Genomic DNA, 55,829 nt, shown 5'->3' with positions numbered 1-55,829 from the left:
GGCCGCATGTCATCGGGATACGGATCGAGTACCCCGATGACGCGGAAGCAGCCGAACGCGAGGTGGTCTGGACGGAGCGCCCCAAACACAACGTGGTCTTCAACGGCCAGAGCCCGCCCGCGCCCCCGGACCGTGCGGCGCGCCTCAGGACCGAACTCGCCCTCGAACGACGCCGGTTGGAGGAGTTCAGGACGGCCGTGCCCGAGTCCTCGACTCACCTACGGCTCATCGCTCGCGCGATCAAGGCCAAGCAGGCGAAGATCGCGAAGCTGGCCAAGATTGTGGGGGACGCGAGCACGTAGTGCTTGTGGGGAGTCGGGAGCGCAGTTGCACGCGCGAGGGCCGCCGCGCGGCACAGCTCGGCCATGCCGACGCCGTCGGGACCGCGCTCATGACCCCGTAGGCTTGGCGTCATGCCAGATCAGACAGCCGACCGGGCCGGCCTGCGCGGCGACTGCGAGCGTTGCTTCGGGCTGTGCTGTGTCGCCCTGCCCTTCGCCGCCTCCGCCGACTTCGCGATTGACAAACAGGCCGGTACGCCCTGCCCGAACCTTCGGGACGACCACCGCTGCGGCATCCACGCCCGGCTGCGGCAGCAGGGCTTCAGCGGCTGCACGGTCTACGACTGCTTCGGCGCGGGCCAGAAGGTCTCGCAGGTCACCTTCGGCGGACAGGACTGGCGCACGGGCTCGCCGGCGGACGCCCGGCGGATGTTCGACGTGTTCCCGGTCGTAAGGCAGCTGCACGAACTGCTCTGGTACCTCACCGAGGCGCTCGCCCTGCCCCCGGCCCGCCCGGTCCACGCCGATCTGCGCCGCGCCCTGGAGAAGACCGAGGAGCTCACCCGCCAACCCCCCGAGCAACTGGCCGCGTTGGACGTGGGCGCACACCGGCAGGAGGTCAATGTGCTCCTGCTGAGGACCAGCGAGCTGGTACGGGCGGGCACCGGCGGCCGCAGGAAGGACCGCCGCGGCGCCGACCTGATGGGCGCCCGCCTCAAGGGTGCCGACCTGCGTGGTGCGAACCTTCGCGGCGCCTACCTCATAGCCGCCGACCTGACCGGAGCCGATCTGCGCGGCGCTGACATGATCGGCGCCGATCTGCGCGACGCCGATCTCACCGACGCCGACCTGACCGGCGCGTTCTTCCTCACCCAGCCCCAGCTCAATGCCGCCCGGGGCAGCGCGGGCACCCGGCTGCCGGACTCAGTCACCCGCCCCGTGCACTGGACAGCGCAGCTCTGACGGGGCCTCGTCGAAGGCCGCCGCGGCAGCGGCCCCGGCGGTGACAGTGCGCCGCTCCAGGTGCAGCCGCAGTCCCTCCGGCATCAGTGTGAGCCGCTCGGTCACCCGCAGCCGGTACTCCGGATCGGGGCGGAGGTCGTAGCGGCGCAGCAGCAGACCGAGCACCAGCGTGGCCTCGTGCAGCGCGAACTGCCGCCCGATGCAGGCCCGTGCCCCCGTACCGAACGGCTTGAAGGTGTGCGGGGCCCGGGATCGTACGGCCTTGGGGTCGAACCGGTCCGGGTCGAACCGCTCCGCGTCGGGGCCCCACACCTCCGGGTCGCGGTGCAGCATCGCGGTGAGTACCAGCGCCCACGCACCCCGCCGCATCGGATGTTCCCCGGCCAGCACCGTGTCCTCGCGGGCCTCCCGGGCGAAGGCCGGCGCGGTCGGCCACAGCCGCAGCGCCTCGTCCAGCACCCGGCGCACATACCGCAGCTTGGCCACCTGGTCGTAGCCGGGCACCTCCGTATCGCCCCACACGGCGTCCACCTCGGCCCTGGCGCGGGCGGCGACCTCGGGGTGCCGGGAGAGGTAGTGCAGGGCGAAGGAGAGCGCGCCGGACGTGGTCTCGTGGCCGGCCACCAGGAAGGTGATGACCTGGCGGCGCACGTTCTCGGCGGACAGCCGCTCCCCGGTCTCGGGGTGGGCCGTCTCCAGCATCCGGTCCAGCAGGTCCCCGACCCCGCCGTCGCCCGAGGCGCGACGGTCCCGGACCAGGTCGTCGACCGTGCGGTTGAGATACGCGATGTCGGCCTCGTTGCGGCGCGAGGCACCTCGTAGGAGATACGGCGCGAGGGGCGACGGGACCGTGTTCAGACGCTGGGCGTACGTGAGGGTGCCCACCATCGCGGTCACGAACGGATGCAGCCGGGGCCGCTCGAAGGAACCGAAGTCGTGCCCGAACCCGGTGCGCGCGATCGTCTCCAGGGTCAGCTTGGTCATGTCGCCGGGTACGTCCACCGCCCGGCCCGCGGCCAGCTCGCGGTCCCAGTGGTCGGTGAGCCGCCCCGCCACCGCCAGCATCATCGGGTGGTAGCCCGCCATGGCCTCCCGGCTGAACCCCGGGGCCAGCACGTCGTGCGCCAGCTGCCAGTTCGGCTCGTGGTTGTAGGCCGTGAACAGCCCGTCCCCGGCGACCGGCCGCAGATTGGCGACCCCGAGGCCGACGTGCTTGGCGAACCGCGACTCGTCCGCCATGTCGGCCGCCGGCTCGCCGCCCCACACGAACACGAACTCCTTGCCGAAGGCCTTCCGCCGGAAGATCGGCCCCAGCTGCCGCGCGTAGCGCATGGAGTCCTGCACGGGTGCGCGCCGGTCGGTGCCGAGCACATCGCCGAGCAGGGGGAGCCGGTGCGGGGGATGCGGAATGCGGTGCAGCTCGGGCCAGCCCTGTTCGGCGCCCCGGAAGCCCTTGGGGAGCGTGGCCCGTATCGCCGGTCCGGCCCCTGACGTCGTCTCCGCCATGACGCGATCTCCCTTGAATCAGCGGCAGGTTGAGCTGTCGTGCATCTGTTGTACGTGGGTTCAATAGCGGTTCCCAGTCTGATCCCGTTGTTGAACCGACGTCAAGTAAAGTGCGGGGATGGCCGCGAATCAGGGCGAGCGCACACGCCGCCGGCTCAGCACCGAGGAGCGCAGGGAGCAGCTGCTGGCGGTGGGGGCACGGCTGTTCTCGGAGAGCCCCTACGACGAGGTGTGGATCGAGCAGGTCGCCGAGATCGCCGGCGTCTCGCGCGGGCTGCTGTACCACTACTTCCCGACCAAGCGGGACTTCTTCGCGGCGGTGGTCGAGCGCGAGAGCGAGCGGATGCTGCGGATGACGGCGGCCGTGCCCGGGATTCCGGCGCGTGAGCAGCTCGCCGCCGGTCTCGACACCTTTCTGGAGTACGTCCACGCCCACGCGCACGGCTTCCGTGCCTTCCACCGTGCGGACGCGGCGGGGGACCAGGCCATCCGCAGGGTCTACCAGCGGGCGCTGGCCGCGCAGGAACGGCAGATTCTGGCGACGCTCGCCGCCGACCCGGAACTCGGCTCGGTCGCCCAGGAGCGCCCCGACCTCGAACTGGCCGTCCGCGGCTGGCTGGCCTTCACCACGGCCGTCTGTCTGGAGTGGCTGCGGGGTTCGGACCTGAGCCGGGAGCAGGTGCGCGACCTGTGCGCCCGGGCGCTGCTGGGCGTCATCGCGCCCTGATCCGTTGCGGCTTCGGCCGTCCCATGGTTGGCGTACACCCGGATCTTCGATAGGTTAGGCAAGGCTTACCTAAGGAGGTCTGGGATGGGCGACAGCCCCAGCTGGACGGCCGCGCCTGCCGCGGCCGAACGGGCCCGGTCGGTGCTCGCCGCCGCTTGGTCCTGCGCGGTGACCGCGGACGGCGGTCGCGAGGAGTTCGTCGGTGCGCACAGCGTGGACGAGGACGGTCGGGTGCTGCTGCATGTGCCCGAGGACAGCGCCCTGCTCGCGGCCGCGATCTGCGCGCCCCGCGGAGAGCCCCATGCAGTGCTGGAGTTCGCCGACGTCGCACCCGTCCCCGTGCGCAACCGCATCCGAGCCAGGCTCTGGCTCGCGGGGTACTTCATTCCCGAGGACGGCCATCTGGCGTTCCGGGCCACCAGGATCGTGCTGCGGCAGTCGTCCGGCGCGGTGGTCGTCGACCTCGACGAGTTCGCCGCCGCCGAGCCCGACCCGCTGGCCCTCGCCGAGGCGCACTTGCTGACCCACCTCGCCGACTGCCATGCCGACGCCGTCGAGCGGCTCACCCGGCTCGTCGACCACGCCAGTCTGTACGGCGCTGTCCGCGTCCAGCCCGTCGCCGTCGACCGGCACGGACTGACGCTGCGCATCGAGCGCAACCGCGCCCACGGCGACGTACGACTGCCGTTCCACGCACCCGCAGACGATGTCGGAGAGCTCACCGAACGCATGCACGTCCTGCTCACACAGGCCAGTGCCGCCTCCTGCCCGCGTGCCCTACAGCGGCAGCGCACAGACGGCGACGGGTGAGGCGAACGGCTCGCCCGCGAGCCGCAGTTCACCGCTCTCGCCGTCCATCTGGAAGACGCTGACCGTGCTGGACTTCTGGTTCGCCGCGAACAGCAGGCTCCCGTCCGGCGAGAAGGCGATCTGGCGCGGGAAGTCACCGGACACCGGCACCGTGCCGAGCAGCCGGAGCCGGGCGCCGTCCGCCTCGACCGTATAGCGCGCGAGGCTGTTGTCGCCTCGGTTGGCGAGGTAGGCGTACGAGCCGTTCGCGGTCACCAGGATCTGGGCCGGGTAGTTGGTGCCCGGGCCGGAGCCCGAGGACTGCGGGTCGCCGATCGTCAGGCGGCCGGTGGACGCCTCGTACGCGCAGACCGCGACCGTGTTGTCGACCTCGTTGGCCAGATAGGCGTGCCGCCCGCCGGGGTGGAAGGTGAGATGGCGCGGACCGGCGCCCGGCCGGGTGTGCGCCTGTGACACTTCGGTGAGGGTGCCCCGGCGCTCGTCGAGACGGTATGTGTAGACGGTGTCCGTACCCAGGTCGACGGCGAGCACATGGCCGCCGTCCGGGCTGGTGATGAACTGATGGGCGTGCGGGCCCTGTTGGCCCGGTCCGGGGGCCGGAGCCGAGTGCGTCACCACGTCCGTGCGTTCACCCAATGCGCCGGATTCGTCGATCGGGTGCACGGCCACACTGCCCGACGTGTAGTTGGCACTCAGCAGCCAGCGGCCACTCGGATGCACGGAGAGGTGACAAGGGCCCGCCCCGCCGGTGCTGCGGGCGCCCAGGACCTTGCGGTCGGCGAGGCGTACGGCGGTCACGGCGCCGTCGTCGTGCTCGTTCACCGTGTACAGCGTGCGGCGGTCTGGGTGGAGCGCAAGATACGACGGGTTGACGATGCCGGTGAGGGTTCCGGTGGCGGTGATACGGCCGGACGCGGTGTCGTATGTGGCGAGGCCGATGCCCGTGCCGCCGCCCTCGACCGTGGTGTAGGTACCGAGGTAGAGAGGGCTGGGACCGGAGGGTTTCCTGGTCGGCTGCGGTGCGGAGGGCTTGGCCGACGGCTGCTCGGCAGCGGTCGCTGCGCGCTCGGGGTGTGTGGTGGTGTGGGCGGACGCGTTCTTGGGCGGTGCGGGTGCCGGCAGTGCCGTCACCGCGGCCGTTCCCGCGAGCGCGCCGACGAAGCGGCGCCTGCTCCAGCCGCCGCCCGCCGCTCCTGTCCCACTGCCCATGTCCACACCTCAGGTGGTCGCTCGCCTCGATAGTGACAAGCCACCATGACCCGTGCCGGCGGGTGTGCGCAAGAACAGCAACATGCGTTGCGCAGGGTGCAATGGCCGCCGGTCTACCAGTCGCCGTCCTCGACCGGCTTGCCCGGTGCGTCCCCCAGCGGCTTGACCTGCTGCGGCGCGGGATCCTGCCAGGGCTCGTGGTCCTCGCCCAGCCAGTCGCCGACCGGCTGCACGCCTTCCAGTGCGTCCGTGGGCGCGAGGTCTTCCGCATCCTGGTCGTAGTAGTCGTACCAGGGCAGTCCGGCCCGGGTGTACTCCGCGCGGTCCACGGGCGACGGCGGGGGAGCCTCGCCGGTGATCCGGCGCCACTCCGGAGGTGTCACCAGGTGCACGAACACGCGCCCGGCGGGCTCCTCGGCCCAGTCCTCCAGCGGCCGGTCGTCCCGGTAGACCTCCTGCCGCATCGAACCGCCGACCCCGAGACCCATCGCCGCGGCGCGTCGCGGACGTCCCGCCGGGGCCGCCACCGGCACCGGGCCGCCCGGTGCGGGCGCCGCCATGGGCAGCGCCGCACCGTAGCCCCCGGCCGACATGCTCGTCCGCCGCAGCTCCGAGCGGCGCCGCTCCTCCTCGCGCCACTCGGCCAGTTTCCGCTCCCTGAGGGGGAAGGACTGCAGTTGTACGCCACCCCAGGTCTCCTCGCCCGTGACCTGGCCCTCGACGGTCGCGCCCAGGCTCAGCGGCACCGCCACGAACTGGCGGACGGTGCCCTTCCCGGAGTTGATACCGTCCAGCCAGGGCTGGCGGGGCAGCACGACATAGTTCTGCGGTTTCCGGGACAGCCGGTCGCTCCACGGCTTCCCTGAGACCGCGCACACCTTGCCCACCCCGACCTGCAGGGCGGCCGGCTCCGCGGTCCCCCCGAAGCTCAGCCACATCGCCTCGCGCAGATACACCGGCAGCATCACACCGCCCCGGGCACGCCACTGCTCGGGCACCGTGTCCGGGAAATCCGCGACCCTGCGGACCGGGAACTCGCCCAGCCCCGGCGGCAGCGGATGGGTGCCCGTCTCGGGCAGCCGCAGGGTACGCACGAACCGCACCGCCACACCCCCCGGCAACCGCAACGTGTTCCCGTCGATCCGCACGCTCGTGTCCGTCATCCGCCCGCCCCCTTGTTTCCGGCCCCGGAAACGTACGCAGCTCCGGTGACTCCGTCACCTAGAACGACGCTCGGCGTCGTCAGGGTTCCTGCGCAGCACCTCCGGAACCCTGAGCCGATCGGAATCGCGCAGACTTTCCCGCAGCCCGGTCAGCCGCGGCATGCGCTCGCGCTGCTCGCTGGAGGTACGGTCAAGTTCCTCCAGGAGGCGGCGGGAGCGGTGCTCGGTGTCCATCTCGTCGAGGATGCGGTTGACCTCGGTCAGCACGGCGCCGTACAGCTGCCAGGTGCGGGCGTCGCGCTGGACCTCCTCCAGGAGCAGCTGGGCCAGCTTGTCGCGGGTGGCCGCGGCCTGCCGCAGCTCGGCGGCCAGCCGGGACTCCGCGGACTCGGCGCTCACACTGACATGGCTGGTGACCAGCACCGCGAAACTGACCACGGCGTCGGCGATCTCCGACAGCAGCCGCTCCACGGCGGCTCCCGTCCCGGGCGCGAACAGCGGCTCGGGATCGCGTTCCTTGGCGAGGTCGGTGAAGGTGCGCGCCAGCACCCGCAGCACAACCGTGCAGATCTCCAGCGTGTCCAGCCCCGTGCGCAGCACCACCCGGTGCAGCAGGCCTTCACGCACGCGTGGATTGAGCCGCAGGCTGTCCTCGGCCTGTCTGAGGGCCGCGTCGACCTCGACGATGTCGTGGTCGAGCCGGCGTGCCTCGTGCAGCCGCTCCGTCGCATGCTCGACGGGCGTGCGGCCGGCGGCCTCCTCGCCCATGCGGAGCATCAGCTGCCGCAGCCGGCGGGCCAGCCCCTCGATCGACTCGCCCGCCTCGTCCACCCACACGGGTGGCGCGAGCAGCAGATTGCTGCCGAACCCGACCACGGCGCCGATCAGTGTCTCCACCACCCGCGCCCAGGCCGTGTCACCGTGGGTGGTGACCCCGAGCACCAGCATCGCGCTGATCGCCACCTCGGGCACGTACTCCTCGACCCGCACCAGCCGCCCGACCGCCAGCGAGGCCACGATCAGCAGGGCCAGACTCCACCAGGTCAGGCCCACCAGGAGGCTGAACGCGATGGCGACGAGGACCCCGGCCACGACCGAGTTCACCCGGCGGATGCCGTTGGTGAGGGTGGCGTAGAGGGTGACCTGGACGACCAGCAGCGCGGTCAGCGGGGCGGTGAGCGGCGCCGGCTCGGGGCTGAGGTGCAGTGCCACGACGTACGCGAGCGTCGCCGCGGCGGCCGCGCGCAGCGTCTGCACGACCACCGGGTCCCGGCGCCGCTTCACAAAGCGCACGAGGGACGCCGTCCACTCACGTACATCTCGCATCCTCGGGCCGTGCCCCTTCCCGTCCTTGAGGACCATGTCCTTGAAGACCGTGTCATTGAGGACCGTAACTGTCCGCAAGGCAGCCTAGATTGTTCGTGTCGGTCGAAGAGTGACAGGAGGGGAACAATCGTGGAGCACACCCCGGGCATCGAGGTTCTCACGTGGGCGCACGCTTATCTCGCCGAGGTGGTCGCCGCAGTGCCGGAGCCCGCGTGGGGAGCGCCGACGCCGTGCACCGAGTGGACGGTGCGGCAGGTCCTCAACCATGCGCGGATCGACCAGCAGGCCTACGGCCTCGCGATCACCGGCGGCCGCCCGGACTCCGACCCGTTCCACCCCGCCGACGCTCTCGACGGTGATCCGGCGGCGGAGCTCGACAAGGTGCTGCGCGCGGTGGCGGACGCGTACGCGGGACTGCCCGCCGACGCCGAGCAGGTGCCGACTCCGCTGGGCCCCATGCCCCTGCCGCTCGCCGCTGCCACGGCCGCCATGGACGCGGCCGTGCACGCCTGGGACATCGCGGTCGCCACAGGCCAGAGCCGGCCACTGACCGGTGAGCTGGCCGAGGGGATCCGGCCGGCGGCGGAACGGCTCGTCGATCATCTCCGGGACGCCTACCAGGTGTTCGCGCCCGCGCGGGAGTGCGCGCCCGGCTACGACAGGGCCGAGGCGCTGCTCGCCTTCCTGGGCCGCGACCCGCACTGGTCCCCTCCGGCGTCCTGACGCGCACGGCGCAGCGCACCCGAGACCACGGCCAGCAGACAGAGCCCGATCAGCCAGTTCGTCACCGCCGAGAACTGGTTGACGACGAAGTCGAAGACCTGCCCGGCCAGCAGGTCCGCCAGCAGTGAGGCGCGCAACAGCCCGAGGCCCCGCACCCGGTCGTCGCGCAGCCGCACCACCCCGGCCACGGCCAGCCCGAGCATGACGGCCGAGCAGACGACCAGCCCCGTCACCGCACCCCACTCCGGTTCGTGCCGCAGCCGCCCGGCCGCGAGATCCCAGCCGGCGCCGACCAGCAGCAGGGCGCCCTGCAGCACGGTCCAGGCCAGGGCCGCCCACAGCGTCACACGGTGCGCGACGAGCGCGGTGACTGCGTCGCGGCCCCGCGCCACCGCCCTCCGTGCAAGGTCGGGCATGCGCGCGCGTGGCCGCTGCGGGGCCGTCTCCACGCACTCCAGCAGCTGCACCAGCGCCACGTCCACGGGCCGGGTCGAGCCCTCCAACGCCCGCAGCGCGGAGCGGCGTTGACCGTCGGTCAGTCCCGATACGACCCCGGTGAGCGCGGTGTCGGCGGCGCGCGCCGTCCGCGCCCGAGCCCCCGGCGGACCGCCGCGCCGCACCAGCCACCGGCTCAGCAGGACCAGCCCGGCGAAGGCGAGGTAGATCAGTCCGGCGGCCGGCCGGTAGAGATAGCCGCCGCCGTCGCTGACCACCTTGCCGATCTCGTCGATGAACAGCCCGAACCCCACCCCGCCCGTCACCGCGCCCCACAGCCGCACCCGGCGGCCGAGGAACACCAGCAGTACGACGAGCCCGGCGGCCATCAGCAGCCCGCCCCACAGCATGTGTGCGATGTGCAGTCCGGTGCCGTGGCCGCCTAGTTTCGGATAGCCGGTGCGGGCGAGCAGCCACCGGGTCAGCAGCACGGTGGCGATGCCTGTCAGCAGGAACAGTCTCAGGTCGGCGCCGGCTGTCGCCGTACGGAAGGGCCTGCCGTGCCGCCGAGTCGTCATGTCAGGCATGGTCGCTGCCGCGCACCCTCGTGATCCATCAGGACAACCCCCGTCCTCGCCCCGTGGTTGTCCGCACCCCGGGACGGAGGATTGCCGGATGGTCCACCGGCCGCCCGCCACGCAAGCTTTGGAAGGGGCGTTCCGGCCGGCCCGGGCAGCAATGAGCGGATCCTGGACCCGGTCCGATACCGGGATCTCGCGGTCGACCTGCGCGCGGTCGGATCACCGGCCCGCACTCACGACGTCCTCGTCCACCTCACCGGGCGGAGGCGGCCCGGCTGCGGGACCGGTAGCCGGCGACCTTCGCGAGGTTGCCGCAGCGGTCCATGGAGCACCAACGCCGGCGCCGGGCCTGGGAGTCGTCCAGGAACAGCAGCGAACAGTCCGGGTTCTCGCACTTCTTGACCCGTCCCAGCAAGGGGCTGCGCACCAGGAGGACGGCATCCCGGGCCACCGTCGCCAGGGCCGCCCGGGCAGGCTGCCGGGCCGTCCAGCGCACGGGGCCCAGCTGGGGGGCGAGGTCCGGGCGGGTGGCGGTCTCGTTGACCAGTTCCACGTCGGCCGGCTCAGGCGTCTGCCCGGCCATCGCCGCTCGTACGACACGGTGGAGGGCCTCGCGCAGAACGCGGGCGTCCGTCAGCTCCCGGGCCGTCACCCGCACCGGCTCGCCGTCCGCGGCCAGCTCCGCCTCCGCGAACCAGCGGGCCAGCGCGGCCGTGTCCGGGAGCCGTTCCAGGGGAGTGTCGGTGTGCCGTCGGCCCAATGTCGCCACGAAGTCCAGGCAGGGGCGGCCGCCGATGAACGGGAACACGAGTGCCGGGTCGACGGGGGCGGAGGTGCCGGTCATGCGCCTGATTGTACACCGGTTCATGTGGTGTCTCATCTCCGTCGAACCCACTTGACACCGGTTGAAGTGGTGTCGGAAAGTGACACCACTTCAACCGGTGTCAGTCGTGTGTGCGGCTGTGGCAGGAAGCAGGTGCGGTATGCGTGCGGTACGGATCGACGAGTTCGGCGGGCCCGAGGTGCTGGTGCCGGTCGAGGTGCCCGAGCCGGCGGCCGGGCCCGGTCAGGTGCTGGTGCGGATCGCGGCGGCGGGCGTGAACCGCGCCGACGCGCTCGTCCGGGCCGGCGTCTACCACCGGGCCGGGCGTCCGCCGCTGATCCCGGGCGTCGAGGCGGCCGGTGTGGTCGCGGCGGTGGGGGAGGGGGTGACCGGCCTGCAGGTCGGACAGCGGGTCATGGCTCTGGACGGGGTGAACGCACCCGGTTTCTATGCCGAGTTGGCGGTCGTGCCCGCCTCGCAGGTCACCGCGCTGCCGGAAGGCGTGGGCCTGGTCGAGGCGGCCGCGCTGCCGGTCGCCTGGCTCTCCGCCTGGTACTGCCTGCGGCACCTGGCCAAGGTCACCAAGGAGGACACGGTGGTGGTGAAGGCGGCCGCGAGCGGGGTCGGCAGTGCGGCTGTGCAGATCGCCGCCGAGACCGGCGCGCGGGTCATCGCCCTCGCCGGGTCTGCTGAAAAGGCCGCGTGGGCAGGGGAGTTCGGTGCCCAGGACATCGTCGACACCTCCGCACATCCCGACGAGGCGGAGGTCGAGGAGGTGCTGCGGCTGACCGACGGACGCGGCGCCGACGTCGTCCTCGACACCGTGGGCGGCCGGGCGTTCGGGCGGAGCCTGCGCGAGGTCGGGCACGGCGGCCGCGTCGTCGCGCTCGCCAACGTCGCCCTGGAGCCCAGCACCATCGACACCCGCGACTTCTATCCCAAGAACGCGTCCGTCCTCGGCTTCCAGCTCACCAACCTCCAGATCCACGGCTACGACCCCCGACCCGACCTGCGCGAACTGGCCGAGCGGGTCGCCGCGGGGGCGTATCGCGTGCCGGTCGAGAGCGTCGTACCGCTCGAAGAGGCCCGCGCCGCCCACGAGTTGCTGGAGCGGCGGGACAACCGTGGCAAGATCGTCCTGGCGGTGGCTGACCTCTGAGGCATCCTCGCGGCCGCCCCTGGACGCAACGGAGGCAGGGAGGCCAATGGATCGCGGACATGTCGACTCGGCCCGGGCCCGTCAGGCGCTGCGGCATGTCGCCGCCCGCTCCAGGGGCCCGGCCCTCGGCCCCGATCTGCGGATCACGCTGAACTTCCACCCCGACCGGCTCACCGGCGGGCTGCCCATCCTCCAGGCGCTCGCCCAGGCCGGCGTCTACCACTCGCAGTTCGTCACCGGCACCAGCAACGGCGGCCTCACCGCGCACCCGGGCGGTGACCGCCGGCGCTGGGAGAGCCGGATCTTCGGCGGCGCCTACGACGACGCCGACCCGCGCGACCGGCCCGTGTACGGCGGGCTGAACTTCCGGCGCCAAGTGGTGGGCGCCGCCCCGCGGTTCGGCTCCTCGCACTTCCGGCTCACCGGCGACGCCCTGGCGCGCACCACTTTCTGCTACCCGGACAGTGCCGCCGAGCCGGCCGACTTCGGGGTCGCCGCCGGCATGTCCCTCATCGCCCTCGCCGAGGCGGACGAGCAGGACGCCCTCAACGACTACATCGAGGCCCAGGTCCACGGCGGCGTCCTCCTCGCCGCGCATCTGGAGGCGCTCGTCCTGGACGAGAGCTACCGCGGCACACCCGTCGAGGCCGCGGCCCGCCTGCTGCCCTGCCCCGTCGAGTGGCACCCCGGCTACCGGCTGAGCGTGGCGCAGCTGCGGGAGCACGCGGACTACCGTGGGCAGGAGTACGTCGAGTTGGGCGCCCGGATCGCCCAGAACGGCCGCATCGACCCGCGGATCATCGGCGACGCCGCCCGCACCGGCCGCCACGAGCTGCAGGACCTGAAGATGGTGTGGCACACCCTCGCCCGCTTCGGCGCACCCGAAGGCGCGGGCACTGCCTATGCGCCCGGCGGCCACACCCCGGGAGTGAGCACGCCGAGCGCATAGGCGCGCGCCACCAACTCGGTACGGTTCGACGCGCCCCAGCGTGCCGACAGCCGCCGCAGGTGATAGGTGACGCCGTCCGCGCTGAGGCCGGTCTCCTTCGCTGCCCTGGCGGTGGTGGCGCCCCCGGCGAGCAGCGCCAGGATGCGGGCCTCCACCGGGGCGACCCGCACGGGCTCCTCGGCGAGCGGCTCGCGCTCGCCCAGCACACGCAGCATCACCAGCAGGGCGGGCGTCTCCTCCACGGTGTCGCTGACCGGATCGGCGGTCAGCTCCCCGAGTCGTTCAGCCCCGCCCGGTGCCTCCCAGCGCACCGGCACCTGATACCGCGAGCGGTGCCGCAGCCGCAGCGCCTGCGCGATCCGCTCCACCTGCGTGGCCTCCTGCGGCCGGAACAGCTCCAGCACATCACGGCCGCGCAGCCGTCCCGGGGTCGTACCGCACTCGGCCGCCATCGCCGGGTTGGCCAGCAGGACGGCGCCGTACGCATCGCACACCGCGACCGGCATGGAGACCCGGTCGAAGAGGGTCAGGGCGCGATTGCGCCACACGACGGCCTCCCGGCTGCTCTCGCTCACTCACACCTCCCGCCACCTGGCACGACGGCACCACCCGCACTGCGTCCACTACACAATCATGCAGGGCGGCCAGAGGTGGAAGCCCCTCCTACACGGCGAGCCAGGCCGCCTGGTCCGGCGCCAGCAGACCGTCCTCCAAAGGCCCACTGGCCAGCAGAACCGAGGCATCCTCATGCAGCCGATATGCCTCGGCCGACAGGTTCACCACGCACACGAACCCGGGTTCGCGCCCGAGGGCAAGAACACCGGCGGGGGCGTCGAGCCAGGTCAGGCTGCCGTCGCCGAGGGCCGGGTGTGCGCGGCGCAGGCGCAGGGCGGTGCGGTACAGCTCCAGCATCGAGCTCTCGTCGCCGGTCTGAGCGGCCACGCCGAGATCCGCCCAGCCGGGCGGCTGCGGCAGCCAGGGCTCGGCCGTCGCGCCTTCCGCACTGAAGCCGTACGGCGTACTCCGTCCGGCCCACGGGATCGGCACCCGGCAGCCGTCGCGCCCGCGGTCGGTGTGCCCGGAGCGCTCCCAGACCGGGTCCTGCAGCACCGCCTCGGGCAGGTCCTCGACCTCCGGCAGCCCGAGCTCCTCGCCCTGGTAGACATAGGCGCCGCCGGGCAGGGCGAGCATCAGCAGGGCGGCGGCGCGGGCCCGTCGTGTGCCCAGTTCCAGGTCCAGAGGGCCTTCGGGGCGGTAGGGCTCGTTGGCCACCCACCGCTTGACCACCCTGCGGCCGTAGCGGCTGGGGTGGCGCATGACGTCGTGGTTGGACAGCACCCAGGTGGCCGGGGCGCCCACCGCGCCGAGCATGGCGAGAGAGTCGTCGATGACGGCACGCAGGTCCTTGGCGTCCCAACTGGACATCAGGAAATCGAAGTTGAACGCCGTGTGCAGGCCGTCCCGGCGCACGTAGGCGGCGAGCCGCTGAGGGGTGTCCGCCCATGCCTCGGCGACGAACGAGCGGTCACCCGGGAACTCGTCGGCCACCCGGCGCCACGCACGGTAGATGTCGTGCACCTCGTCCCGGTCCCAGTGCGGATGGTCGAGGTGCTGCCGCGGCCCCTCGGCCGCCACTTCCGGGCCGGGCGGCAGGTCGGGCAGTTCGGGATGCTTGATCAGGCCGTGCGCCACGTCGATACGGAAACCGTCCACGCCGCGGCTGAACCAGAACCGCAGGATCGACTCGAACTCCGCCCGTACATCCGGGTGTTCCCAGTTGAGGTCCGGCTGCTCCGGGGCGAACAGATGCAGATACCACTCCCCGTCGGGCAGCCGGGTCCAGGCCGGGCCGCCGAAGCAGGACACCCAGTCGTTGGGCGGCTCGGTGCCGTCGGGCCCGCGGCCGGCCCGGAAGACGTAGCGCTCCCGCTCCCCACTGCCCGGCCCGGCAGCCAACGCGGCCTGGAACCAGGCGTGTTGGTCGGAGGTGTGATTGGGCACGAGGTCGGGGATCACCCGGATCCCGTGCCGGTGTGCCTCCTCGATGAGCTGCTCCGCCTCGGCGACCGTGCCGAACAGCGGATCGATCTCCCGGAAGTCGGCGACGTCGTATCCGTGGTCGGCCATCGGTGACTTGTACCAGGGGTTGATCCAGATGGCGTCCACGCCGAGGGACTTCAGATACGGCAGCCGGGAGCGGATGCCTGCGATGTCGCCGACGCCGTCGCCGTTCCCGTCGGCGAAACTGCGGATGTAGACCTGGTAGATGACGGCGTCGCGCCACCAAGGTCCGGTGCTGGTGGTCATGTCGGTGCTTGCTCCTCGGAGATCGTCGGAGATCGGAGGGGGGACGGGGTCACTTCGCCGCGCCGGCCGTGAGGCCGGCCACGATCCGGCGCTGGAACAGCAGCACCACGACGACGAGCGGGACGGTGACCAGGACTCCGGCGGCCATCTGGCTGCCGAACGGCGTCTCGAACCGGGTCGCGCCCGCGAACTTGGAGATCGCGACGGGCGCGGTCTGGATGTCGGGCTTGTTGGTCATAGACAAGGCGATGAGGAACTCGTTCCAGGCCGCGATGAACGTGATGATCGCGGTGGTGAAGATGCCCGGCGCGGCGAGCGGGATGATGACCTTGCGGAACGCCTGGCCGCGGGTGCAGCCGTCGATCATGGCCGCGTGCTCCAGCTCGTCCGGCATCTGCCGGAAGAACGCCGTCAGATTCCACACCGCGAGCGGCAGCGTGAACGACATGCTGGGCACGATCATCGCCTGATAGGTGTTGATCCAGCCGAAGCCGACGAACATCTTCAGCAGCGGCACCACGATCGACACCACCGGGAACATCGACGTGGCGATGATCAGCGTCAGCACGAACCGCTTGCAGCGGAACTCCAACCGCGCCATCGCATACGCCGTGAAGGTCGCCAGCAACAGCGCGCAGACAGTGGTGATCCCGGCCACGACAAGGCTGTTGAGCAGCGCCCGGCCGAACTCCTGGGACGGGTCCAGCACGGCCCGGTAGTTCTCGAAGGAGATCCGGGACGGGAAAAGGGAGTTGTCGAAGATGTCCGAGGTGCGGCGCAGGCTGGAGACCAGCATCCAGTAGAAGGGGGCGAGGCAGTAGGCGACCACCGCGGCGACCCCGAGCCACAGCAGTGCTCTGCGCACGGCCGGGTGCACAGTGGTGGATGTCATGCGGGCACCTCCGTACGACGACGCGGCACAAGGTCCGTACCCAGCAGCCGCACGAATGCCAGCGCGATGAGGAAGACGTAGACGAAGAGGATCACCGCGTAGGCGGCAGCCGGACCGAACCGCACATTCGCCGCCTGGTCCTGGGCCAGCATGGACAGCGTCTCCACGGACGTCTTCTGCGCGCCGATCAGGATGTACGGCAGGTCGAACATGCGCAGCGCGTCGAGCGTGCGGAACAGCACGGCCACCAGCAGCGCGGGTTTGACCAGGGGGAGCGTGATGCTCCAGAACTGGCGCAGGACGCCGGCCCCGTCCATCCGGGCCGCCTCGTACACCTCCTTCGAGATCACCTGGAGGCCGGCCAGCACCAGCAGCCCGATGAAGGGCGCCGTCTTCCACACATCGGCGATGATGACCGCGGCCTTGGCATGGAACCCCTCCGTGGTCCACAGGATCTGACGGCCGATCAGGGTGTTGGCGACTCCGTCGCTGTTGAAGATCCAGCGCCACAGCAGACCCGTGACGGCGGTGGGGATGGCCCACGGCACCAGGATCGACGCGCGGACGACCGCCCGGCCGCGCAGCGCACGGTGCATGATCAGCGCCATCGCGACGCCGAGCACCGTCTCCAGGGCGACCGTGGTGACGGTGAGGAAGGTCGTGTTCCAGAAGGCGTTCCAGAAGCGGTCGCCCGCCGCTCCGAAGATCCCGGTGTAGTTGTCGAGGCCGACGAACGGGTCGTGGTCGCGGACGAAGCCGGTCTTCGGGTCGAGCCCCGGGGTGCCGTAGAACGAGTCCTTGAGCGCCACGATCGTCGGGTAGAGCACGACGATCGCCAGGACCAGCAGCGTCGGCGAGACCAGGAGGGCGGCGAGTCCGCCCTCGCCGGAGGTGGCCTTGCGCGGGCGGCCCGAGAAGGCCCGACGGGCGGCGTCTGCGCGCGACTTCGCTTCGGGCCGGTCGAGGCTGTCGGGCGGGTTGTGGGTGGTCAGCATGTGTCTCCTCACTTCCCTGCCGCCAGCTCTTGCAGGTCCCTCTGGAGGTTGCGCAGCGCGCTCGCGCTGCTCTCGGCCCCGGTCAGCGCGGCGAACGCCTCCCGCTGGACGGCCGCGGTGACATCGCCGTAGCCGAACACGCGCGGCCGCGGCACCGCGTGCAGGATCGACTGCTTGAGAACGGGCAGGTACGGATACTTCTTCACCAGGCGGGGGTCCGCGTACAGCGCCTTGTACGTGGGCGCGGCCGGCGCATAGGCCAGCGAGAAGCGCTGGGTGTCCTGGCTGGTGAAGAAGCGGATGAAGTCCAGCGCCGTGGCCTTGTTCCTCGCCGAGGCGGACAGGGCGAGATTGTGGCCGCCCAGGCTGGAGGCGCCGGGGCCGCTGAGCCCGGGCAGTGGTGCGACGGCGAACTTCCCGGCGACCCTGCTGGCGCCGTCCTTCTTGTTCACCAGCGGATACATGTACGGCCACTGCCGCTCGAAGACCAGCTTGCCGGACTGGAAGGCGCGCCGGGCGTCCTCCTCCTGGTAGGTGGCGGCCTCCTTCGGGATGGTGCCGTCCTTGAAGGAGCGGACCAGGAAGTCCAGGCCCTTCCTGGCCTGCGGGGTGTCGAGGTGCGGGCGCCCCTCGGCGTCGGTGACGACCCCGCCCGCGGAGTTCACCGCCTCGGCGAAGTTCACGGTCAGGCCCTCGTACTTCTGGAACTGGCCCGCGTAACAGGACACGCCCTTGGCCGCGGGCAGCTTCCTCACCTTGGCGCAGTCGGCCTTCAACTCGGCCCAGGTGACGGGCGGTCGGTCGATGCCGGCCTGCTCGAGCAGATCGGTGCGGTAGTAGAGCATGCCGCCGTCCGAGCTGGCCGGGACGGAGTAGAGGCCGCCCCGGTACATTCCGGTCGCGACGATCGGCGTCAGCATCTCGTCCAGCGGGAAGCGGTCCTCGGGCAGCCGGTCCACCCAGCGGTGCGCCGCGAACTCCGAGGTCCACACCACGTCGAGGGACAGCACCGTGAAGGCGTCCGACCTGATCGCCGCGTTCTGGATCATCTGCTGCCGCTGTGCGTCCGCGTCGGTGGGCAGCTGGACGAAGGTGACCCTCTCCTTCGGGTGCAGCTTGTTCCAGCGGTCGAGGATCGCCTGCACCGTGCCGGTGTTGTCGGCACCGGCGACATAGGTGATGGGACCTCTCCCCGTGCTCGACACGGAGCCGCCACCGGCGCCGCACGCGGCGAGGGCGGCGAGCCCCGCGCACAGTGCACCGGAGCGTCGCAGCGCTCTGGTCGTCCTGTTGTTCAAAGTCTCTCCCGGGCAGCGATTGCAAGGTTAATTACGCAGCTCAGAGCATGTAATGACTACTTTCTTGGGCCTCTTGTGCCCTTAGCGGGACAACGTTTGCAAGCTAGGAGGGTCATGGGTGGCGCGTCAATGCGCTACGCGGAAGTAATGCGATGACAGCGCTGTCACCGGGCCCGGCGAATTCATGCACGCTTGTGCTAACGTCCGCCCATGCCAGCAGCTCAACGGCACCCCACCATGGCCGATGTCGCCGAACGGGCCGGGGTCTCCGCATCCACCGTCTCCCGCACGCTGCGGGGACTGTCGAGCGTGTCGCCTGACGTCCGCGCCCGGGTCGAGAAGGCCGCCCGCGAGCTGAACTTCGCGATCTCACGGCAGGCCTCGAGCCTGGTGACCGGCAGGACCGGCGTCGTCGCGGTACTGGTGCCCACGCTCAACTCGTGGTTCATGGGCTCGGCCCTGTCCAGCCTGGGCCCGCTGCTGCGCGCGGCGGACATGGAGCTGACCGTCTATGTGATACCCGACCTGGCCGAACGCGCCTCGTTCTTCGAGCAGCTGCCGGCCCGGCGCAACGCCGACGCCCTGCTGGTCCACTGCTTCGACCTGACCGAGGAGGAGGGCGCACGGCTGGACGACCTCGGGATGCCCGTCCTCTACGTCAGCCAGCACGCCGAGGGGCGCCCGAGTGTGTACGTCGACGACGTTGCCGGGGCCCGGCACGGCACCCGGCATCTGCTGAACCTGGGGCACCGGCGCATCGCCTTCATGCAGAGCCCGGGCGCCAGCGGCTTCTCCTTCAGCTCGCACGCGCGGCTGCTCGGCTATCAGCAGGCGCTCGCCGAGGCGGGCGTTCCCCTGGACGACTCCCTCGTGGTGGCCGCCCCGGCCGCGGACAAACGCGCCGTCGCGGAGGCGCTGGGGCAACTGCTCGGTCTGCGCCGGCCGCCCACCGCCGTCTTCGCCGAACAGGACGAGCTCGCCGCCGCCCTCATCTGGACGCTGCGCAGGGCCAGGATCGAGGTGCCCGAGCAGATGTCCGTCCTCGGCTTCGACGACCAGCCGCTGGCCGAGTGGTTCGACCTGACCACGGTGGCCCAGTCGCCCTCGGAGATGGGCCGGGTGGCCGGCGAACTGGCCCTGCAGCTGATCAACGACTCCGAGGCGGACGGCAAGCGGCACATCGTCCTGCCGACCCATGTGATCCCGCGGGGCACCACCGCACGGCCGACCGGATCGGCGACGGAGACCGAGGGCCCGTCCTGAGGACTTCCGCAAGCCCCCGGGGACGTTCTTGACTACACGATCATGTAGTCCCATGGCGCGAACGACCGGGTCCGCTCGACCAACCTTGACCGCAGTACTCCCGTACCGCGAAAGGCAGTTGTCGCGCCATGCCCCCCACCGCCCTGCACCCCCTCTCCGCGGACACCCTCCCCGGCGTCCCCGTCGTCGACATCACCGCCACCGGGCCGGGCCGCACGCCCATCCAGCAGGTGATGGGTCTCATGCGTGAGCACGGGCCGGTGCTCGTGCGGCGGCTGCACGGGCGCGACGCGCTGTTCGTCGGCGACCTGGACCTGGTGGCCGACCTCGCCGACGAGAAGCGGTTCGCCAAGCATGTCGGGCCCGCGCTGGAGAACGTCCGCGAGTTCACCGCCGACGGCCTGTTCACCGCGCACAACGACGAGCCCAACTGGGCCAGGGCGCACGACATCCTGATGCCCGCCTTCGCGCTCGGCTCGATGCGCACCTACCACCCGGTGATGCTGAAGGTGGCCCAACGGCTCATCGCCTCCTGGGACCGCGCTGCCCGTGCGGGGGAGCCGGTGAACGTGCCCGACGACATGACCCGGATGACCCTCGACACCATCGGACTCGCCGGATTCGGCTACGACTTCGGGTCCTTCGGACGCGACGAGGCCCACCCCTTCGTCGAGTCCATGGTCCGCTGCCTGGAGTGGGCCATGACCCGGCTCGCCCGCACCCCTGGCCAGGACTACTCGGCAGCCGACGCGGCCTTCCGGGACGACTCCGCCTACCTGGCCCAGGTCGTCGACGACGTCATCGCCTCCCGCACCGGCACAGACCAGACCGGCGCCGAGGACCTGCTCGGCCTCATGCTCACCGCCGAGCACCCGGCCGACGGCACCACCCTCGACGCCGCCAACATCCGCAACCAGGTCATCACCTTCCTGATCGCCGGTCACGAGACGACCTCCGGCGCGATGTCCTTCGCCCTGTACTACCTGGCCAAGCATCCGACGGCGCTGCAGCTCGTCCAGCGCGAGGCCGACGCCCTGTGGGGCGACCGGGCCGACCCGGAGCCGACCTACGACGAGGTCGGCAGGCTGACGTACACCCGCCAGGTGCTCAACGAGGCGCTGCGGCTGTGGCCGACGGCCGCCGCCTTCAGCCGGCACGCCCTTGAGGACACGCTGCTCGGCGGGCGGATACCGCTGCGCGCCGGACAGGCCGTCAGCGTGCTCGCCCCGATGCTGCACCGCCAGCCCGTCTGGGGCGACAACCCCGAGCTGTTCGACCCCTCCCGGTTCACCGCCGAGGCGGAGGCGGCACGGCCGGTGCACGCCTTCAAGCCGTTCGGCACCGGTGAACGCGCCTGCATCGGGCGGCAGTTCGCGCTGCACGAGGCGACCATGCTGCTGGCGATGCTCGTCCACCGCTACCGGTTGCACGACCACGCCGACTACGCGCTCCACGTCAAGGAGACCCTCACCCTCAAGCCCGAGGGCTTCACCTTGACCCTCACCCCGCGGACGGCTGCCGACCGCGTGCACGCGACGCTGCCCGGCGCGGCCGTCGAGCTCCCGTCGGATGCCTCCCGCGCGGCCGTCACCCTCCCGGCCCGCGTCCGCCCCGGCACCGGCGTCCTCTTCCTGCACGGCAGCAACTACGGCACCTGCCGCGAGTTCGCCGCCCAACTCGCCGACGAGGCAGCCGAGTTCGGCTGCGAGACCCAGGTCGGGGCCCTCGACGCCTACGCGCACGGCCTGCCCACCGACCGGCCCGTAGTCATCACCGCCGCCTCCTACAACGGCCGCCCCACCGACGACGCCACCGCCTTCGCCGCCTGGCTGGAGGACACCCACGACCTCACGGACGTCACCTACGCCGTCCTCGGCGTCGGCGACCGCAACTGGGCCGCCACCTACCAGCACGTCCCGACCCGCATCGACGACCGCCTCGCCGAACTGGGGGCCCACCGTCTCGTGGACCGCACGGCCGCCGACGCCTCGGGTGATCTGACCGGCGCGGTCAGGGACTTCACCGCCCGGCTGCGTACGGCCCTCCTGGAGCACTACGGCGATCCCGACGCCAGCGCCCCGGCCGACGACGAGCCCACCACGGCATACGAGGTCCGCACCCTGACCGGCGGCCCCCTGGACGCGCTCGCCGAGCGGCACGGGCTCGTCCCCATGACGGTCACCGAGGCCCACGACCTCACCGCCCCCGGATACCCGCGCCGCAAGCGCTTCGTCCGCGTCGCCCTCCCCGACGGCACTGCTTACCGTACGGCCGACCACCTCACCGTGCTGCCCGCCAATGCCCCGGCCCTGGTCGACCGCGCGGCCATCGCACTCGGCGTCGACCCCGACACCGTCCTGGACATCCGGGCCACCCGCCCCCGCCGCGACGGCCTCGCGCTGGACCGCCCCTTGACGGTACGTCAACTCCTTGCGCACCACGTCGAGTTGCAGGAGCGGCCGACCCCCACCCAGCTGGCGTCCCTCGCCGTCGCCAACCCCTGCCCGCCCGAGCGCACGGCCCTGGCGGCTCTGACCGCCGAAGACCCGCGCACCCTCGTCGAGGTCATCGAGGACCACCCCGCCCTGCGCGGAGCCATGGACTGGCCGCAGCTCCTGGAGATCCTCACCCCGCTGCGCCCCCGCCACTACTCCATCTCCTCCTCGCCCGCCGTCGACCCCGGCCACGCGGACCTGATGGTCTCCCTGCTGGAAGCCCCCGCACGCTCCGGCAAGGGCGTCTACCGGGGGGTCGGTTCCGGCCATCTCGCCACCGTCGAACCCGGCGACACCGTGTACGCCCGCGTCCAGCCGTGCCGCGAGGCGTTCAGGATCAGCGGCGCGACTCCGGTGATCATGATCGCGGCCGGTACGGGCCTCGCCCCCTTCCGCGGAACCGTCGCCGACCGCACGGCCGCCCTCGCCTCGGGCGCCGAACTCGCCCCCGCCCTCTGCTACTTCGGCTGCGACGCACCCGACGCCGACTTCCTGCACGCCGAGGAGCTGCGCGCCGCCGAGGCCGCCGGAGCCGTCTCGCTGCGCCCGGCCTTCAGTACCGCGGGCACCTTCGTGCAGCACCGCATCGCCGCCGAGGCCGACGAGGTGTGGGAGCTGCTCGGCGCCGGGGCGCGGGTGTACGTCTGCGGCGACGGCTCGCGGATGGCGCCCGGTGTGCGGGACGCGTTCCGTACCCTGTACCAGGACCGCACGCCGGACGCGGACGGCACCGCGGCCGAGGAATGGCTGAACGGGCTGATCACGGACGGGCGTTACGTCGAGGACGTGTACGCGGCCGGCTGACCGCAGGGGAGGGGTGGGCGCACGGTGGTGGACTCCTGGGAAAGAGCCCGGCGCATCCTGGAGACCGTGCGGATCCCTCCCGACCGCCTGGCCCACCTGCGCCCCCTCGACGGCGGTACGTACAACACGGTCGAGGAACTCCGCCTCACCGACGGCAGCCGCTACGTGCTCAAGGTCGCACCGGACACCCCGGGACTGCGCTACGAGAGACAACTGCTCGTCTCCGAGGCCGAGTTCTACCGCCGGGCCGCCGAGGCCGACGTACCCGCGCCGCGCCTGATAGCCGTCGGCGGTGACACCGCCGCACGCCATCTGCTGATGACGGCCTGCCCGGGCGAGGGCTGGGACGATTCGCTCACCGACGGTCAACAGGCGGCTCTCCGTGCGGAGTTGGGCCGCCAGGTGGCCCGTCTGCACGGGGTGACCGGACCGGGCTTCGGCTATCCGTCCGGAGCCCTCGGACCGCTCGCCCCCGACTGGCGGACCGCCTTCACCGGGATGCTCGACGCCGTGCTCGACGACGCCCGCCGCTACGGTGCCCGGCTGCCCCGCACCGCCGACGAGGTGGCCCGCACCGTCCGCACCGCCTGTCCCGCGCTCGACGAGGTGACGACCCCGAGCCTCGTCCACTTCGACCTGTGGCGGGGGAACATCCTGGTCGACCGCTCGGCGGCGGAGCCCCGCATCGGCGGGCTCATCGACGGCGAGCGCATGTTCTGGGGCGACCCGTCGGCCGACTTCGTCTCGCTGGCTCTGCTGGGGGACATCAAGAAGGACGAGGCGTTCCTCGACGGTTACCGGGAGGCCGGCGGGCGGGCCGACTTCGACACCCCGGCCCTGCTCCGCCTCGCCCTCTACCGCACCTACCTCTACCTGATCATGCTCACCGAGACGATCCCGCGGGAGGCGGGCGAGGAACAGGACCGCTGGGTCCAGGATGTCGTCGCCCCGGAACTCGTCGCGGCCCTCGACGAGATCGAGGAGCTGGCGGGCTCTTAGCTCACATCGTGAACTAAGGGTTGGGGAATGTCGCGCCGGGCCTGCATCCGGAGGTATGTTGCAGGTCGAACAGGGTGCGAAGGGGGCCATATGGCTGCGGGGCGGAACGGGCGCACGGTACGCGACCTCAGGCGGGCCAACCGCACGGCGGTGCTGCAGCGGCTCTACTTCGACGGGCCCCTCAGCCGCTTCGAGCTCGGCCCGGCGACCGGGCTCAGCTCCGGCTCCGTCAGTAATGTCGTCGCGGACCTGGTCGCGGACGGCCTGGTCGAGGAGGCCGGCAGCGTCGACTCCGACGGCGGCCGCCCTCGGACCCTGCTGCGCGTGGCGCCCGGCAGCGGCCACATGATCGGCGTCGACGTCGGTGAGACCCGGGTGCGGATCGAGCTGTTCGACCTGACCCTCACCGAACTCGCCCGCGCCGAACGCCCCTTGGAGCAGCAGCGCTACGAGGTCGAGGTCATCGTCGGCCATATCCGCGACGGCATCGCCGAGGTGCTGGCCGGCGCGGGCATCGCCCCCGAGCAGCTCCTCGGCGTCGGTATCGGCGTCCCCGGCATCGTGGAACGCACCCCGGACCGCGGCGCCGTCGTCCACGGGCAGACCATCGGCTGGGACGCGGTCCCGCTGGAGAGCCTGCTCCGCTCCGGCTCCCAACTCCCGGGCACCGTCCCGTACTTCATCGACAACGGCGCCAAGACCCTCGGCCAGGCCGAGATGTGGTTCGGCGGCGGACGCGGAGCGCGCAACGCGGTCGTCGTCCTGTTCGGCTCCGGCGTCGGCGCCTGCCTCGTCACCCCGGAGGTGGAGCACGGACGGGCGGTCGAGTGGGGGCATCTGACCGTGCGGGTCCGGGGACGCCGCTGCCGGTGCGGTGCCCTCGGCTGCCTGGAGGCGTACGCGGGCGCGGAGTCCCTGCTGGACCGCTGGCGCGAGGAGGGTGGGCGCCCGCCCGAGGGCGCCGACGAAGAGACGGCACTGACCGCGATGCTGGCCGCCGCATATCCCTCCGGGGGCGGGGCCGCCGACCCGGTGGCGCTGGCCGTCCTGGAGGAGACCGCCGAGTACCTGGGCGCCGGCCTCTCCGACCTGATCAACCTCTTCCAGCCCGAGCGCATCCTCATCGGCGGCTGGGCAGGCCTCCAACTCGGCGCCCGGTTCCTGCCCGCCGTACGCCGCCACGCGGTCTCGTACGCCCTGCGCCACCCGGCCGGGAACGTCACCATCGACCTCGGCCGACTCGGCCCGGACGCGGTCACCGTCGGCGCCGCGATCCTGCCCCTTGCCGATTTCTTCGCCCGCGGCGGCCGCCGCGTCGAACCCGCCCCCGAGGGCCCGGCCCCCGCCTGGCGCACGGCACTGGAGGAGCGCGCTCCGGGGTGACGGCGGGGTGCAGGGGCCCCGCACGGCCGGGAGATGATCAAGTCATGAGCGAGATCATCCTGATGTCCGACGCCCGGGTCGCCGCCATACCCGTACACGAGAGCGGCGAGCCCCTCGTCGACGTACGCGAGGTGCTGCTGGTCGACGACCGCAAGCACAAGGACTCCCACGGCGCGGAGGTCCACCTGCGCCGGGGCGTCCGGGACCGCCTCCTCGCCGCGCAGGACCTGCTGCCCGAGGGCCTGCGTCTGCTGTTCGTGGAGGGATACCGGCCGCCTGCCCTCCAGCGCCACTACTTCGAGCGGTACGCCTCACAACTGCGCGCCGAACACCCGCAGTGGCCGGCCGACCGCATCCGCACGGCCGCCAGCCGCTACGTCTCCCCGCCCGAGATCGCCCCGCACAGCGCCGGCGCGGCCGTCGACCTGGCCCTCGCTCGCGCCGACGGCAGCGAACTCGACCTGGGCACACCCATGAACGCCAGCCCCGAACAGAGCGCCGGAGCCTGCTACACCGGCGCCGGCAACATCACCGAGGAGGCCCGGGCCAACCGTGCCGTGCTCGGGCAGGCACTGGGCTCGGCCGGCCTGGTCAACTACCCGACCGAGTGGTGGCACTGGTCGTACGGGGACCGGTACTGGGCGCTGATGACCGGGGCGCCCGCGGCCCTGTACGGACCCCGGGAGCTCGAAGTCCGCTAGCCGGCGAAGGCGTTCACGCCCGTCAGCTGCGCCGACAGCTCCCACAGACGCGCGGCCTGCTCGGGGTCGGTCGCCCACTCCTTGACGCCCGTCGTCCCGTCCGCCAGGGCCGGCTCGGCGATGTCGCAGTCCTCCAGGTAGACACCGCCGAGGCCGTCCAGCTGCGGGGAGGTCGCCCCCCATACCTGCGTGGCCGCGCCCTGCTCCGGGGTCTTGAAGCCCGCCGGGTTGAGCACGGTGCCGTTCTCGTCGATCCAGCCGCGCTCGATCATCTCCTCCTTGGGGATGTGCCGTTGGAGCGGGGTGATGATGCCGCCGGGGTGCAGGGAGAAGGCGCGTACGCCCGCGTCGCGGCCGAGCTTGTCGAGGTGCACGGCGAACAGGACGTTCGCGGACTTGGCCTGCCCGTAGGCCTGCCACTTGTCGTATCCCTGCTGCCACTGGACGTCGTCCCAGCGCATGCCGGAGAAGTGGTGGGCACGGGAGGACACGGACACGACGCGGGCGCCGCCGGCCGCGAGCGCCGGCCAGAGGCGGTTGACGAGGGCGAAGTGGCCGAGGTGGTTCGTGGCGAACTGAGCCTCCCAGCCGGGCCCCACCCGGGTCTCCGGGCACGCCATGATCCCGGCATTGTCGATCATGATGTCGATGTTCCGCCCGGAGGCGAGGAACCGCTCCGCGAAGCCGCGCACGCTCTCCAGGTCGCCGAGGTCCAGCTCGTCCACCTCGACGCCGCCGATCCCGGCCAGCGCCTCCTCTGCGGCGGCCCGGCGGCGGGCGGGAACGACGACCCGGGCCCCCGCCCCGGTGAGTGCGCGGGTGGTCTCCAGACCGAGACCCGAGTAGCCGCCGGTGACGATCGCCAGCTTCCCGGTGAGGTCAATGCCCTTCAGGACCTCCTCGGCGGTGCTGGTCGCGCCGAAACCGGAACCGATCTTGTGCTGTGCAGTGCTCATGCAGTGAACGCTACGAATTGGAGTGCTCTCGAAGTCAAGGTGCAATCGGGCGGTCGTGATCACGCCGGTGTGCGCCGGTCCCGGGTCCAGGCCAGCAGGTCGTCCAGGGACCAGGTGGTCACCACCCGCTCGGCGGGCACCCCGCACTCCTCCGCCCGGGCGCAGCCGTGGATCTGCCAGTCCAGCTGGCCGGGCGCATGCGCGTCCGTGTCGATCGAGAAGAGGACGCCCGCGTCCACCGCCCGGCGCAGCAGCCGCCGCGGCGGGTCGAGCCGCTCCGGACGGCTGTTGATCTCCAGGGCCGTGCCCGTCTCGGCGCACGCGGCGAACACGGCGTCCGCGTCGAACTCCGACTCGGGCCGCCCCCGCCCGGTCACCAGCCGCCCCGTGCAGTGACCGAGAACGTCCGAGTGCGGATCGCGTACGGCGGCCACCATGCGCCGGGTCATCGAGCGGGCGTCCATGCGCAGCTTGGAGTGCACGGACACCACCACCACGTCGAGCCGCTCCAGCAGCTCCGGCTCCTGGTCGAGCGAGCCGTCGTCGAGGATGTCGCACTCGATGCCGGTGAGCAGCCGGAACGGCGCCCATGTCGCGTTCAGCTCCGCCACCACCTCCAGTTGCTCCCGCAGCCGCTCGGGCGACAGGCCGCGCGCGACGGTGAGCCGCGGCGAGTGGTCGGTGAGCACCGCCCACTCGTGCCCGAGGGCGGCCGCCGTCCGGCCCATCTCGTCGATCGGGCTGCCCCCGTCCGACCAGTCGGAGTGCAGATGGCAGTCCCCGCGCAGCAGCGCCAGAAGCCCCTCACCGCCCCTGGGGCGGGGCGCCTCGGGCTCCTCCTCCAGCTTCTGCAGATAGTCAGGCACCTGCCCTGCCAGCGCCTCCCGCACCACCTGTGCCGTCTTCGGGCCGATGCCCTTGAGCGACTCCAGCGACCCGTCGGCCGCCCGCCCGCGGACCTCGTCGTCGGACAGGGCGGCCAGCACGCGGGAGGCCGTGCGGAAGGCACGCACACGGTAGGTCGGCGCCAGGGACCGCTCCAGCAGGAAGGCGATCCGGTCCAGTGCCTCGACAGGATCCATGGTGACCTCCTGCTCCGCGGTTCACAGCAGCGAGAGACTGCTTCCGACCGCGTTGGGGCGATTTGCGTCCTACGCTCTATTGCATGACTGAAATCGCGAGCCCGCGCGTCTCCCATCCGCGGATCATGGTGCTCGGGGTACAGCCGGGCACACCGCCGTTCCGGATCGTGGAGATCGACGGCATTGTGGTCGGTGAGGCGAAAGTCGTCACCGATGTGCTGGAGGCGGCCGCCGCCTTCGGCATCACGGTTCACGACATGGACGACCCGGACGTGGTGCGCTGGGTCGGCGGCGACAAGTTCACGTGGAGGCTGCGGTAGCGCTCCGCTGGGAGCGTGGTGAGGGACCTGCGGGCCGGTGGGGGCTGGTCGCGCAGTTCCCCGCGCCCCTTACGGGGCGCGGGCGTGTCACCCCGTGGTGACCGACACCGAGTCCACCACCAGCTGTTGTGGGAAGGTCGTGGAGCCGTCCGGGTCGCCGGGCCAGTAGCCGCCCACTGCCAGGTTGAGGATCAGGAAGAACGGTTTGTCGAACACCCAGGTCCTGCCGCCCAGGTCGGCGGGCGTGCGCCGCTGGTAGACGTTTCCGTCCACGGACCAGGTGATCGAGTCGGGCGCCCAGTCCACGGCGAAGGTGTGGAAGGCGTCGGCGAAGGCCTGGCCGTTCGGGAGGGAGTGGGCGGCACCTATGCCGCCCGAGCCCGAGTAACCGGGGCCGTGGATGGTGCCGTGCACGGTGGACGGCTCGAAGCCGACGTTCTCCATGACATCGATCTCGCCGGAGTCCGGCCAGTTCACCGGCGTGCCGAGCATCCAGAACGCGGGCCACATGCCCTGCCCGCGCGGAATCTTCATCCGGGCCTCGACGTGCCCGTACTGGGCGGTGAACTTCCCGGAAGTGTTCAGCCGCGCCGAGGTGTACTGGCAACTGCCGTACCAGCACTGGTAGTTGGCCGGGTTCTCGCGCCGGGCCGTGATCACCAGGTGTCCCTGGCCGTCCAGGGCCGCGTTCTTGTTGCCCGACGTGTAGTACTGCCGCTCGTGGTTGTTGACGTTGTCGCCGGTCTCGATCTGCCACTTCGAGGAGTCGACCGCGGCCCCGGCGGGCCCGTCGAAGTTGTCGGAGAACGTCATCGCGCCGGCGCTCGCCCGGGGCGGATCCGCCTGCGCCGCACCGGTCGCGGCGGACGCGACCAGCACGGCGGACAGGGCGGCGAACAGAGATCTGCGCAGCAGTCGTGGGGAGGCCACAGCACTTCCTTCGGTGGGGGGTGAAGGCGTCGCCTCTTGATTTAAGGAGTGAGATAAGGGCAGCGTCAATACCTTGGTACGGACCAAGAGTTGAAGCGGGCGACTAAGTGCTCTTCGTCCGCGTCTTCTTCGCGGGCTCGCGCGACACCCGCTCCTTGGCGTGCACCGCCCGGTGCAGTCGCCGCCCCACCAGCACATAGCCGATGAGCGCACCCGAGGTGTTGAGGATGACGTCGTCGATGTCGAAGGCGCGCCCTTCGATCAGCGCACCCTGGGCGAACTCCACCAGCAGCATCACTATGGCGGTCAGCAGCAGCACCCGCAGCAGTCCGCGTGCTCGGGGCGCGACGACCGGCACCAGGATCCCGAACGGGATGCCCAGTGCCACGTTCCCGCCGATCTGCTTCATGGCGTCCTTGAAGGCCGGCTGATCCAGATAGGCGCGCAGCGTGCTCCCCGGATGCAGGTTCGTGTGCGCCATCGCCGCCGACGCGGGGGAGGGCTCCAGCGTCAGCCGGGCCAGCACCGCGGCGAACGCCACCATGAACCCGAAGGCGCACAGCATCGCCAGCAGCCGGATCGGGAAGGGGAGGCCTGACTTGGTGGGCTTGGTGGGCTTGGTGGGTTTGTCGGACTTGGTGGTACGCAGGCGCAACGCTGAACGTGGTCGTAAGGCTGCACGGGCCATCAGGTCCTCCAGTCTTCAACTTCCCTGCGTTGTAGGCCGGTTACCCGCTCGGCGGCCGAAAATGCCGTCCAGGGGGTGCCCGACACCCCCTGGACGCCCGATCAGCCTCCGTAGCTGACATGCACCTCCTTGAAGCCGAGGGAGTGCAGCAGACCGCCGAGCATGTCGGTGGTGTTGGTCTCCGCGCGCTTGGTCAGCCCGCTGTCCTCGGCAGCCTTGCCGATGTGGCTGACGGCGAGTTTCTGCACGGCCTGTTCGCTGTTGGGGTTGTCCGAGAAGAGGTCGCCGATGCGGTCGAGGAGACCGCGCTGCTTGGAGACGGCGTAGGAGCGGTCGGGGTCGAGGGCCGGCTTGCCGAGCGCCGCGTGCGGCAGCCGGAGCGTGGCGGAGGTGCGGTCGCCGTTGACCGTCACATCGTCCTTGCCGACCTTGCCCAGGTCGACGTACGCGTCGACGGTGCCCGCACCGACGTACAGCGTGCGGGTGCCGCGGATCGCGTCGGGCAGGTACTTGGAGTCCTTTTCCAGGTCGACGACGACCTGGAAGTTGCCGGAGGCGGCGTCGTAACGGCTCATGTCCTGGATGGACTGGAGCAGTGCGGGGCCCGAGCGGTCGTGCGTCTCGGTGCCGAACAGGTCCTTGAGGCCCGGGAGCACACTCAGCCGGATCCCGGCGAAGAACACCACGAGCACCAGTACGACGGCGCTCACCGCCTTCGCCCAGCCGGGCATGCGCCTGGACATGCGCCTGATGGGAGTCGTCATGGCGACGGCCCTCCTTCCTACTGTCCGAATGCCCCTCAAAACCCTTGTCAGACCGGGCCGTTGGCCGAATGGCACCCCTGACGGGGGCACGGAGGGCGCACTAGCGTGGAGGACTGCCCGTACCGGCGCGCCTGGAGTCCCGGATGAGTACAGACAGCACGTCCCGGCCCCTCTGCCCCATGCACCGCATCGACCTTCCCGAGCCCGGACCGCCCCGGCCGGGCACCCTCGCCACCGGCACCCCGGTGTGGCTCGTGACCCGGTACGCCGACGTACGCCAAGTGCTCATGGACCCCCGGTTCAACAGGAGTTCCCTGCACGGCGAGGACGCCCCGCCGCTGCTCGTCGTACCGAACCTGCTGGACGACCCGAACGGGCTCCTCAACCAGGACGGCGAGGCCCACCAGCGGCTGCGCGGCACGGTGCAGCGGGCGTTCACGCCCCGGGCGATCGCCCGCTGGCGCCCCTGGGTGGCCTCGGTGGTCGAGTCGCTCCTCGACGACTTGGCCGCGCAGGACCGGCCCGCGGACATCATCGGGGGGTTCGCCCGCCCCCTGCCCGTCTCCGTCATCTCCCGCCTCATGGGACTTGACCATGTGGACCGTGAGCGCATCCGCCACTGGTCCGACCATGCGCTCTCGGGCGGCGCGCACACCCGCGAGCAGGTCGTCGCGGCCATGCACGAGTTCGGGGCCTTCGCCGCCGACCTGATCGCCCAGCGGCGCAAGTCTCCGGGCGACGACCTGGTGAGCGGCCTGGTGGCGGCCGGCGACAGCCTGGAGACAGCCGAGCGGCAGCTGGTCACCCTGGTGTGCGGGCTGGTGGTCGCCGGGCACGAGACCACCATGACGGCGCTCGGCAACATCGTCGTCTACCTCCTCACCGACCGGCAGGACGCCTGGCCGGGTCTCGCCGAGGACGAGGAGGCGGCGGCCGTCGCCGCCGAACAGCTGCTGCGTGCCGTCCCGCTCAGCGAGGGGCGCGTGCTGCCCGGCCTGATCCGCCGCGCCGTCGAGGACGCCGAGGTCGGCGGCGTGACGATCCCGGCGGGCGGCGTGGTCGCGGTGCAGACCAACTCCGCGAGCCGCGACCCCGACGTGTTCCCGCCCGGTCCGCCCGACCTGTTCACTCCGCTGACCACTCCCAGCGTGATCTTCGGCGCCGGCCCCCACCACTGCCTGGGAGCCTGGCTCGCCCGCCTGGAACTCGGCCTCGCCCTGCACCGCCTGGCGGCCCGATTCCCCGGCCTGCGCGCCGAGTTCACACCCGAGACGATCGAGTGGCGGGAGGGCCAGATGACACGGAGCCCGCAGCGGCTGCCGGTGTCGTGGTGAACATGCCCTGACGGCGCGTAATGATCGGCGACAGGCTCGGCCGCGCCCGAAGGGGCGCGGGGAACGGCGCGACCAGCCACCATGACGCCGCAGACGACCGACGCCCTATCGCCGCACAGCCCGCGCAGCGCTCAGCGCAGTTCCCGGTCGCCGGACGGACGCGACCACCACACCCCCTCGCCGTGTGTGAGCCCCGGCAGGCGCAGCTCGACCTCCCGTACCCGCCGGGCCGGCAGCTCCCCGGTGATCATCCACACCGTCGAGCCGCCGGTCGTTCCCGTGAACTCCGCTCCGCACGAGGCGAGTTGGGCCGTCACCGGCGCCAGTGCATCGAGCGGGACCTCCGCCTCGAACGCGTGGTACGGCTCGTACAGCCGGGTCCCCGCCCGCTGCAGCGCGCTGCGCAGCACCACCGGGGTGAGCCCCCGGAAGTCGGCGGCCGTGCTGATCGGGGCACAGAAGCCGGAGCGGATCAGCGTGACCCGGTAGTCCGTCACGGTCGCACCGGACAGCCCGGTCTCCATGGTGGCGTGCACCGTGTCCTCGATGGCCTGGTGGAAGGCGCGGGGGAGTGCGCCGAGTTCCGTCTCGTACGTGAACACCCCGCCCGAGCCGCGCGGCCCGGGTCCGACACGCAGCCCGATCGTCGCCCAGTAGCGTGTACCGAGGTGCCACGGCATCTCCTGCGAGGCCTCGCCGACGCCCTGCGGCCGCTCCAGGAACCGCACCCGGCCCGGTTCGAAGTCGGCCTCGATGCCGAAGTCCTGGGCGAGTGTGGCCGCGAGCACCTCCATCTGGACCTCGCCGTACAGCAGGAGCGCGGTGGTCCCGGCGGCCGCCGGGCGGGCGTGGAGCAGCGGATCCTGGTCGGCGAGGGTCAGCAGGGCGGTGCGGAGCGGGGCCGCCTGTTCGGGGCGCCGGGCCCGCACCAGCGTCTCCAGCGTCGGCGGCGCGAACTGCGGTGCACGGTCGGATGGGGGTCCCCCCGCGCGAGTCTGGTTCGAGCGTGGGGGATCGCCGAGGCGGTCTCCCACCCGCACGCCGCCCAGTCCGGTGAGCGCCGCGATGTTCCCGGCGCTGAGCGACGTTCCCCGCCCGCCGATCACGTCGAGGCGGTTCACCCGTCCGGAGACCTCCGTGGTGCGGCCGTCGGCCTCGCGCCGCAGCAGGGTAAGGCGCTGACGTGGCGTCACCTCACCGTCGTACAGCCGCAGATACGCCGTCCGTTCGCCGCCCGGCGCGGGCCGTACGGCGAACACCGTGCCCCGCGGGCCGGCGCCCGCGGCCGTCGGTGCCGGCGGGATCAGCCCGGTCACGCCCTCGACGAGCTCGGCGATGCCCTGTCCGCCGAGGGCCGAGCCGAAGAAGACGGGGTGGAACGAGCCGTCGGCGGTCCGCGCCGCTAGGACCTTGCGCAGGTTGTCGGGCGTGGGCGCGGGGCCGTCCACGACCGCCGCGAGGACGTCCGGGTCGAGCTCGGCGAGCGCCTCTGCCAGCTGTGGATCCCCGGGCGAGCGTGCCGTCACGCGGGCGCCGGCGGTCCCGATGCCCGTCACGTCCGTGAGCGGCGCGACGTACGGCGTCAGCCTGCGCCGGATGTCGGCCAGCAGGCCCGCGGACCGGGCACCCGCGCGGTCGATCTTGTTGACGAAGACCAGCGTGGGCAGCCGCAGCCGCCGCAGCGTCCTCATCAGCACCCTCGTCTGCGCCTGCACGCCCTCCACGGCGGACAGCAGCAGCACCGCCCCGTCCAGGACCTCCAGGGCGCGCTCGACCTCGGCGACGAAGTCCGAGTGGCCAGGGGTGTCGATGAGGTTGATCTGGGTGTCGCCGACGGTGAACGCGGCGACCGCGGAGCGGATGGTGATGCCGCGCTGCCGCTCGATCTCACCGTCGTCCGTACGGGTGTCACCGCCGTCGACGCTGCCGAGCCGGTCGATCGCTCCGTGGTCGAACAGCAGCCGCTCGGTGAGGCTGGTCTTACCGGCGTCGACGTGGGCGAGAATTCCGATGTTCAGGGTGTGCATACGGGGTCGAGTCCTCGGGAACCGTGGGCCGATGGGGGCGCTGGTGGATTCCGAGGAGTCGGCGCATGGGATCTCCTGAGGTGAGGGACTCGTACGCCGACATGATGGCGTGCGGCCGGTGGCGCACCGCAACCGAATTTCCGCGGTCAGTAGCATGAACCCGTCCCCCGGAATGATCATGCGAGGAGCGGATCGTGCGAGACATCTCCGTGTTCAGCGGCAGCGCCCACCCCGACCTGGCCGCGGAGGTCTGTGCACATCTCGGTGTGCCGCTCAGCCCCACCCGGGTCAGCCGGTTCGCCAACGACTGTCTGGAGGTGCAGCTCCAGGCCAACTGCCGTGAGCGGGACGTCTTCCTGATCCAGCCGCTGGTCAAGCCGGTCCAGGAACACCTCGTGGAACTGCTGCTGATGTGCGACGCGGCCCGGGGCGCGTCCGCGGCGCGGATCTCCGTCGTCATGCCGCACTACTCCTACGCCCGCTCCGACAAGAAGGACGCGCCCCGGATCTCCCTGGGCGGCCGGCTCGTCGCGGACCTGATGGTCGCGGCGGGCGCGAGCCGCGTCCTCGCCATGACGCTGCACTCACCCCAGGTGCACGGCTTCTTCTCGGTGCCGGTCGACCATCTGCACGCCCGGCGCGAACTGGCCGCGTACTTCCGGCAGTACGACCTGTCCCGCACGACGGTCGTCTCGCCGGACCTCGGCAACGCCAAGGAGGCGGCCGCCTTCGCCCGGATGATCGGCGCCCAGGTGGCCGCCGGCGCCAAACAGCGGTTCGCCGACGACCAGGTCAGCATCAGTACCGTGATCGGTGAGGTCGCGGGCCGGGACGTCATCGTGCTGGACGACGAGATCGCCAAGGGCAGCACGGTGCTCGAACTCCTGGAGCGCCTGCGGGAGTTGGGGCCGCGGTCGATCCGCGTCGCCTGCACGCACGGCCTGTTCGCGGCCGGGGCGCTCAAGCGGATCGGCGAGCAGCCCGACGTACTGGAGATCGTGTGCACCAACACCGTCCCGGTCCCGGAGGAGGAGCGCACCGAGAAACTGCGGATCCTGTCCATCGCCCCCGCCCTCGCCGAGGCCGTACGCCGCATTCACAACGGGGAGTCCGTCAGCGCCCTGTTCGACGCGCCGCGAAGCGAATAGACATGAGGTAGCGGAGCAACGCTCGGCATCACCCGGATGCTCAGGAGGGGTTGCAGTGGCCAAGGCGAAGTTCGAGCGGACCAAGCCGCACGTGAACATCGGGACCATCGGTCACATCGACCACGGCAAGACGACGCTCACAGCGGCCATCACCAAGGTGTTGCACGACAGGTTTCCCGACCTGAACCCGTTCACGCCGTTCGACCAGATCGACAAGGCGCCCGAGGAGCGGCAGCGCGGCATCACGATCTCCATCGCCCACGTCGAGTACCAGACCGAGCGCCGGCACTACGCGCATGTCGACTGCCCCGGACACGCGGACTACATCAAGAACATGATCACGGGCGCCGCCCAGATGGACGGCGCGATCCTGGTCGTCGCGGCCACCGACGGACCCATGCCGCAGACCAAGGAGCATGTGCTGCTGGCCCGGCAGGTGGGCGTGCCGTACATCGTCGTCGCTCTCAACAAGACCGACATGGTGGACGACGAGGAGATCCTCGAACTCGTCGAGCTGGAAGTGCGCGAACTGCTCACCGAGTACGAGTTCCCCGGCGACGACGTCCCGGTCGTCAAGGTCTCCGCCCTCAAGGCCCTCGAAGGCGACGGACAGTGGACCCAGTCGGTGCTCGACCTCCTGGACGCCGTCGACACTGCGGTCCCGGAACCGCAGCGTGACGTGGACAAGCCGTTCCTCATGCCGATCGAGGACGTCTTCACGATCACCGGCCGCGGCACCGTCGTCACCGGCCGGATCGAGCGCGGTGTGCTGCATGTCAACCACGAGGTCGAGATCATCGGCATCCACGAGCAGAAGACCAGGACGACCGTCACCGGCATCGAGATGTTCCGCAAGCTGCTCGACGAGGGCCGGGCCGGCGAGAACGTAGGACTGCTGCTGCGCGGCGTCAAGCGCGAGGACGTGGAGCGCGGGCAGGTCGTCATCAAGCCCGGGACGGTCACCCCGCACACCGAGTTCGAGGGGCAGGCGTACATCCTGTCGAAGGACGAGGGCGGCCGGCACACGCCGTTCTTCGAGAACTACCGCCCGCAGTTCTACTTCCGCACCACCGACGTCACCGGTGTGGTGACCCTGCCCAAGGGCACCGAGATGGTCATGCCGGGCGACAACACCAGCATCCACGTCGTGCTGATCCAGCCCATCGCCATGGAGGAGGGCCTGAAGTTCGCCATCCGCGAGGGCGGCCGGACGGTGGGCGCCGGCCAGGTGACGAAAATCCTCAAGTAGCGGACTCCGTCGAGCAGTTGCCGTCATAACGTCCCGGACGTGGCCTCGGGCTGGCCCAGGGCCGCGTCCAGGGTCGGATGCGCGGGCAGCAGCCGGGCCAGGCCGGTGACCCGCATGATGCGCAGCGTGAGCGGGTGCGTGCAGACGAGCCGCAGCTCCCCGTCCTGGTCGAGGACCCGGGCCCGGGCCCGGTAGAGCAGTCGCAGCCCGGAGCAGTCGAAGAAGTCGACCGACCTGAGGTCGATCACCAGACGGACATCGGGGCCAGCCGTCACCCGGTCCAGAAAGGGGGCGATCTCCAGGGCCGCGGCGATGTCGATCTCGCCGCGGAACTCCAGCACCGTATGACCCCGGTCCTGGTGGACACGGAGATGCCGGGTCAGCGGCGCGGGTTCCTGGTGCACGACGACATCGCCTCCAACCTGCTCCGCCCGCTGCGGAGTTGCAGGTCACCGGGGGCCGGGGTGACATCGTGCAGCGAGCGTACGAGCGCAGAGGAGCCCCCGGGTCCCTACTGAGCGCAAATCCGTTCTCCGCCCTGCAAGTTACCCTCTATGGAGTGAATTTGAGCATGTTCGATTGACATATGTCTTCGAATTGCGAGGAAGCCTTACGACAGCGCGTGCCAGGCCTTGGAGAGCGCCTGGCGGAACTGCTCGGTCTGGTGTGCCGTGAGATCCCGGACCATCCGCTCCTCCAGCTCCCGCACCGGCGTGGCGAACTGCTCCAGCAGCTCCCGGCCGGCGTCGGTCAGCAGGATCAGCAGCTCCCGGCGGCTGTGCGGATTGCGCTCCCGGCGCACCAGTCCGCGGCCCTCCAGGGACCGTACGAGATCGGCGATGGACTGGGCGGTGACGAACGAGTCGCGGGCGAGCTGTGCGGCCGACAGTCCGTCGTGCCGTTCCAGGACGGTGAGCGCGGTGTACTGCAGCGCGGTGATGCCGGACGGCTTGACCAGCTCGTCCAGGTGCGAGCGCACCACCAGCTCCACCTGCTTCACCATGTAGAGCAGGGACGGGGACGTCTTGGTCGCCTGGGTGTCGAGCATGAGTTCAGCCTAGAGCATTGACAGGAAACCTGTCTGTAATGAGACTGCGAACCAACAGGAATCCTGTTTGTTGAAATCTTGGCGATGAGGCTGAGGAGTGGTGATGACCGCCTTCGAGATCGAACCCGGACGGCTGTTTGTCGGGGGCCAGTGGCGCGAGGCCGCCGACGGAGCGCGCACCGAGGTGGTCGACCCGTCCCGGGGCGCGGTCGTCACCACTGTCGCCGAGGCGGGCGCCGCCGATGTGGACGCGGCCGTGCGGGCCGCCCGGGACGCCTTCGACGGCGGCGCGTGGTCCGGGCTGAGCGGCCGCGAGCGCGGCCGGATCCTGCACCGCGTCGCCGAGCTGATCCGCGAGAACGCCGATGAACTCGCCCGCCTGGAGAGCCTGGACGTCGGCAAGCCCATCTCGCTGTGCCACGCCGTCGACGTGACGAACGCGGCCAACGACTACGAGCACTTCGCCGCCCTCGCGTACTCCCTGGACGGATCCGTCCGCGACACCCCCATGAACGCCCTCGCCTACACCAAGCGCGAGCCGATCGGTGTGGTCGCCGCGATCACCCCCTTCAACTTCCCCCTGATCCTGGCCGGTTCGAAGATCGGCCCGGCGCTCGCAGCCGGCAACACCGTGGTGCACAAGCCCGCCGACGAGACCCCGCTCAGCGCGCTGTACATGGCGGGACTGCTGAAGCAGGCGGGCGTGCCGGACGGTGTCGTCAACGTGGTCACCGGCAGCGGCCCGGTCGCCGGCGAGGCGCTGCTGCGCCACCGCGGCGTCGACAAGGTCGCCTTCACCGGCTCCACCGCCATCGGCCGCCACGTGGCGGCCGCCGCAGGCGAAGCCCTCAAGCCGGTCACCATGGAGCTCGGCGGCAACGCGGCCCACATCGTCTTCGAGGACGCCCACCTGGAGAAGGCCGTCGGCGCGATCATCAAGGCGTTCGTCTTCAACACCGGCCAGTTCTGCATGGGCGGCCCGCGCCTGCTGGTGGCCCGCCCGGTCTACGCCACCCTGCTCGGCATCCTCTCCGAGGCCGTCCCCGGCGTACCGGTCGGCGACCCGCGCAACCCCGAGACCGTCGTCGGCCCGATGGCGGGGGAGAAGCACCTGAAGAAGGTCGAGGAGTACGTCGACATCGCCCGCAAGGAGGGCGGACGCATCGTCTGCGGCGGCGAGCGGCTCGACCTCGACGGCGGCTACTACTACAAGCCCACCGTCATCGCCGACCTGTCGAACGACTCCCGGGTCGTCCAGGAGGAGATCTTCGGCCCGGTCCTCACCGTGCAGCCCTTCGACACCGAGGACGAGGCCGTCGAACTCGCCAACTCCACGCCGTACGGCCTGGCTTCGGGCATCCAGACCCAGAACCTCGCCCGCGCGCACCGCATCGCCGACCGCCTCCAGGCGGGCATCGTCTGGATCAACGACTGGGCCATGCTCGACCCCGCGGTGCCCTTCGGCGGCGTCAAGGACTCCGGTTTCGGCCGCGAGTACGGCCCCGAGGCCCTCGCCGCCTACACCAAGGTCAAGTCCGTAGTCGTCTCGCTCGACTGAGCCCGGCCGAACACGCCTGAACGCGCCTTAGATCCAAGGGAGTTCGTACGATGTCCATCACCACCCGCGCCGCGGTCGTCGAGTCCGGCGGAGCGCCCTTCGCCCTCGCCGACGTCGAGCTCGACGAGCCGGGGCCCCACGAGGCGGTCGTCCGCATGGTGGCCACCGGCCTGTGCCACACCGACCTCGGCGTCGCGAGCGGCGGCCTGCCCTTCCCCCTGCCCGGTGTGCTCGGCCATGAGGGCGCCGGCGTCGTCGAGGCCGTCGGCACGGCCGTCACCGGCATCGCGCCCGGCGACCATGTCGTGCTGTCCTTCACCTCCTGCGGTGAGTGCCGCAACTGCCATGGCGGCCACCCCGCGTACTGCGCCACGTGGCTGCCGCTGAACCTGATCGGTGGCCGCCGCGCCGACGGCACCGGCACCATCAGCCGGGACGGCACCCCGCTCGGCGGCCACTTCTTCGGCCAGTCCTCGTTCGCCGAGCGGGCGTTGGTCGACGAGCGCAGCCTCGTCAAGGTCGACGCGGACGTACCGCTGGAATCCGTCGCGCCGCTGGGCTGCGGGGTGCAGACCGGAGTGGGCGCCGTCTGGAACGTTCTGAAGCCGGTGACGGGCAGCACGATCGTCGTCCTCGGCGCCGGCGCCGTCGGTCTGTCCGCCGTGATGGCCGCCGCCCTCACTCCCGCCACCAGGATCGTGGCGGTCGACAAGGTGGGCGAACGCCTGTCGCTGGCAAAGGAGTTGGGCGCCACCCACACCGTCAACGTCGGCGAGGCCGACCTTGCCGAGGCACTCGCCGAGATCACCGGAGGCCAGGGAGCCGACGGCGTCGTCGAGACGACCGGCAGCGTCGCCGTGCTGCGCCAGGGTGTCGACGCGCTCGCCGCCCGCGGCACCCTGGTCGTCGTCGGCGCCCCGCCGTTCGGCTCCGAAGTCGCCCTGGATGTCAACGGATTGCTGGGCGGCAAGCAGGTCGTAGGTCTCACCCTCGGCGACGCCGAGACACAGACCTTCATCCCGGCGCTCGTCCAGCTGGTCAAGGAAGGACGGCTTCCGCTGCACCGCCTGATCAGCACCTATCCGTTCGCGGACATCGACCAGGCGGTGCGGGACATGGGCGCGGGCAAGGCGATCAAGCCCGTGCTCACGTTCTGACAGTCCGCAGTCGGTCTGACGGTTCGGTCAGTTCAGTCAGTCGACCGTCAGGACCAGCTTCCCCGTGGTCCGGCCGGTGTCGCCGAGCGCGTGCGCCTCGGCGGCATCGGCCAGCGGGAAGGTGCCGGCGATCGTGGCGCTCAGCTTCCCCGCCTCCACCAGCGCCGCGATCGCTTCCATCCCCGAGTGGGAGGCGTCGACCAGCATCCGCAGCGACCGGACACCCAGCCGCTCTGCCTCCTCGTGGAACTCGTCCGAGCCGATCGGCAGGATCGAGACGACGATTCCGCCCGGGCGCAGCACGCGCAGCGAGCGCGTCGAGGTCTCGCCGCCGATCGTGTCCAGGACGACGTCGACGTCCTTCACGGCCTCGGTGAACTCCGTCTCCCGGTAGTCGATCGCCTCGTCGACCCCGATCCCGCGCAGGAAGTCGTGCTTGCCCGCGCTCGCCGTGCCGATCACATACGCGCCGCGCGCCTTGGCGATCTGCACGGCCACATGTCCGACCCCGCCGGCTGCCGCGTGGATCAGCACCCGCTGGCCGGGCTGCAGGTCGGCGTACTCGACCAGTGCCTGCCAGGCGGTCAGGGAGACCAGCGGCAGCGCGCCCGCCTCGGTGTGGTCGATCGAGGCCGGCTTGTGCGCGAACCAGCGCGCCGGGGCGCTGACGTACTCGGCGTGCGAGCCGTGGCCGAACGGGTACGACAGCATGCCGAAGACCTCGTCGCCGGGCTTGAAGCGGGCCACGCCGATGCCGACCGCCTCGACGACGCCGGAGACGTCCCAGCCCAGGACGAAAGGCGGCTTGCCCAGGAAGCCGCCGGTCGCGCGGTGCTTCCAGTCGGTCGGGTTGACGCCGGCGGCGCGGACGCGGACCAGCACCTCGTTGGTGCGCGGCTCGGGGCGCGGCACCTGTACTTCCTTCAGGACCTCGGGGCCGCCGAGGTCGTCCTGGCTGATGGCTCGCATCGTGTTCACAGTGCTCATGGTGGACCAGCCTGCCCAAGGCCGCCGCCCCGGGAAATGGCATGATTGCCAATGTTCGATAAGATCGTGCCATGAGTGGCGAACGGCAGACGGAGCGGGTCGTGGTGCTGGCCCTGGAGGGTGTGTACCCCTTCGAGCTGGGCATCCCCAGTCGGATCCTCGGCGGCGCCGACGGCCGCTACGAGGTGCTGACCTGCAGTGTCGACGGGCGACCGGTGCGCACCAGCGCCGACTTCACCGTCGGCGTCGAGCACGGCCCCGAGATCCTGGCCACGGCCGACACGGTGGTGGTCGCCTCCATGACCCCCGCGCACATCCCCACCGAACTGCCCCCCGAGGTCGCCGCCGCGCTCGCCCGGATCCGCCCGGACGCCCGCATCGTCTCCATCTGCACCGCGGCGTTCGTGCTCGCCGCGGCGGGACTCCTCGACGGGCGCAGGGCCACCACGCACTGGAATCTCGCGGACAGATTCCGGCAGCTGTACCCGCACATCGAACTCGACCCGGACGTCCTCTTCGTCGATGACGGGCGCATCCTCACGTCGGCCGGAGCCGCCTCCGGCGTCGACGCCTGTCTGCACATGGTGCGCAAGGACCATGGGAGTGAGCTGGCCAATTTCGTCGCCCGCTGCTGCGTGGTCCCGCCGTTCCGCGACGGCGGCCAGGCGCAGTACATCGAACAGCCGATCCCGGAGCAGGGCGCCGCGAGCACGGCGTCGACCCGCGCCTGGGCCCTCGAACGCCTCGACGAACCGCTCACCCTGTCCGACCTCGCCGCCCACGCCCGGATGAGCCTGCGCACCTTCGCCCGCCGCTTCAACGAGGAGGTCGGCCTCAGCCCGGGCCGCTGGATCGTCCAGCAGCGCATCGCCCGGGCCCGGCACCTGCTGGAGTCCAGTGACCTGCCCGTCGACCAGATCGCCGGCCAGGTCGGCTTCGCGACGGGCGCCTCACTGCGCCAGCATCTGCACGCGGCGATCGGGGTGTCGCCGCAGGCGTACCGGCGCACATTCCAGACGACCGCCCGCTGAGCGCCCCAAAGGGGCGCGGGGAACTGCGCGACCAGCCCCCACCGGCCCGCAGGCTCATGACCGTTCCCCAGCGGAGCGAACCCTCACCGGCTCGCGTGCAGGGCGACCAGCAACTGCCATACCTCGTCGGCGATTTGAGCTGTGTCCGCCTCCAGAAGACCGTGCAGCCAGTCGGCCAGTACGCCGGCGAACGTGGCGGCCACGGCCGACGCGACCAACGGCGCATCCGCCGCGCCCGCGCGTTCCCGCTCGCGCAGGCTGTAGGCCCGCAGGTCCTGGTGCAGCACCCGGCCGAGGGGACCGCCGCCGCCCGGGGCCAGCAACTCGCGATACAGCCCCGCATGCGGGGCGAGGGAGGCGAAGAACTCGCCGAGCGCGGGCGGCGCGTGCACCGGATCGGGCCGTCCCGTCCAGGAGTGCAGCGCCTCCACGGCTTCCCTGACGACGTCCGCGCAGGCGTCGACCGCGAGTGCCTCCAGGTCGGCGTAGTGGACGTAGAACGTGGCCCGACCGACCCCGGCCCGCCGCACCAGCGCCGCCACCCCCACCTCCGCCAGCGGCCGCTGCGCGCACTCCGCGAGAAGCGCCTCCCGCAGCCGCGCACGGGTGCGCGCGGCTCGCGGGTCCCGCGGAACGGGGCGGGTCACTGCGCGATGAGGACGGCGGCCAGGGCGAGCGCGCCGGGCAGTGCCTGCGCGAACAGGATGCGGCGGTTGGCCGTGACGGCGCCGTAGACACCCGCGACCACGACGCAGCACAGGAAGAACACCTGCGCGCGAAAGCCCGTCGGATCCGCCGCGATCAGGCCCCAGACCAGACCGGCCGCCAGGAAGCCGTTGTAGAGCCCCTGGTTGGCGGCCATCGGCGCGGTCGCCCGCGCCATCTCCCGATCGAACCCGTGCAGCGCCCGCCCGGGCTTCTTCTGCCACAGGAACATCTCCATCACCAGGATGTACGCGTGCAGGGCGGCCACCAGACCGACCAGCACATTCGCGACCGTCTCCATTGCGGGACTCCGTCATTCTTGTTTCGACTTCTTGGACAGGTGTCCACTATAGCGGGACAGATGTCCAAGAAGTTTCACTGTCAGTGCCCGCCGATAGCCTGCGGACATGACTGACCGACAGGTGATCGTGCGACGCGCCCGTGCCGAGGACATACCGGGTCTCGTGGCCTCCAGTGCCGGGCTGTTCGCCGAGGACGGGGGCACGCGGGACAGCAGCGTGAACGTCGACTGGCCGCGCGAGCACGGCGCGCAGTCGTTCGCCGCGGCACTGGAGGACCCGACGAGACTCGTCCTCGCGGTGGAGCACGGCGGGCAGGTCGTCGGACACCTGATGGGATCCCTCGCCGGGCCCACGGCGAAGCGGACGGCCACCTCCGCGACCCTGGTCAGCATCTACGTCCGCCCCGAGCACCGCCGGGCGCGTGCCGGAGACCGCCTGGTGGAGGAGTTCCTGGACTGGGCCCGGCGGCAGGGAGCCGAGCACGCCGAGGTGACCGCCTACGCAGCGAACACCGACGCGATCCGGTTCTACGAGCGGAGCGGCTTCGCAGCCATGACGGTCACTCTGCGGCAGCCCCTGTAGCGCCCCGGCGCAGCTCCAGCGCGCGAAGGGCCAGCTGCATCTCCAACTGGGCCGCAGGATCGTGCAGTCGATGGCCGAACAGCTCGTCCAGCTGGCGCATGCGGTAGCGCACCGTCTGGGGGTGCACGGCCAGCCGTACGGCCACCTCGCCGGCGTTGCGGCCGCACTGCAGCCAGCTGAGCAGGGTCTCCGCGAGGCGTTCGCGCTGCGGAGGGCGCACCTGCTCCAGCGGGCGCAGTCGGTGCTCGGCCATGGCGTCGATCAGCGCGTCGTCCCGCAGGAGCAGCAGCGTGGCCAAGTGGTCCTGGCAGCGCACCATTTCGGTGTCCGCGAGGACACCCCGCCGCACCAGGTCCAGCGCCTCGGACGCCCAGCGCAGCGACCGGGCACCCTCCTGCAGGGCCACGGTCGGGCCCATCGCGGCGCGCAGCCCGTGCAGCGCCCCGGCCACCGCCCGTGCCCTGCCGGGACCCTCCGGGTCCGGCACGACCAGCACCGCCGGCTGGACGGCGAAGCGGGCCAGGAACTCGGGCGCCACGATCGGCTGCGCGCCCGCCTGCGGGCAGTGGTCGATCGCGACCACCGCGAGCGCGCGCGGCACCGGCCAGCGTGCGCTGTGCGCGAGTTCCGCGATGGCCTCCGCCGAGGCCGGCGGATCGGCGGTGAGCAGGTCGATCAGGCGTGAACGCCGCTGCTGCAGCTCACCGGCCGCGTGCAGCCGTGCCTCCGTATAGCCGGCCGTCGTCGCGGCCGCCATCTCGTCCAGGTGCAGGAACAGCGCCTCGCCGAAGGCCGCCAGCACATTGCGCGGCAGCAGATCCGCGTCGACGAGCGCATTAACCCGCCGCCACGTCACCCGTGCGCCCAGCCGCAGCGCGGACTGGAACGAGTCGAGGCTGCGCCCCTCCTCCGCCTCCCCGCGGCCGATGCGCTGATACGTCGCCTTCACCGGCTCCCAGTCCGTGTCCGGCTTCGCCATCCGCTCCAGAAACCCCTGCAGCGCATGGTCCACGCCCCGGTGCACACCCTGCATGTACGTGTCGTCGGCGGGGCGCGCGTACTCCGGGATCTCGGTCCTGATCGCCCGTACGACCTCCTCGGTGATGTCGGCGAAGAACGGTCTGAGGTGGTGGTGCAGGTCCGACGGCAGCGCGTTGAACGGACCGCCCGGCTCATCGACCGGCACAGCGGCTCTCTTCGGCACGGCGTGACGATACCCGTCAGTAATCCGTCAGGGCTTATCAACGGCGTACAGGTGTGGGCGAGTCGATTGTCCTCCGCTGACAAGATCCAGGTCCGTAAAGACATTTGTCGATGTGTGGGCCGTTGGCTGAGAGTGACGGAACCCTCACCTCCGCCGGATGTTCGAGGTTGATCCTTTCGGGTTCAAACCCGATAAGCTCCCCTTCGGCGCTGCGAGTTGACTCGGTCGAGATCGGTCATCTTGTGGTGCGTCATGCATCAGTGCGCTCCCCCCTTGCACACCCCCCTGTTCGAACGTGTTGCTTGTTAAGGATGCAGATGGAACTCGCCACTCCGCCGCCGGCGGCGCGGGCCCCTGTCGCCTGGTACAGCTGGTGGCTGATGCCGCTGGCTTTAGGAGGCGGGACGGTTGCCGCCACGTTCATGAGCTCCGAGCGAATAACCGCCGGAGTCGCGGGTGTCGCGGCCACCGCCGCAAGCGCCGTCTGTGTACGGCTGCTGATCCGCACCCGCACCCAGCTGAGCCGCTCCGAGGGCTCCTTCCGCACCACGCAGGCCGAGCACTCGCAGCAGTGGCAGCAGCATGTCGCGGGCCTGGAGCGGAAGTTCACCGCGGAGCGCGCCTCCCTGGAGGCACAGCTCACCGAGCAGTCCGGCACGTACGAGGCGCAGCTCGCCGAGCAGGGTTCGACGTACGAGGCCCAACTGGGCGAGCAGGCACGCGCCTTCGAGGAGCGTCTCACCGCCCAGGTGAAGTCGTACGAGGCCCAGCTCGCCGACCAGGCCGAGGTCTGGCAGGAGCAGCTCGCCCACCAGCAGGGCGCGGTCGCCCGGCTGGCGAACGAGCAGCTGCCCGACGCGCTGAAGCAGCTGCGCGCCGGTGATGCCATCGACGACCTGTTGCCCGAGACCAATCAGTGCGCCAAGGTCGGCGCCGACCTGCAGGCCGACCTGCGCAAGGTGCTGCGCACCGCGCTGATCGGTGTGGAGGAGGAGTTCAACCGCTCGACCTCCGCCGAACAGGCCGTCATCAGCATCGGCAACCGCATCCACGTGCTGACCGGCAAGCTCCGTGGCCGCCTGCACGAGATGCAGGGTGAGCACGGCCGGCTGCCGGCCGTCGCCCGCGGTCTGATGGAGCTCGACCAGGAGCTCGGCCCCGCCGACTCGCTCGCCGCGAGCATCGGTGTGCTCGGCGGCTCGGACCGTCCGGGCCGGCAGTGGCAGGAGCCGCAGCGGCTGCTCAGCGTGGTACGCGGCGGCATCGGCCGGATCAAGGACTTCCACCGCATCGAGGTCCGCCAGCTGCCCGAACTCGGCGTCGACGGCGGTCTGGTGGACCACCTCACGCTGATCTTCGCGCAGCTGCTCGACAACGCGGCCCGCTACTCGCCCCCCAGCGAGCCGGTGCTCGTCTCCGGCAAGGAGGTGCCCAACGGCGTCGGCATCGAGATCCAGGACTCCGGCAAGGGCCTGAGCGAGGAGAAGAAGCGCGAGGCCGAGGAGGCCCTGACCGGCACCGCGGCCGGACCGGGCATCGGCGGCATCTCCGAGGACGCCAACATCGGACTGCGCGTCGTCGGCGCCCTCGCCCGTCGCTACGGCATCCGCGTCACCTTCGCGGACTCGCCGTGGCTCGGTACCTCGGTGGTGATCGTGGTTCCGCACAAGTACTTCAGCCCGCTGCCCGCCGCCGCTCCGGTCACCGCCGCGACTCCGGTGGTCCAGCCTGCAGCGGCCGCCCCGGTGCGCACGGCGGCCGCCGCCGAATCGGTGGCCGAGCCCGGCGAGGCCGTGGACACCACGCCCGGCGGACTGCCCCGGCGCCGCAGCAAGCGGAACGAGGCGGAGCCTGCGGTGCGGCACCAGCCGGCCGAGCGCCCGGAGAGGACGGAGGAGACGACCGTCTCCGCCGTGCCGCCGGACGCCTCGTTCACCGGCCTGGCAGCCTTCGCCACCGCCGGCCGCGAGTTCGGCGAGGAGTCCACCACGGAGGATCCAGGGCCTGCCGGCCGCGAGTCCACCGAGCACCACACTGAAGAGAGCGACTAGTCCCATGACGCAACAGGGAACCGACGTGAGCTGGGCGCTCCGCGATCTCGTGGAATCCATCCCCGAGATCCGCTTCGCCCTCGTGGCCTCCAGTGACGGCAAGGCCATCACCTCCTTTGGTGCCGAAGACCCCGACGACGTGGACCGGTTCGCTGCCGTGGTGGCCGGACTGCAGGCGCTGGCCCAGCCGGTCGCCGAGCAGTTCCCCAAGTACGCGGGGCAGCTGCGGCTGGCGATGATCGAGGTCGACGGCGGCCATCTCTTCGTCGTACGGGCCGGTGTGGAGACGTATCTCGGCGTCCTCGCCCGTGAGGGCCTCGACCAGGGGCTGCTCGGACACCAGATGAGGGATCTGGCCCGCAGGATGGGTGAGCTCCTCGGCACCACTCCGCGGCTGGAGGAGCACTCTGGATGAGTGCTCCTCGCCGGCCCACGGACCCGTCCGGTCTCGAGCGCTACTACGTCCTCACCGGGGGGCGCAGCGGACCGGGCGGTTCGGCGTCGAGTCTCGACGTGGCTACCCTCATCGTCTCTCTGGCCGCCCCGGCGCCAGGCATGCAGCACGAGCACGAGGACATCCTCCGGCGCTGCCGCGATCCGCTGTCGGTGGCCGAACTCGGCGCCCACCTCGGACTGCCCTTCAACATTCTCGCGGTGCTGCTGGCGGATCTGCTCGAGGCAGGCCGCGTCGAAGCCCGTGACCCCATCCCGGCGCACGGCGCCGGTCGCGGGCCCGACCTCGCGCTCCTTGAGGAGGTACTCAGTGGACTTGAACGGCTTTGACCATCCAGGCCGGCCCGGCGGGGGCGGTCCCCGCTCGGTGAAGGTGATGATCGCCGGCGGCTTCGGCACCGGGAAGACCACCATGGTCCGCTCGGTCAGTGACATCAAGCCGCTGACCACCGAGGAGACGCTCACCCAGGCCAGTGCCGACGTCGACCACCTCATCGGCGTCGCCGACAAGACGGAGACCACCGTCAGCCTGGACTTCGGCAAGATCGGCCTCAATGACAGCCTGATGCTGTACCTGTTCGGCACGCCCGGGCAGGAACGGTTCTGGTTCCTGTGGAACGGCCTGTTCAAGGGGGCGCTCGGCGCGGTCGTCCTCGTCGACACCCGGCGTCTGGCCTCCAGCTTCCGGGCGATAGAGGAGATGGAGCGGCAGAACGTCCCGTTCGTCGTCGCCCTGAACGTCTTCCCCGACTCCAAGAACTATCCGGTCGAGGAGATCAGGGACGCCCTGGACATCCCCGAGGACATCCCGGTCGTGGCCTGCGACGCCCGCGACCGGGCCTCCAGCCGTGATGTGCTCGTCGCGCTGATCCACCACCTGAAGGACCGCTCTGCCGCCGCACTGGAGTCCCGATGAACGCCCAGCCCTTAAACGGTCCCGACGCGCCGCGCGGGTGCCCCGTCGCACACGGCGGGGCTGAACTCACGCGGCTGTACGGCCCGGACGCGGCCACCGATCCGCAGGCCATCTACGAGCGACTGCGCAAGGAGCACGGCTCCGTCGCACCGGTGCTGCTGGAGGGTGACGTTCCCGCCTGGCTGGTGCTCGGCTACCGCGACAACCGGCGGGTGCTGGACAACCCTCGTCAGTTCAGCCGGGACGCCCGCATCTGGCGGGACTGGCGGGAGGGCCGGATAGCGGAGTCCCATCCGCTGGTGCCGATGGTGGGCTGGCGGCCCGACTGCGTCTCCCAGGACGGAGAGCCGCACCGCAGGCTGCGCGGCGCGGTCACCGACGGACTGCTGGCCGCCTCGAGCCGCGGCATCCGGCGGCACGCCACGTACTTCGCGAACAAACAGATCGACGCGTTCGCCGACGCCGGGCGCGCCGACCTGGTGGCCGACTACGCCGAGCATCTGCCGATGCTCGTGCTCACCCGGATCCTGGGCTTGCCCAAGGGGGACGGGCTACGCCTGGTCGAGTCGTGCGCCCAGATCTTCAAGGGCGGCGAGGACGCCCTCGTACACAACGACCGCATCATGCAGATCCTGGGCGAACTCGCGCAGCGCAAGCGGTCCGAACCCGGCGCGGACTTCACCACCGCCCTGCTGGAGCACCCGGCGGCGCTGTCCGAGGACGAGGTCGTCAGCCATCTGCGCCTGGTGCTGATCGCCGCCCACACCACGACCAGCAACCTGCTGGGCCGGGTGCTGCAGCTGCTCCTGACCGACACGGCGCGGCTGTCCGGGCTGATCAGCGGTCGGCTGACCGTGTCCGCCGTGGTGGAGGAGGTCATGTGGAACACCCCGCCGCTGGCTGTCCTGCCGGCGCGGTTCGCCACCAGCGAGCTGGAGCTCGGCGGGCACGACCTGGAGGAGGGCGACCTGCTCCTCCTCGGCCTCGCCGCAGGCAACGTCGACCCGGAGATCCGGCCCGACGAGGGCGTGGCGGTCCAGGGCAACCAGGCGCACCTGGCCTTCAGCTCCGGTCCGCACGAGTGCCCCGGGCAGAGCATCGGCCAGTCCATCATCGAGGTCGGCGTGGACGTCCTGCTGCACCGGCTGACGGGCCTGCGCCTGGCCGTACCGCCGGAGGAACTCGGCTCGACCGCCTCCACGTGGGAGTCCCGGCTGGACAGTCTGCCGGTCGAGTTCGCCGTCTAGGCCACGCCATTGCACCGCTGCCCGGCCGGTTTCCGGCCGGGCAGCGCCGTGCTCACAGCCGGTGAGCGCGAACAGGATTGAGGCGTCAGCCGTCGAGCCAGTCGCCTTCGACGCCCGTGGGACGGTATCCCGTGGCGTTCCAGAGGAAATGCGGGTGGGCGCCGGCGAACATGTAGGCGAGCAGCGCGGTGTCTTCCCTGCCGGTTTGAGGGTCGTGCAGGGTGTGAAACCTTTCGGATCCGACTACGCCCGCGTCTTGTTGGACTTCACGAGCGCGGTCCGGGGACGGTGCCGCGCCGGATGCCTCCACGGCGGCGATGTAGGTGCGTCGCAGGATCTCCCAAGCGTTGTCGATGTTGCCGTACCAGGGGCCGTGCAGTGCTTCGAAGGCATGGAGTTCGGAGTCGAAGAGGGGCCACGTCCGGGGGTACTGGTCTCGGCAGCGTGCGGACAGCTCGGCGGTCCGGGTGCTCAGTGCCGGTGCGGTGCGCCGCGGGGCGATGCTGAGGGTGGTGCCGTGGGTGAGGATGCCGGTGCACGGGTTGGGCTGCAGGTCGCAGAGCGGGCAGTCCTCGGCCGGGGGGAGGCCCTGGGTGATGCCGTCGAACCACAGGGCGTGGCGGCCCGTGAGCCCCATCCAGACGATGGTGGTGGTCATCAGCCAGGTGTTCCACATCGGGGTGTGCGCCTCGGGCATGCAGCCGTATTTGACGATGGCTATGGCGCAGGCGGCGTAGAGGGCCTTGGTGTGGGTGGGCATCTCGGCGAGCCAGAAGTTGCTGATCTCGCCGGTGAGGGCGTCGGCTCGTACGTCGGCCATGTCGTCGATGGCGCGGCACAGCAGCAGGGAGGCGAGGTTCTCCTCCTGCCAGAGTTCGGTGTCGGGTGCGACGTGCCAGAACAGACAGTCCAGCATCTGCAGGATCGAGTAGGTGCTCTGGCTGAGTGGGTTGCTCTGGGGGAGCGTGACGTTGCCCGCGTGGTGCTGTTGGAGCCAGTACTCGTCGACGGATCGCTTATGGGCTGAGAAGAGTCCGCTGACCAGGGCCCGTGCGCTGTTGGTGCTGAAATTCTCGGCCAGGCGGCCTTCGACGTGTTGGGTGAGGCGCGTCGTATCGATGGTCTCGATCACGCGTTTGTATTCGTGGAAGACGAGGATGTCGTCCTCGAATCGGTGGCGGTGACCGAGGTCTCGTTCGAGGTCGTTCATCTGCCGGGTCCAGGACCATCCACCGGTCAGGACGCTGTCGAGTTCCCGGCGGTGGGGCCAGGTCTTGACGGTGAGGGGACGACCGGCGCTCTGCCGCCAACCGTAGTCACCCAGCGTGCGTGCGGGGGGCGTGGGCAGCCGACGGCACAGAGGGCAGGCGCAGACGGTCGCCTGCTCCTCCTCGCGCGGCGGGGTGAGTGCCCGGCTCCGCCAGGCCCCTTCCAGCATCGTGCAGGTCAGTCGGCAGACCTCGATATCGGTGCTGACTTGGGGAAAGGCCGCTTCGATCATGCGCAGGCTGGTGTCGAGGTGCCTCAACCTGGCGTAGCCCTCCTCGTCGGGAGGGAGGAACGCGGGCTGCGCCAGGTGGAGGGCTCCCTCCACACGCAGCGTGGTGCCGGAGCGGGGGGATCCGAGTGCGTCCAGCCGCTGCTGAGCGGCGTTCTGGGACCTTCGGTACTGCTCCGTGCTCCCATGTATTCGTTCCACCAAGAGGCGGGCCAGGGTGATCCCCGCCTCCGTGGGCTGGAGTTGGGCGCTCGGCTGCGCCGGGATCAGGCTGTTGGCGGACGCCGCCGGAATACCACCTACGGTTCGAGATTTCACACCGCTCCCTTCAAGCTGTGGTCATGACAACGGAATCGACCGACCGTGGCTGTGGGTCGGTCGTGTCCGGGGATCTTCTGTGCCTTCGGCAACGGCCTCGCCGAGCAGCCGGACTCACGCGACCGGCTCCGGCTCCTGCTGCGAACGACAGCGAGAGGCACGACTGCTGCGTTGACGGGCGAAGGGGTGGAGCGGGTCGCCCACCTGCCCTTCGAGGGCGAACTGCCCGGTGCCCGCTCGGTTTTCGAACGCGGCGGGCCGCACGTCTACGGCAGATTCATCCTCGACATCGGCGGCCTTCCGTGAACGGCCCGGCCTTGTCGAAGCACTCCTGTTGCGGGACGAGCACCTGCACCGCCGCCTCAGCGGTGTTGATCAGGAAGCACTGGCGGCCCGTCGGGCGCAGCGCGACCACCGGACTCCGGATGTCTGTCGGCGGGGGTGTCGAAGGGGAGCTCGAACGTGAGGTCCTGAGGCATGCGCTTCCTTCCGGGAGACCGGCGATACAGAGCCCCCCCGCCCTGCGAACGGGTGGCCGAAATGGCCACCCGTGCCTTCGAACTCAGCTTCTACGGCCGAAAGTTGAACCGAGAAGCGATACGAGGCTGCCCACAGCGTAAATGATCTACGCGTGACCTCACCGTGATGTCCGTTACTGCTTATGCCTCTTGAGCTGTGTACACTCCCTCGCCTCCCACATAGGTCAGCGCCACACCCGTCTCCGCGATCGCCTCGGTCGGCCCGTCGAACGGGTCGCGGTCCAGGACCACCAGATCGGCGAGCGCGCCCGCCTGGATCCGGCCGGTGTCGTCGAGGTGGTTCACATGGGCCGATCCCGAGGTGTACGCGGCCAACGCCTCGGCGAGGCCGATGCGTTCGGCGGGCAGGAACACCGGGGCGCCGGCGCCGTCGGGCGTCACGCGGTTGACCGCGACATGGATCCCCTGGAGCGGATCGGGGCTGCTGACCGGCCAGTCGCTGCCCGCCGCGAGCCTGGCCCCGGAGCGCAGCAGCGCACCGAACGGGTACTGCCAGGAGGCCCGTTCGGAGCCCAGGAAAGGAATGGTCAGCTCGTCCATCTGCGGTTCGTGCGCGGCCCACAACGGCTGGATGTTCGCGGTGGCGTCGAGCCGGGCGAAGCGCGCAACGTCGTCGGGGTGCACGACCTGAAGGTGCGCCAGATGCGGCCGGGTGTCGCGCGGCCCGTTCGCCGCCCGCGCGGCCTCGACTGCGTCCAGGGCGTCGCGTACGGCCCGGTCGCCCAGTGCGTGGAAGTGGCACTGGAAGCCGAGCGCGTCCAACTCGGTCACATACTTGGGGAGTTGGCCACGGTCGATGAAACTCTTGCCGCGATTGGCGGTGGCGCAGCCGCACTTGTCCAGATACGGATCGAGCAGCGCGGCAGTGCCGTTCTCTGCGACCCCGTCCAGCATCAGCTTCACGGTGGCGGCGCGGAACCGGCCATGGCTCAACGCGGCCCGCCTCTCGACGAGTTCGGGAATCTGCTCGGCCCCGCGCTCCCGGTCCCACCACAGGGCCCCGACCACCCGCGCGGTGAGCGAGCCGTCGCGGGCCGCCGTCAGGTACGCCTGCGACGGGTCGTCCATGCCGAGGAAGTCCCCGACCAGCGCGTCCTGCCAGGCCGTGATGCCGAGCGCGTGCAGATGGCGCTGCGCGTGCAGCAGCGCCGCCACCCGGTCGGCCGCGGTGGCCGGCGGCGCCAGGCGCCCGACCAGCTGCATCGCGCCCTCCTGCAGGGTGCCGGTCGGCTCGCCCGCCGCGTCCCGCTCGATCCGCCCGTCGGCCGGGTCCGGTGTGTCCCGGCCGATGCCCGCCAGCTCCAGGGCACGGCTGTTGACCCAGGCGCCGTGGTGGTCACGGTTGGGCAGATAGACCGGCCGGTCGGGCACGACCGCGTCCAGGAGCTCCTTTGTCGGTGTGCCGCCCTCGAAGGCCTCCATGGACCAGCCGCCGCCGAGGATCCACTCCCGCTCGGGATGTGCTTCGGCGTACGAGCGGACGGCGGCGACCGTCTCGTCCGCGGTCCGTGTCCCGGTCAGGTCGCACTGGCTCAGCTCCAGCCCCGCCGGGACCGGATGCACGTGCGCGTCCTGGAAGCCCGGCAGCAGCAACCGCCCGGCCAGGTCGACCACTTCGGTCCGCGGCCCGGCGAGATCGCGGACCTCGTCGTGCCCTACGGCGGTGATGCGGTCGCCGGTGACGGCCACGGCGGTGGCGGTGCGGCCCTCGGGGGTGAGGACCGGGCCGCCGGTGAAGAGGAGATCTGCGTGCATGTTCCCTTACCTAGTGAGCAGTTTCCCGGTGAGCTGCCGGGAGCAGGTGCGGGGCGTCGGCGTCGGTGCCGTCGCCCGTGCGGAAGTACGGCGACCTGCGCACCCACCTGGCCCACGCTGCGGCCACGAAGCCCGACGCGATCATCACCAGAGGAGTCGACAGCAGGAACCAGCCGTTGTTCGCGCTGAGTTCGAAATGGTCGGTGGAGGAGTAGAACGACCACCCGAGATATCCGCCGAGGCCGAGCAGCGCCACGGAGCTCAGTGCGGGCAGCACCACCGCCCGGACGCCCTGCCGCCAGTCCTCGCGCAGCAGCGAGCGGAAGCGTACGGCCGCAGCGAGGGCCGTGAGGGCGTAGGACAGGGCGACCACGATGCCCACGGCGCTCACCGTCGCCATGATCATGTCCGCGAGCCGCGGAATGACCAGGGCCAGTGCCGCGATCACCGTCGCGAGCGCGCCGATCAGCAGCGTCCCGGCGGCCGGAGTCCCGTACCGGGAGCTGACCTTGGACCACACCGGCCCGAGGGTACGGTCCCGGCTCATCGCGAACATCGCCCGGGCCGTCGGAATGACCCCGGCCTGCAGCGAGGCGACCGCCGAGAACATCAGCGCCACGAGGGGGAGTGCGGCCAATGGCTGGGACGCCAGCCGGTCGCCGAAGTAAGCCAGTCCCTGGGCGCCGTGCCCGGCCAACTCCGGCTCGGACAGGACCCGTTGGAAGGCGACCGAGCCGATCAGGAAGAGCGCCAGCATGGTGAGCAACGTGATGATCCCGGCACGGGAGGCGTCCCGCGGGTCGCGCACCTCCTCGTTGACGCTGAACGCGGCCTCGAAGCCCCAATAGCAGAACACCGACAGCAGCATCCCCTGGGCGAGCGCCGACGCCGACGGGATCGCGAACGGGTCGAACCAGCTCAGGCTGAAGGCGTGCGGGCCGTGGACGATGCCGTATCCGCAGAACCCGAGCAGGACGACGTACTCGAAGACCAACAGCCCGGTCTGCAGCCGCGCCGCGGTCCGGACGCCGGTGACGGCGGTGAGCGTGACCGCGATCAGGACGACGATGCCGACCACGGTCGTCTGCGCCGTCGAACCCGGGTCCAGGGAGAGCCCGGCCACCCGGTGCAGCCCGGCCTCCCCGGCGAGCTGGATCAGCGCCGATCCGGTGACCGCGGTCGTGTACGCGAGGAACGCCAGGGTCGCCACGATGTTCACCCAGCCGACCATGAAACCGAGCCACGGGCTGAGCGAACGGCCCACCCAGACATAGCCGTTGCCCGCGTTCGGCTCCACCCGGTTCAGCCGGGAGAAGGCGCCCGCGATGCCGAGGATCGGCAGGAACGCCAGCAGCATGATCGCCGGGAGATGCAGCCCGACGACCCCGGCCGTCACGCCGAGGCCGATGCCGATGCTGGTGGTCGCGGCCGTGCTGGACGCGGCGATGGCGATGCCGTCCAGGACGCCGAGGGACTTGCGCAGCGCGGGCCGCGCAGGTGGGTCTGCACCGAAGGGGAGGTCGGACATGGCTGGGTCTCCGCTCGCACCGGGGGGCCTGATCGGCCCGGTGACCGCACATGAAACTGCCCGGGGACTTATCAGGTCAACAGTGTTGTCATAAGCTGCCGGGCAGCACATGAGGACCACCGGCCCGAGGGAGGCAGTCCATGAGCGAGCGCGTCGTCCCGCCCGCCGCCCGGCAGCGCAGACGCCCCACCAAGCAGGGCGTCGTCCTCTCCGAGGAGCTGATCGTCGCCACGGCGCTGCGGCTGATCGAGGAACACGGCGCAGAGGCGCTGTCCGTCCGCCGCCTCGGCCGCGCCCTCGGTGCCGACCCGAGCTCGCTGTACCGCTACTTCCGGCACACCGACGATCTGATGCTCGCCGTCACCGACGAGCTCATCGGCCGTACGCTGCGCACCTGGTGCCCCACCGGCGACTGGCGCGCCGACCTGCGCGATCTCGGCCTGCGCATGCATGCGGGTGCTCTGGCCCATCCCCGGGCGGCCGTCCTGAGCTCGTACCGGGTGACCGGGCGGGTGTACGAGATCCAGGCCGTCGAGACCATCCTCGGGGTGCTGCGGGACGCCGGCTTCCCCGGCGCCGAGGCGGTGCGGATCTATCACGCCTACGTCGACCAGGCCCTTGCCTTCGGTGCCCTCGACTCGGCGAGCGTCGCGCTGCCGA

At 71.1% G+C, this 55,829-nt stretch carries 52 protein-coding genes and 1 pseudogene (2 of these 53 cut by a window edge); 27 read left to right on the top strand and 26 right to left on the bottom strand.

Annotated elements, in window-relative coordinates; translation table 11 throughout:
* Both P2Q00_RS11375 and P2Q00_RS11370 read left to right on the top strand, forming a co-directional pair.
* Positions 1–302: the 3' portion of a GIY-YIG nuclease family protein gene (locus tag P2Q00_RS11375; protein ID WP_275772045.1), read on the top strand. The gene continues 175 nt to the left of window position 1, outside the view; 302 of the gene's 477 nt are visible here — the last part of the coding sequence; its start codon lies beyond the left edge, outside the window; the stop codon is at positions 300–302.
* A gap of 111 nt (positions 303–413) precedes the next feature.
* A complete protein-coding gene (locus P2Q00_RS11370) occupies positions 414–1,244 on the top strand; it encodes a pentapeptide repeat-containing protein (protein ID WP_275772044.1) in 831 nt (276 codons plus the stop codon).
* Here the strand turns inward: P2Q00_RS11370 and P2Q00_RS11365 are convergent.
* Positions 1,206–2,750 (bottom strand): cytochrome P450, encoded by a 1,545-nt coding sequence (locus P2Q00_RS11365; protein WP_275772042.1) that lies wholly within the window; start codon positions 2,748–2,750, stop codon positions 1,206–1,208. The two genes, P2Q00_RS11370 and P2Q00_RS11365, sit on opposite strands and share 39 nt — an antisense overlap.
* Before the next feature lie 118 nt (positions 2,751–2,868).
* Between P2Q00_RS11365 and P2Q00_RS11360 the strand changes: the two genes are divergently transcribed.
* Positions 2,869–3,477 carry a TetR/AcrR family transcriptional regulator gene (locus P2Q00_RS11360; protein ID WP_275772040.1) on the top strand — a complete coding sequence of 203 codons (609 nt, stop codon included), beginning with the start codon at positions 2,869–2,871 and terminating at the stop codon, positions 3,475–3,477.
* Positions 3,478–3,561: 84 nt separating this feature from the next.
* The gene (locus P2Q00_RS11355; protein WP_275772038.1) at positions 3,562–4,287 is read left to right on the top strand and encodes a DUF2470 domain-containing protein; all 726 of its coding nucleotides are present in this window, start codon (positions 3,562–3,564) and stop codon (positions 4,285–4,287) included.
* Here the strand turns inward: P2Q00_RS11355 and P2Q00_RS11350 are convergent.
* From P2Q00_RS11350 to P2Q00_RS11340, 3 genes are all read right to left on the bottom strand, one after another.
* Complete coding sequence (locus P2Q00_RS11350) at positions 4,255–5,496, bottom strand: lactonase family protein (RefSeq protein WP_275772036.1); 1,242 nt, start codon at positions 5,494–5,496, stop codon at positions 4,255–4,257. The two genes, P2Q00_RS11355 and P2Q00_RS11350, sit on opposite strands and share 33 nt — an antisense overlap.
* 113 nt (positions 5,497–5,609) lie before the next feature.
* The gene (locus tag P2Q00_RS11345; RefSeq protein WP_275772034.1) at positions 5,610–6,659 is read right to left on the bottom strand and encodes a hypothetical protein; all 1,050 of its coding nucleotides are present in this window, start codon (positions 6,657–6,659) and stop codon (positions 5,610–5,612) included.
* A 54-nt stretch (positions 6,660–6,713) separates the two neighbouring features.
* Positions 6,714–7,985, bottom strand: a complete 1,272-nt coding sequence (locus tag P2Q00_RS11340) for an FUSC family protein (RefSeq protein WP_275772703.1) — start codon at positions 7,983–7,985, stop codon at positions 6,714–6,716.
* A gap of 129 nt (positions 7,986–8,114) precedes the next feature.
* Here P2Q00_RS11340 and P2Q00_RS11335 point away from each other — a divergent pair, with 129 nt between their 5' ends.
* Positions 8,115–8,708, top strand: coding sequence for a TIGR03086 family metal-binding protein (locus P2Q00_RS11335; RefSeq protein WP_275772033.1), 594 nt, complete (start codon positions 8,115–8,117; stop codon positions 8,706–8,708).
* Here P2Q00_RS11335 and P2Q00_RS11330 read toward each other — a convergent pair.
* On the bottom strand, positions 8,639–9,721 hold the full coding sequence (locus P2Q00_RS11330; protein WP_275772032.1) for a hypothetical protein: 1,083 nt from the start codon (positions 9,719–9,721) through the stop codon (positions 8,639–8,641). The two genes, P2Q00_RS11335 and P2Q00_RS11330, sit on opposite strands and share 70 nt — an antisense overlap.
* Positions 9,722–9,977: 256 nt before the next feature.
* A complete protein-coding gene (locus tag P2Q00_RS11320; protein WP_275772029.1) occupies positions 9,978–10,568 on the bottom strand; it encodes a CGNR zinc finger domain-containing protein in 591 nt (196 codons plus the stop codon).
* A gap of 139 nt (positions 10,569–10,707) precedes the next feature.
* On the opposite strand from P2Q00_RS11320, the gene P2Q00_RS11315 reads away from it, so the two are divergent.
* Both P2Q00_RS11315 and P2Q00_RS11310 read left to right on the top strand, forming a co-directional pair.
* On the top strand, positions 10,708–11,706 hold the full coding sequence (locus P2Q00_RS11315) for a quinone oxidoreductase family protein (RefSeq protein ID WP_275772026.1): 999 nt from the start codon (positions 10,708–10,710) through the stop codon (positions 11,704–11,706).
* Positions 11,707–11,752: 46 nt separating this feature from the next.
* Positions 11,753–12,655, top strand: a complete 903-nt coding sequence (locus tag P2Q00_RS11310) for a DUF3626 domain-containing protein (protein WP_275772024.1) — start codon at positions 11,753–11,755, stop codon at positions 12,653–12,655.
* Here the strand turns inward: P2Q00_RS11310 and P2Q00_RS11305 are convergent.
* From P2Q00_RS11305 to P2Q00_RS11285, 5 genes are all read right to left on the bottom strand, one after another.
* Positions 12,607–13,230, bottom strand: a complete 624-nt coding sequence (locus P2Q00_RS11305) for a PAS domain-containing protein (protein ID WP_275772023.1) — start codon at positions 13,228–13,230, stop codon at positions 12,607–12,609. The two genes, P2Q00_RS11310 and P2Q00_RS11305, sit on opposite strands and share 49 nt — an antisense overlap.
* An 88-nt stretch (positions 13,231–13,318) precedes the next feature.
* Positions 13,319–14,962: a glycoside hydrolase family 13 protein gene (locus P2Q00_RS11300; RefSeq protein ID WP_275772022.1), complete on the bottom strand. Its 1,644-nt coding sequence runs from the start codon at positions 14,960–14,962 to the stop codon at positions 13,319–13,321.
* 49 nt (positions 14,963–15,011) lie between these two features.
* On the bottom strand, positions 15,012–15,854 hold the full coding sequence (locus P2Q00_RS11295) for a carbohydrate ABC transporter permease (protein WP_275772021.1): 843 nt from the start codon (positions 15,852–15,854) through the stop codon (positions 15,012–15,014).
* Positions 15,851–16,849 (bottom strand): carbohydrate ABC transporter permease, encoded by a 999-nt coding sequence (locus P2Q00_RS11290; RefSeq protein ID WP_275772019.1) that lies wholly within the window; start codon positions 16,847–16,849, stop codon positions 15,851–15,853. Before P2Q00_RS11290 ends, P2Q00_RS11295 begins: the two co-directional genes overlap by 4 nt.
* A gap of 8 nt (positions 16,850–16,857) precedes the next feature.
* On the bottom strand, positions 16,858–18,147 hold the full coding sequence (locus tag P2Q00_RS11285) for an ABC transporter substrate-binding protein (protein ID WP_275772017.1): 1,290 nt from the start codon (positions 18,145–18,147) through the stop codon (positions 16,858–16,860).
* A 210-nt stretch (positions 18,148–18,357) separates the two neighbouring features.
* On the opposite strand from P2Q00_RS11285, the gene P2Q00_RS11280 reads away from it, so the two are divergent.
* The 5 genes from P2Q00_RS11280 (at position 18,358) to P2Q00_RS11260 (ending at position 25,792) form a co-directional block, all read left to right on the top strand.
* Entirely contained in the window at positions 18,358–19,410 is a 1,053-nt protein-coding gene (locus P2Q00_RS11280; RefSeq protein WP_338059305.1) for a LacI family DNA-binding transcriptional regulator, read from the top strand.
* A 128-nt stretch (positions 19,411–19,538) separates the two neighbouring features.
* Positions 19,539–22,709: a cytochrome P450 gene (locus P2Q00_RS11275; RefSeq protein ID WP_275772016.1), complete on the top strand. Its 3,171-nt coding sequence runs from the start codon at positions 19,539–19,541 to the stop codon at positions 22,707–22,709.
* Positions 22,710–22,733: 24 nt separating this feature from the next.
* Positions 22,734–23,708, top strand: coding sequence for a phosphotransferase family protein (locus P2Q00_RS11270; protein ID WP_275772014.1), 975 nt, complete (start codon positions 22,734–22,736; stop codon positions 23,706–23,708).
* 90 nt (positions 23,709–23,798) lie between these two features.
* A complete protein-coding gene (locus P2Q00_RS11265; protein ID WP_275772012.1) occupies positions 23,799–25,091 on the top strand; it encodes an ROK family transcriptional regulator in 1,293 nt (430 codons plus the stop codon).
* Positions 25,092–25,135: 44 nt separating this feature from the next.
* Positions 25,136–25,792: a M15 family metallopeptidase gene (locus P2Q00_RS11260; RefSeq protein ID WP_275772010.1), complete on the top strand. Its 657-nt coding sequence runs from the start codon at positions 25,136–25,138 to the stop codon at positions 25,790–25,792.
* Here P2Q00_RS11260 and P2Q00_RS11255 read toward each other — a convergent pair.
* Both P2Q00_RS11255 and P2Q00_RS11250 read right to left on the bottom strand, forming a co-directional pair.
* Positions 25,789–26,748 carry an SDR family NAD(P)-dependent oxidoreductase gene (locus P2Q00_RS11255; protein ID WP_275772008.1) on the bottom strand — a complete coding sequence of 320 codons (960 nt, stop codon included), beginning with the start codon at positions 26,746–26,748 and terminating at the stop codon, positions 25,789–25,791. The two genes, P2Q00_RS11260 and P2Q00_RS11255, sit on opposite strands and share 4 nt — an antisense overlap.
* A 59-nt stretch (positions 26,749–26,807) precedes the next feature.
* Positions 26,808–27,830, bottom strand: a complete 1,023-nt coding sequence (locus tag P2Q00_RS11250) for a PHP domain-containing protein (protein ID WP_275772006.1) — start codon at positions 27,828–27,830, stop codon at positions 26,808–26,810.
* Between the two features lie 83 nt (positions 27,831–27,913).
* Here P2Q00_RS11250 and P2Q00_RS11245 point away from each other — a divergent pair, with 83 nt between their 5' ends.
* On the top strand, positions 27,914–28,150 hold the full coding sequence (locus P2Q00_RS11245) for a hypothetical protein (protein WP_275772004.1): 237 nt from the start codon (positions 27,914–27,916) through the stop codon (positions 28,148–28,150).
* Between the two features lie 90 nt (positions 28,151–28,240).
* Here P2Q00_RS11245 and P2Q00_RS11240 read toward each other — a convergent pair.
* The 3 genes and pseudogenes from P2Q00_RS11240 to P2Q00_RS11230 all read right to left on the bottom strand — a co-directional run.
* Positions 28,241–29,080, bottom strand: a pseudogene (locus P2Q00_RS11240) (glycoside hydrolase family 16 protein); the annotation flags it as partial.
* A 103-nt stretch (positions 29,081–29,183) separates the two neighbouring features.
* Positions 29,184–29,768 carry a VanZ family protein gene (locus P2Q00_RS11235; RefSeq protein ID WP_275772002.1) on the bottom strand — a complete coding sequence of 195 codons (585 nt, stop codon included), beginning with the start codon at positions 29,766–29,768 and terminating at the stop codon, positions 29,184–29,186.
* Between the two features lie 101 nt (positions 29,769–29,869).
* Positions 29,870–30,532 carry a DUF4230 domain-containing protein gene (locus tag P2Q00_RS11230; protein WP_275772000.1) on the bottom strand — a complete coding sequence of 221 codons (663 nt, stop codon included), beginning with the start codon at positions 30,530–30,532 and terminating at the stop codon, positions 29,870–29,872.
* A gap of 143 nt (positions 30,533–30,675) precedes the next feature.
* Here P2Q00_RS11230 and P2Q00_RS11225 point away from each other — a divergent pair, with 143 nt between their 5' ends.
* The gene (locus tag P2Q00_RS11225) at positions 30,676–31,866 is read left to right on the top strand and encodes a cytochrome P450 (protein ID WP_275771999.1); all 1,191 of its coding nucleotides are present in this window, start codon (positions 30,676–30,678) and stop codon (positions 31,864–31,866) included.
* Positions 31,867–31,997: 131 nt separating this feature from the next.
* Here the strand turns inward: P2Q00_RS11225 and otr(A) are convergent, their stop codons facing one another.
* Positions 31,998–33,893: a tetracycline resistance ribosomal protection protein Otr(A) gene (gene otr(A), locus P2Q00_RS11220; protein ID WP_275771997.1), complete on the bottom strand. Its 1,896-nt coding sequence runs from the start codon at positions 33,891–33,893 to the stop codon at positions 31,998–32,000.
* 194 nt (positions 33,894–34,087) lie between these two features.
* On the opposite strand from otr(A), the gene P2Q00_RS11215 reads away from it, so the two are divergent.
* On the top strand, positions 34,088–35,041 hold the full coding sequence (locus P2Q00_RS11215) for a ribose-phosphate diphosphokinase (protein WP_275771995.1): 954 nt from the start codon (positions 34,088–34,090) through the stop codon (positions 35,039–35,041).
* Positions 35,042–35,096: 55 nt separating this feature from the next.
* On the top strand, positions 35,097–36,290 hold the full coding sequence (gene tuf / locus P2Q00_RS11210; RefSeq protein ID WP_275771993.1) for an elongation factor Tu: 1,194 nt from the start codon (positions 35,097–35,099) through the stop codon (positions 36,288–36,290).
* A gap of 23 nt (positions 36,291–36,313) precedes the next feature.
* On the opposite strand, the gene P2Q00_RS11205 is transcribed toward tuf, so the two are convergent.
* Positions 36,314–36,694 (bottom strand): anti-sigma factor antagonist, encoded by a 381-nt coding sequence (locus tag P2Q00_RS11205; protein WP_275771991.1) that lies wholly within the window; start codon positions 36,692–36,694, stop codon positions 36,314–36,316.
* Positions 36,695–36,900: 206 nt separating this feature from the next.
* The gene (locus tag P2Q00_RS11200) at positions 36,901–37,338 is read right to left on the bottom strand and encodes a MarR family winged helix-turn-helix transcriptional regulator (protein ID WP_275771988.1); all 438 of its coding nucleotides are present in this window, start codon (positions 37,336–37,338) and stop codon (positions 36,901–36,903) included.
* 103 nt (positions 37,339–37,441) lie between these two features.
* Between P2Q00_RS11200 and P2Q00_RS11195 the strand changes: the two genes are divergently transcribed.
* Positions 37,442–38,896: an aldehyde dehydrogenase family protein gene (locus P2Q00_RS11195; protein WP_275771987.1), complete on the top strand. Its 1,455-nt coding sequence runs from the start codon at positions 37,442–37,444 to the stop codon at positions 38,894–38,896.
* 50 nt (positions 38,897–38,946) lie between these two features.
* A complete protein-coding gene (locus P2Q00_RS11190) occupies positions 38,947–40,053 on the top strand; it encodes an NAD(P)-dependent alcohol dehydrogenase (RefSeq protein ID WP_275771985.1) in 1,107 nt (368 codons plus the stop codon).
* A 36-nt stretch (positions 40,054–40,089) separates the two neighbouring features.
* On the opposite strand, the gene P2Q00_RS11185 is transcribed toward P2Q00_RS11190, so the two are convergent.
* A complete protein-coding gene (locus tag P2Q00_RS11185; RefSeq protein WP_275771984.1) occupies positions 40,090–41,040 on the bottom strand; it encodes an NADP-dependent oxidoreductase in 951 nt (316 codons plus the stop codon).
* Between the two features lie 71 nt (positions 41,041–41,111).
* Here P2Q00_RS11185 and P2Q00_RS11180 point away from each other — a divergent pair, with 71 nt between their 5' ends.
* Positions 41,112–42,071: a GlxA family transcriptional regulator gene (locus P2Q00_RS11180; protein ID WP_275771983.1), complete on the top strand. Its 960-nt coding sequence runs from the start codon at positions 41,112–41,114 to the stop codon at positions 42,069–42,071.
* A gap of 83 nt (positions 42,072–42,154) precedes the next feature.
* On the opposite strand, the gene P2Q00_RS11175 is transcribed toward P2Q00_RS11180, so the two are convergent.
* Together P2Q00_RS11175 and P2Q00_RS11170 are read right to left on the bottom strand one after the other, a co-directional pair.
* Positions 42,155–42,718 carry a TetR/AcrR family transcriptional regulator gene (locus P2Q00_RS11175; protein WP_275771981.1) on the bottom strand — a complete coding sequence of 188 codons (564 nt, stop codon included), beginning with the start codon at positions 42,716–42,718 and terminating at the stop codon, positions 42,155–42,157.
* Positions 42,715–43,077 carry a DUF1304 domain-containing protein gene (locus P2Q00_RS11170; protein ID WP_275771979.1) on the bottom strand — a complete coding sequence of 121 codons (363 nt, stop codon included), beginning with the start codon at positions 43,075–43,077 and terminating at the stop codon, positions 42,715–42,717. The genes P2Q00_RS11175 and P2Q00_RS11170 overlap by 4 nt, the downstream gene beginning before the upstream one ends.
* 106 nt (positions 43,078–43,183) lie before the next feature.
* Between P2Q00_RS11170 and P2Q00_RS11165 the strand changes: the two genes are divergently transcribed.
* A complete protein-coding gene (locus tag P2Q00_RS11165) occupies positions 43,184–43,660 on the top strand; it encodes a GNAT family N-acetyltransferase (RefSeq protein WP_275771977.1) in 477 nt (158 codons plus the stop codon).
* On the opposite strand, the gene P2Q00_RS11160 is transcribed toward P2Q00_RS11165, so the two are convergent.
* Positions 43,638–44,864 (bottom strand): PucR family transcriptional regulator, encoded by a 1,227-nt coding sequence (locus tag P2Q00_RS11160; RefSeq protein ID WP_275771975.1) that lies wholly within the window; start codon positions 44,862–44,864, stop codon positions 43,638–43,640. The two genes, P2Q00_RS11165 and P2Q00_RS11160, sit on opposite strands and share 23 nt — an antisense overlap.
* Before the next feature lie 317 nt (positions 44,865–45,181).
* Here P2Q00_RS11160 and P2Q00_RS11155 point away from each other — a divergent pair, with 317 nt between their 5' ends.
* From P2Q00_RS11155 to P2Q00_RS11135, 5 genes are read left to right on the top strand one after another with little or no spacing between them, the layout of a single operon-like run.
* On the top strand, positions 45,182–46,915 hold the full coding sequence (locus P2Q00_RS11155) for an ATP-binding protein (RefSeq protein WP_275771973.1): 1,734 nt from the start codon (positions 45,182–45,184) through the stop codon (positions 46,913–46,915).
* Positions 46,916–46,919: 4 nt separating this feature from the next.
* Positions 46,920–47,330, top strand: coding sequence for a roadblock/LC7 domain-containing protein (locus P2Q00_RS11150; protein ID WP_030043913.1), 411 nt, complete (start codon positions 46,920–46,922; stop codon positions 47,328–47,330).
* Complete coding sequence (locus P2Q00_RS11145) at positions 47,327–47,698, top strand: DUF742 domain-containing protein (protein ID WP_266951094.1); 372 nt, start codon at positions 47,327–47,329, stop codon at positions 47,696–47,698. Before P2Q00_RS11150 ends, P2Q00_RS11145 begins: the two co-directional genes overlap by 4 nt.
* Positions 47,679–48,284, top strand: coding sequence for a GTP-binding protein (locus P2Q00_RS11140; protein ID WP_275771964.1), 606 nt, complete (start codon positions 47,679–47,681; stop codon positions 48,282–48,284). The genes P2Q00_RS11145 and P2Q00_RS11140 overlap by 20 nt, the downstream gene beginning before the upstream one ends.
* Positions 48,281–49,531, top strand: coding sequence for a cytochrome P450 family protein (locus P2Q00_RS11135; protein WP_275771962.1), 1,251 nt, complete (start codon positions 48,281–48,283; stop codon positions 49,529–49,531). The genes P2Q00_RS11140 and P2Q00_RS11135 overlap by 4 nt, the downstream gene beginning before the upstream one ends.
* A gap of 85 nt (positions 49,532–49,616) precedes the next feature.
* Here the strand turns inward: P2Q00_RS11135 and P2Q00_RS11130 are convergent, their stop codons facing one another.
* Positions 49,617–51,347 carry a hypothetical protein gene (locus P2Q00_RS11130; protein WP_275771960.1) on the bottom strand — a complete coding sequence of 577 codons (1,731 nt, stop codon included), beginning with the start codon at positions 51,345–51,347 and terminating at the stop codon, positions 49,617–49,619.
* A 171-nt stretch (positions 51,348–51,518) separates the two neighbouring features.
* On the opposite strand from P2Q00_RS11130, the gene P2Q00_RS11125 reads away from it, so the two are divergent.
* A complete protein-coding gene (locus P2Q00_RS11125; RefSeq protein WP_275771958.1) occupies positions 51,519–51,653 on the top strand; it encodes a hypothetical protein in 135 nt (44 codons plus the stop codon).
* Positions 51,654–52,006: 353 nt separating this feature from the next.
* Here the strand turns inward: P2Q00_RS11125 and P2Q00_RS11120 are convergent, their stop codons facing one another.
* Positions 52,007–53,641: an amidohydrolase gene (locus tag P2Q00_RS11120; RefSeq protein ID WP_275771956.1), complete on the bottom strand. Its 1,635-nt coding sequence runs from the start codon at positions 53,639–53,641 to the stop codon at positions 52,007–52,009.
* Between the two features lie 10 nt (positions 53,642–53,651).
* Positions 53,652–55,169, bottom strand: a complete 1,518-nt coding sequence (locus P2Q00_RS11115) for an APC family permease (protein ID WP_275771954.1) — start codon at positions 55,167–55,169, stop codon at positions 53,652–53,654.
* A gap of 140 nt (positions 55,170–55,309) precedes the next feature.
* Between P2Q00_RS11115 and P2Q00_RS11110 the strand changes: the two genes are divergently transcribed.
* A protein-coding gene (locus P2Q00_RS11110; RefSeq protein WP_275771952.1) for a TetR/AcrR family transcriptional regulator crosses the window boundary here: on the top strand, positions 55,310–55,829 show its 5' portion. Its footprint extends 200 nt past the window's final position; the window shows 520 of its 720 coding nt (coding positions 1–520); it begins with the start codon at positions 55,310–55,312; the stop codon falls past the right edge of the window.

The sequence above is a fragment of the Streptomyces coacervatus genome (assembly GCF_029223485.1).
Taxonomy (GTDB): Bacteria; Actinomycetota; Actinomycetes; order Streptomycetales; family Streptomycetaceae; genus Streptomyces; species Streptomyces coacervatus.
The sequence above is the reverse complement of the archived record's forward strand: the minus strand, read 5'-3'. Positions and strand labels throughout refer to the sequence as shown.

Bases quoted from the DNA above. Each gene is read 5' to 3' on its own strand.
- P2Q00_RS11370 (WP_275772044.1), top strand. From the start codon at position 414: ATGCCAGATCAGACAGCCGACCGGGCCGGCCTGCGCGGCGACTGCGAG.
- P2Q00_RS11365 (WP_275772042.1), bottom strand. From the start codon at position 2,750: ATGGCGGAGACGACGTCAGGGGCCGGACCGGCGATACGGGCCACGCTC.
- P2Q00_RS11360 (WP_275772040.1), top strand. From the start codon at position 2,869: ATGGCCGCGAATCAGGGCGAGCGCACACGCCGCCGGCTCAGCACCGAG.
- P2Q00_RS11355 (WP_275772038.1), top strand. From the start codon at position 3,562: ATGGGCGACAGCCCCAGCTGGACGGCCGCGCCTGCCGCGGCCGAACGG.
- P2Q00_RS11350 (WP_275772036.1), bottom strand. From the start codon at position 5,496: ATGGGCAGTGGGACAGGAGCGGCGGGCGGCGGCTGGAGCAGGCGCCGC.
- P2Q00_RS11345 (WP_275772034.1), bottom strand. From the start codon at position 6,659: ATGACGGACACGAGCGTGCGGATCGACGGGAACACGTTGCGGTTGCCG.
- P2Q00_RS11340 (WP_275772703.1), bottom strand. From the start codon at position 7,985: ATGCGAGATGTACGTGAGTGGACGGCGTCCCTCGTGCGCTTTGTGAAG.
- P2Q00_RS11330 (WP_275772032.1), bottom strand. From the start codon at position 9,721: ATGACGACTCGGCGGCACGGCAGGCCCTTCCGTACGGCGACAGCCGGC.
- P2Q00_RS11320 (WP_275772029.1), bottom strand. From the start codon at position 10,568: ATGACCGGCACCTCCGCCCCCGTCGACCCGGCACTCGTGTTCCCGTTC.
- P2Q00_RS11315 (WP_275772026.1), top strand. From the start codon at position 10,708: ATGCGTGCGGTACGGATCGACGAGTTCGGCGGGCCCGAGGTGCTGGTG.
- P2Q00_RS11310 (WP_275772024.1), top strand. From the start codon at position 11,753: ATGGATCGCGGACATGTCGACTCGGCCCGGGCCCGTCAGGCGCTGCGG.
- P2Q00_RS11300 (WP_275772022.1), bottom strand. From the start codon at position 14,962: ATGACCACCAGCACCGGACCTTGGTGGCGCGACGCCGTCATCTACCAG.
- P2Q00_RS11295 (WP_275772021.1), bottom strand. From the start codon at position 15,854: ATGACATCCACCACTGTGCACCCGGCCGTGCGCAGAGCACTGCTGTGG.
- P2Q00_RS11290 (WP_275772019.1), bottom strand. From the start codon at position 16,849: ATGCTGACCACCCACAACCCGCCCGACAGCCTCGACCGGCCCGAAGCG.
- P2Q00_RS11280 (WP_338059305.1), top strand. From the start codon at position 18,358: ATGCCAGCAGCTCAACGGCACCCCACCATGGCCGATGTCGCCGAACGG.
- P2Q00_RS11275 (WP_275772016.1), top strand. From the start codon at position 19,539: ATGCCCCCCACCGCCCTGCACCCCCTCTCCGCGGACACCCTCCCCGGC.
- P2Q00_RS11265 (WP_275772012.1), top strand. From the start codon at position 23,799: ATGGCTGCGGGGCGGAACGGGCGCACGGTACGCGACCTCAGGCGGGCC.
- P2Q00_RS11260 (WP_275772010.1), top strand. From the start codon at position 25,136: ATGAGCGAGATCATCCTGATGTCCGACGCCCGGGTCGCCGCCATACCC.
- P2Q00_RS11255 (WP_275772008.1), bottom strand. From the start codon at position 26,748: ATGAGCACTGCACAGCACAAGATCGGTTCCGGTTTCGGCGCGACCAGC.
- P2Q00_RS11250 (WP_275772006.1), bottom strand. From the start codon at position 27,830: ATGGATCCTGTCGAGGCACTGGACCGGATCGCCTTCCTGCTGGAGCGG.
- P2Q00_RS11245 (WP_275772004.1), top strand. From the start codon at position 27,914: ATGACTGAAATCGCGAGCCCGCGCGTCTCCCATCCGCGGATCATGGTG.
- P2Q00_RS11235 (WP_275772002.1), bottom strand. From the start codon at position 29,768: ATGGCCCGTGCAGCCTTACGACCACGTTCAGCGTTGCGCCTGCGTACC.
- P2Q00_RS11230 (WP_275772000.1), bottom strand. From the start codon at position 30,532: ATGACGACTCCCATCAGGCGCATGTCCAGGCGCATGCCCGGCTGGGCG.
- P2Q00_RS11225 (WP_275771999.1), top strand. From the start codon at position 30,676: ATGAGTACAGACAGCACGTCCCGGCCCCTCTGCCCCATGCACCGCATC.
- P2Q00_RS11200 (WP_275771988.1), bottom strand. From the start codon at position 37,338: ATGCTCGACACCCAGGCGACCAAGACGTCCCCGTCCCTGCTCTACATG.
- P2Q00_RS11195 (WP_275771987.1), top strand. From the start codon at position 37,442: ATGACCGCCTTCGAGATCGAACCCGGACGGCTGTTTGTCGGGGGCCAG.
- P2Q00_RS11190 (WP_275771985.1), top strand. From the start codon at position 38,947: ATGTCCATCACCACCCGCGCCGCGGTCGTCGAGTCCGGCGGAGCGCCC.
- P2Q00_RS11185 (WP_275771984.1), bottom strand. From the start codon at position 41,040: ATGAGCACTGTGAACACGATGCGAGCCATCAGCCAGGACGACCTCGGC.
- P2Q00_RS11180 (WP_275771983.1), top strand. From the start codon at position 41,112: ATGAGTGGCGAACGGCAGACGGAGCGGGTCGTGGTGCTGGCCCTGGAG.
- P2Q00_RS11170 (WP_275771979.1), bottom strand. From the start codon at position 43,077: ATGGAGACGGTCGCGAATGTGCTGGTCGGTCTGGTGGCCGCCCTGCAC.
- P2Q00_RS11165 (WP_275771977.1), top strand. From the start codon at position 43,184: ATGACTGACCGACAGGTGATCGTGCGACGCGCCCGTGCCGAGGACATA.
- P2Q00_RS11155 (WP_275771973.1), top strand. From the start codon at position 45,182: ATGGAACTCGCCACTCCGCCGCCGGCGGCGCGGGCCCCTGTCGCCTGG.
- P2Q00_RS11150 (WP_030043913.1), top strand. From the start codon at position 46,920: ATGACGCAACAGGGAACCGACGTGAGCTGGGCGCTCCGCGATCTCGTG.
- P2Q00_RS11145 (WP_266951094.1), top strand. From the start codon at position 47,327: ATGAGTGCTCCTCGCCGGCCCACGGACCCGTCCGGTCTCGAGCGCTAC.
- P2Q00_RS11135 (WP_275771962.1), top strand. From the start codon at position 48,281: ATGAACGCCCAGCCCTTAAACGGTCCCGACGCGCCGCGCGGGTGCCCC.
- P2Q00_RS11120 (WP_275771956.1), bottom strand. From the start codon at position 53,641: ATGCACGCAGATCTCCTCTTCACCGGCGGCCCGGTCCTCACCCCCGAG.
- P2Q00_RS11115 (WP_275771954.1), bottom strand. From the start codon at position 55,169: ATGTCCGACCTCCCCTTCGGTGCAGACCCACCTGCGCGGCCCGCGCTG.